The following is a 57,671-nucleotide window of genomic DNA, read 5'->3' on the forward strand; positions in this document are numbered from 1 at the left end:
AGACCCCTTGAAGACGACGAGGTTGATAGGTTCGAGGTGGAAGCACAGCAATGTGTGGAGCTGACGAATACTAATCGGTCGAGGGCTTATCCTATCTGCTTTCCGGTACTAATCGGGAGCAACCAGCTAAAGTAAGTAAGCAACTTTCGTATCCAGTTTTCAGGGCGCAAGCCTTGAACATCAATTGCATGGTTCAGTCTTTTTTGATGCTAGTCGAGAAGCCGAATCTGCGAAAAACTGTTATTCCCTGATAGCTCAGTTGGTAGAGCACACGGCTGTTAACCGTGTTGTCACAGGTTCGAGTCCTGTTCGGGGAGCCATTTCCTGGAGAAGTACCCAAGTGGCTCAAGGGGACCCTCTGCTAAGGGGTTAGACTGCGTAAGTGGTGCGAGGGTTCGAATCCCTCCTTCTCCGTAGTAACTTTTTATCTACATATGGCCCGTTGGTCAAGGGGTTAAGACACCTCCCTTTCACGGAGGTAACAGGGGTTCGAATCCCCTACGGGTCACCAACTTATTATCGCGGGGTGGAGCAGTTCGGTAGCTCGTCGGGCTCATAACCCGAAGGTCGCAGGTTCAAATCCTGCCTCCGCAACCAAAAATATGAAATAAAAGATAGCATGACCTATGCCGGTGTAGCTCAATTGGTAGAGCAACTGACTTGTAATCAGTAGGTTGGGGGTTCAAGTCCTCTCGCCGGCACCACTTGCTGCGGAAGTGGCTCAGCGGTAGAGCATCGCCTTGCCAAGGCGAGGGTCGCGGGTTCGATTCCCGTCTTCCGCTCCAGATTTCGGGATGTAGCTCAGCTTGGTAGAGCACCTGGTTTGGGACCAGGGGGTCGCATGTTCAAATCGTGTCATCCCGACCATTAAAAGAAGATAAAACGACTACATATAGAAGCTGTTTACCTGAAGCTAGTTTACTCGGGTAAACGTTTTTTTGTTTTTATGAGGCTCGAATGAAAAACCCTAATCTAGATGCCCAGACTTGAACAGTCTTCCGGCTGCGAGAAATAAATGGTTCGTAGATTCGTTATTAGGGAAGAGATATTGAAAGAATAATTCCGTACATCATGGGCAAAGTACTCTTGACTGGCTGTATACGACAGGATGAGAGGGGGTCCATGACATGAGAAGAAGGATTGGGTTGCTGCTGTTTGTAGCAGTAATCATGGTTGTCGGCTATGGCGGCGTCATTACGTCGGCAGCTCCCGGCGCCTACCACTTCGGCTTCAAGAGGAGCATCGGAGGCAAGCTGCCCTCTATCGATGAAGAGGGCTTCAAGCCGATCATCACGAAGCATGGCGCGATGTTCCTTGGCGATACGAGCAAGAAGGAGCTCTTCTTGACATTCGATAACGGCTATGAGAACGGGCTGACGGGGGAGATTCTGGATGTGCTGAAGGACAGGGGGGTGTCTGCGACCTTCTTTGTCACAGGCCATTACGTAAAAGATCAGCCGGAGCTGCTGAAACGAATGGCCGCGGAGGGACATATTATCGGCAATCACTCCTGGAGCCATCCCGATATGACGACGTTGTCTGCAGAGGCGATCAAGGCAGAGCTGCATAAGGTGAAGGAGCAGGTAACAGCTATTACAGGGCAAGATGTGATGAATTACTTGCGGCCGCCCAGAGGGATCTTCAATGAGCATGTACTGGCATCGAGCAGGCACGCAGGCTACACTAGCGTTTTTTGGTCGATCGCTTACAAGGACTGGGATGTGAATGCGCAACGGGGGGCTCGCTATGCCTATGAGCAAGTGGTCAGGCAGCTTCATCCCGGGGCGATTATTCTGTTGCATTCTGTATCCAGAGACAATGCCGAAGCATTGGGCAGTATCATCGATGAGGCACGGCGTCAAGGTTATGAATTTAAGAGTTTGGATGAACTGGCGCTGGAATAGACAGACATCGCATCAATATGCTCATACCGCAGAGCATCTGAGCATGACAATTGAGAAGTTAGAGCTTCCAGGAAGGGAGCATGAACACGAGCCGCTTGCAAGCCCTTCATTCAGGAGGCGGGCTTGCAAGCGGCTTTTGATGTAATGTATGTTTGTCAGGAGAGCTTGCTTTCATTCGGTCTAGTGGCGAAAAACGTTTTCAACGCTGTGTATACCTCGCTCCGGTCCTTAATGATGGAATACATAAACTTCTTGTGGTTAATATGCTTGTAAGCAGCCATAAGCGTGCTGCTTCGATTGTATTGGTTCACTTCGCCATAGCCGAACATATTGCAACGATCCATCAATTGGTTAATCAACTTCACGCACCGCTCATTGTCGGACGTTAGATTATCGCCGTCGGAGAAGTGGAACGGGTAAATGTTCCAATATTCCGTCGGATAGCGGTTCGCAATAATATCGAGCGCCTTCTGGTAAGCGGACGAGCAGATCGTGCCGCCGCTCTCGCCGCGGGTGAAGAACTCCTCCTCCGTCACTTCCTTGGCTTCTGTATGGTGGGCGATGAATACGATATCGACATGCTCGTATTTGCGGCGCAGGAAGCGGGTCATCCAGAAGAAGAAGCTGCGTGCGCAATACTTCTCGAACGAGCCCATGCTGCCCGAAGTATCCATAAGAGCAAGAATAACCGCATTGGATTGCGGCTTCACAATTTCTGTCCATGTCTTGTACCTGAGGTCGTCGGGCGATATGCCGCCGATGCCAGACTTGCCTGCATTGGCGTTGCGGCGCAAGTTCTCCAGCAGCGTCCGCTTCTTGTCGATGTTGGACATGATTCCCTTCTTGCGAATGTCGGTGAATACGACCTCTCTCGTCTGCAGCTGCTCCTTCTGCTTCTGCTCCAGATTAGGCAGCTCCATTTCCTCGAACAGCATATCCTCGAGTTGATCGATGCTAATCTCGTTGTCCAGAATGTCGTCGCCCGGCTGATCGCCTGCTTCTTTCCCTTTGCCCGGCCCTTTCGCCGCTTGAGGGTCTACCCCCAGCACATCCCCTACCTGAGAATCACCGTCTCCTTGTCCTACATGCTGCTTTTTGTTGTAGTTGTACACGAAGTGGGATTCATCCAGACTTTTGATCGGTACCCTTACCGTCTTGCGACCGTCCGACAATATAATGCTCTCATCCGAGACAAGATCGGGAAGATTCTGCTTGATTGCTTCTCTTACCTTCTCCTGATGTCTGGCCTGGTCGGTGTAGCCTTTGCGATGCAGCGACCAATTTTCTCGGGAAACGATAAATAACGGATGCGAACTCATTCATTACACCTCATTCCCGTTAGTTTGTGTAGCGTAGCGACAACTATACGGACCGTTGTTAATCAATATATTCAAGCGGGGAGAGGTTATGTGAACGAAATTCGTCCATATCTATCTTTCTAGCTGCTTCCTACACTTTACCATAATTCTAATTGGCGATAAAAAACAATTGAACGCGGTCGCTCATCCGCGAGCTAAGCATGAAGTTCATCACATGGGAATAGGCTTGCAGCGCGACAGATGGTAGAATAGAGAGATAGTGTTTTGGAAGAGGGGACGTGACGCAAGTGAAGCTATTCCATACCGCGGATTGGCATCTGGGCAAGCTAGTCCAAGGCGTATACATGACGGAAGATCAGCGATATGTACTGGAGCAGTTCATCGCCGCCGTAGAGAGCGAGCGGCCGGATGCGGTCATTATAGCGGGAGATCTGTACGATCGGGGAGTGCCGCCTACCGAAGCGGTGGAGCTGCTTAACGAGGTGCTGGAGAAGCTCGTGATGAAGCTGGATACGCCTGTCATCGCCATTGCGGGCAACCATGACAGTCCGGACAGAATCAGCTTCGGAACTGGCTTGATGGAGGACAGGGGATTGTATCTGGCCGGGCAGCTCCGGCCCGGCCGCAAGCCGGTCGTGCTGCGCGACGAACATGGAGAAGTGCACTTTCATCTGATGCCATATGCCGATCCCTCCATCGTGCGGCACGCTCTGGGGGACGAGAGCGTACGCAGCCACAACGATGCGGCGAGAGCGTGGGTAAGCCGGATTCATGAACAGATGGACGAATCGGCGCGCCATGTGCTGATCGGCCATCTGTTCGCCACGCCATCCGGCGAGCAGGAGCCCAATACGAGCGAATCCGAGCGTCCGCTGGCGATCGGCGGCGCCGAGCATGTGAGCGCGGCTCACTTCGAGCGCTTCCACTATACAGCCCTCGGCCATCTGCACCAAGCCCATTATGTGCGGCATGAGCGCATTCGCTATGCGGGGTCGCCGCTGAAATACTCCATCTCCGAGGAGCGGCATGACAAGGGCTTCTACATTGTCCAGCTTGACGCTTCAGGCGAAGTCGGCCTGGAGAAGCGTTCCTTGCAGCCGCGCCGCGACATGCGCAGAGTGGAAGCACGAGTAGAGGATCTGGAGAAGCATTCGGTGAACGAGGATTATGTATATGTCACGCTGCTGAACGAGCATCCCGTGCTGTTCCCGATGGAGAAGGTCAGATCCGTCTATCCCAATGCGATGCATGTGGAGAGAAGAATGCCGGTCAGAACAAGCGGCGAGGAGGAGCGGGCCGGCAGCGACGCGAATGCGGCGCCTGGCAGACGCGAGCGCAATCCCGTGGAGCTGTTCGCAGCGTTCTATGAGGAAGTGAACGGCACAACGCTGTCGGAAGAGAAGCGCACGCTATTCGCCAGAGCCTATGACGATCAGCTGCGGGAGGAGGGTGAAAGAAGATGAGACCGCTAAAACTTACGATGACGGCGTTCGGGCCGTACAGGGACAGCGAGACGATCGACTTCACCCGGCTGGAGCACCGCCGTCTATTCGTCATATCCGGCAACACGGGCGCAGGCAAAACCTCGATATTCGATGCGATCTGCTTCGCGCTCTACGGCGCGGCAAGCGGAGAAGACCGAGCCGATGTGAGGATGCTGCGGAGCCACTTCGCGAATGAAGAGACGCATACGTCCGTGGAACTGGACTTCATGATCAGGGATAAGCGTTACCGCGTGTTGCGGCAGATGAAGCATCGCAAGAGCGGCAATCGAAGCGAGACTGGCGAGAGAACGGAGCTGTATGAGCTGCACGGCGATAAGGCTGTGCCCGCAGTGGACCGGTTCCTGGCGACTGAAGTGAATGCCCGTATACAGGCCATCATCGGTCTGACGAAGGAGCAATTCAGCCAGATCGTCATGCTGCCGCAAGGGGAATTCCGCAAGCTGCTCACTTCCGACACGGACAACAAGGAGGACATTTTACGCCGCATATTCCGGACGGAGCTGTACGAGAGGCTGGAGAGGCGCTTTCACGGTGAAGTGCGAAGTCTGCAGGAAAAATTGAAGGGAGAGCGAGCGGGAGTCGATGCGCTGATGCGCCAGGTGGAGGAAGCTCTTCCGGCGCGCGAGGACAGCAGTCTGCATGCGACGTTCCGGCAGGACGCCTACAATGTGGCCCAGGTAACGGAAGGGCTGCGCCTGGAGGCGGAGCATTACGGAACGGAAGCGGCAGATGCAAGCAGGCGGAAGGCGGAGCTCAGCGAGCAATTGGACGAGCGGCAGCAACGGCTTCAATCAGCGCTGGAACTGAATCGGCGCCATGACGAGCTGGCAGCCAAGCTGGACGAGCAGCGAACGCTGATCGAGCGGAAGCCGCTCGTGGAGCAGCAGGAGCAGGAGCTGGAGCAAGCTCGGAGAGCCGCCGGTCTGGCGCCGTACGAGGAACAAGCCCGCCGGGCGGATGAGAATGCTCGACAGAAGCAAGCGGAGCATGCGCGAAGTCTGACGCAATGGCGGGAGGCGGAGCATGCGCTGGAAGCGGCGTCTGCCCGTCATCGGCAGGAAGCGGAGCGTGAAGGGAGCCGGCAGGAGGCGAGACTTGCAGCTCACCGGCTGTCGGAGCTGCTTCCGGTCGTCGATACGCTGGCGGATCAGCGGCGGGAGCTGGAGCGGCTGCTACGCGAGGAAAAGCAGACGGCGGGCGAGCTTGCCGCGGCAGAGGCGGCTTACCGGGCGGGCAAGGAGAAGCATGCGGCGCTACAAGGGAGCATTCGCGTATTGGAGACAAGCGCTGCCAAGCTTCCGGCAGCGGTCCAACAGCTCCGGCAAGTAGAGCAGCAAGGGAAGGAAGTGAAGCGTCAGATACAGCTTGGCGAGGAGCTTGTCCGATACGGCGAGCTAGAGAGCAAGGGCGAGCGACAGCTGGAGGAGCTTCGCTCGCAATATGCGGAGCTGGAGCGGCGCTGGATTGAAGGACAAGCCGGCTTGCTGGCGTCCCATCTGCATGATGGCAAGCCTTGCCCCGTATGCGGCAGCGAATCGCATCCTGGGAAAGCGGAGCTGCAGAGAGATATGCCGTCAAAGGATGTCTTGCAGGAAGCGAAGGAATATCTGTCTACCGTAGAGCGCGAGCTGCTCAGTGTGAAAGCTCAGGCTGCTGCCGCCCTCCAGCAGCAGCAGGAAGGCTTGTCGGAGCTTGCGGCGAACGGAATGGAGCCTGCGTCTGTCGAGCATGCTGCGGAGCTGATCGCAAGGCTGCAGGAGGAGCAAGCCGAGCTGCGCTCCGAGTGGCGCACTTGGAAGGCAGAGTCCGATGCCATGCAAAGCGATGCTTCCAGACTGGAAGAGCAGCGCGCGAGCTTGCTGCAACTGGAAGCGGAGCTTGTCCGACTGGAGAACGCGAGGGAGACGCTGCAGGGGAACGGGCAGCAGCTAATGCTGCAACGCGCCAGCGCGGAATTCGCCCTGGCGAAGGAGCTGGATCGGATTCCGGAGGAGCTGCGGTCGCCGGAGGAGCTGCGTATCCAGCTTCGCAAGCGGCAAGCGGAGGTGTCCGCCATGGAGCAGGCTTGGAAGGAAGCGCAGGAAGGCTTGCAGCTGGCATCCACCCGCGGCGCCGAGCTGAAGGCTTATTCCGAGCAGTCCGGCCGATCGCAGGAGGCTGCGGTGAAGGAAGCGGAGGAATACAAGGAGCTTCTGGCCGCCAAGCTGATGCAAGCTGGCTTCACCTCTCCGGATGAGTACCGATCGGCGGTGAAGTCCGAAGAAGTGATGGCAGAGCTGCAGTCGGGGATTGAGAGTTATCGATCCGCGTTACGTGCGCTGGAGAGCACGCTCGCCACGCTACAGCAAGAGCTGCAAAACAAGCCGAGAATCGATCCTGAACCGCTAAAGGAGGAGATTGCGACGTATAAGCGGGAGCACGAGGCGGCAATCGCCAGTGAAGGGGCTGCGCTACGCTACGCACAGGATGCCATCCGGCTGGAGAGCGGACTCAGATCCAGAGCGGTCATGGCCGCCGAGCTGGAGGGCAAGCTGGAGAGTATGCTCGACATCTACGCGATGCTGAAGGGCGACAACTTGCTGAAGATGTCATTTGAACGCTATATTCTCATTGAATATCTGGAGCAAATATTGGCAATGGCTAACGAGCGGCTGAAGGGGCTCTCTGGCGGGCAGTATCAATTGGTGCGCAGCGACAGACTGGAGGCGAGAGGCAAGCAGAGCGGACTGGGGCTGGATGTATATGACGCTTATACGGGACAGAACAGAGATGTGAAGACGCTGTCCGGCGGTGAGAAGTTCAATGCGTCGCTCTGCCTGGCGCTCGGTATGTCGGATGTCATTCAATCTCATCAAGGCGGGGTCTCCATCGAGATGATGTTCATCGACGAAGGCTTCGGCTCCCTGGACGAGGAGTCGCTGCACAAGGCGATCGCCGCGCTTGTCGACCTACAGCGAGCCGGACGTATGATCGGCGTCATCTCTCACGTAGGAGACTTGAAGGAAGCCTTCCCGGCTTGCCTGGAGGTGACCAAGTCGAGAGAAGGCTTCAGCCGAACCTCGATTGTACTGCGGCAATAGCAACAGGCAGGTACAAAAAAACTCCGGCGCTTCCATTAAGGAAGTACCGGAGCCGGCGTCTCTAGAAGGAAGCTGCCTCAGACGGCGCCCGCCGCACCTGCCACCATGCTGATGATAACAAGCACCACTACGCCGACGGCTATGAGAGCGTTCAATACAATACCAAGCACGCTGAACACTTTCTTGCGGTTCTTCATCACCGCGCCTACAATTCCCAGAATAAGGCCGATGACCGACAAGCCGATCGATACGATGAACAGCAGGCCGGCAGCCATAATACTCACTATAGCGGAGTCCCCATCTAATATTTGGGCTTCCAGTGATTCCGGGTCCAACGTGCCCATATTGATAAATTCGGCAGTGAAGGAGACGGTCAGTACAAGCGTGATAATGGCAGCCAATATGGCGAGCAGCGCGATGATGAAGGAGGCGATCCCCAGTCCTGAATGCTTCAGCGTCTCGGGGGCGCCGTGCATGCCGGGCGGGGGCGGCACCGGCTCGAAGGTGGAGAAGCCGCCGTCCGGCGTTTTGTTTTCGTATTGGTTTTGGTCATTGTTCATATGATCTCGCTCCTTTATGGACTACGCTCAATTATACACAACATGCGAAAGGGTTGAAAACAGATGTTTCCAAACTATTTTATCATTGGTGCGGTCAATGCCGCAATTGCTATTGCGCTGGGCGCCTTCGGCGCTCACGGACTCGAAGAAAAGCTCACTCAGCATTACCTGGATGTGTTCGAGACAGGAGTTCGTTATCATATGTACGGCGCGCTAGGACTGATGCTGATCGCGTTACTGGACAAGACGATTGGGGGCAGCAAGCATGTTCGGATAGGGGGAAGACTGCTGCTGGCGGGCATCGCCATCTTTAGCGGAAGTCTGTACATCCTGTCGGTGACCGGAATATCCAAGCTGGGGATGGTTACGCCAATTGGCGGTGTGGCGATGCTTGCTGGCTGGGCGTTCGTTATTATGGGCGTGGTAAAATCGAAGTAATTCGACACTATTCGACATTATCCTGCAGGAAAACAAGCTGCATTAGCAAATATTTCTATGACAAAAGTTTAATATCGTTTATAATGGTACTAGCTGTCACTTGACTCGATATTAGAGGAAGGAAGTTTGCGTGTGGCGAAAGATAAGGATAATTCTCCCGGATCGGAAATGGAAGGGAATCGCTGGCTGGCACTGAACGATCCCTGGTTCATTAGCGCAATGATGACCGTCATGGCGATACTCTGGGTAGTCGTTTCGTTTCTGCTCGTTGCCAACACCTTGTACCGCTGGATTTCTTTGGCGATTGCCGCTTCCTTGCTGGCATGCGCTATCGTCATTTATTTTAAACGCATTTCCTTTGCAAGCTTCCACAAATATCATACGCCGATCGTCGAGACAATTCTTCGCTCGGAGGCGGTGCCTATTGCTGTGCTGGACCGGGAAGGCAACATTGTCGAACTGAATGAAGCATCCGTCCGTATGCTAGGCCATCATCGCATGGACATGGTAGGATCGCCTATCACGCGCGTGATTGATCCTGCAAGTCGATTCGTATTCCAGCAATGCATGGAGCAAGCCCTTGAGGGAGATACGATTCAGAACAACATTCATATGATGCACCGGACGGGCTTCCCGCTGGAGCTTCAGGTGGTATGCGCGCCGATGGTGCAGGACGATGAAGTAATCGGCGCGTTGATAATATGCCACGATCTAAGCGACAGGAAACGCAATGTGGAACGGATTCGCTATATGGCCTATTACGACGATATGACGGGGCTGCCTAACCGCACGCTGTTCCAGACCAGACTGACGGAGAGTCTGACTCGTGCCAAGGAAGACGAGAAGCTGCTTGGCATCTGCTATCTGGATCTGGATCGCTTCAAGCTGGTTAACGCATCGTTCGGACGGGAATTCGGCGATATGCTGCTCATGCAGGTGGCGGATAGGTTGAACCGTGGATCGTCCGAACAAGATTTCGTAGCGCGCATGGAGGGTGACGAATTCGCGATCATCTTGTATGATGTGGAGTCGGAAGATCAATTGCTGAAGAGAGCCAGAGACGTTCTGAAGGCGATAGAGGAGCCTTACGAGCTGAAGGGCTTCCCGCTGCACATTACAGCCAGTATGGGAGCCGTGACGAATCTTGACGATCAAGACGATGGTTATTCCCTGTTCAAGAAGGCGGATATGGCACTGGTCAAAGTGAAAGAAACGGGAAAAAACGATTGTTTGCTATATTCGGATTCATGGAGCAACTCGTCCTTCGAACGTCTCACCTTGCAGCATGAGATGTACCGCGCCATACAGCGGCAGGAGTTCATCTTGCACTATCAGCCGCAATACGATATGGCTTCGGGCCGCATCATTGGCATTGAGGCGTTGGTTAGATGGAACCATCCCGTACGGGGAGAACTGTCACCTGGGACGTTCATTCCTCTTGCGGAGGAGAGCGGAATGATTGTACAGATCGGCGATTGGGTGCTGCTAGAGGCTTGTCGTCAGAACAAGGCCTGGCAGGATGCGGGACTGCCGAAGGTTCCGATCTCGGTGAATTTGTCCATTCGACAGTTCCTGCAACATGATTTGGCCAGCAATATTCAGGACGTCCTGAACTCGACGGGGCTGGAACCGAAATATTTGGATCTTGAAATTACGGAATCGATGACGATCGATGTGAACTTGATCGCCAAGTGCTTGCTTGCCATTACTGATCTCGGCGTCGGTATTAGCGTTGATGACTTCGGCACCGGATACAGCTCCTTCCATTACTTGAAGAACTTCCCGATTGATCGGCTCAAGATTGACCGTTCCTTTGTCCGGGATATTCAGCAGGATCCCAACGACGCGGAGATTGTGGCGGCCATTATTGCAATGGCGCACAACCTGAATATTCAAGTCATTGCCGAAGGCGTAGAGACGCTGGAGCAGGTAGAGTTTTTGAGGGCGCATCAATGCGACGAGATGCAGGGCTATTACCGGAGCCCACCCGTATCCAGCGACAATTTGGAGCTTATGCTACGAGCGGGTTAACAGGTGCAGAGGCAGGGCGCAGTGGAACCAGAGGGTTCCGCTGCGCCCTGTTTGCATTTTTCCCTAGTATTTCATTTTGTGTGGAAATGTGACTGTTGATCGGTGATATACCGACTGTCTTCCCTTGGCGCTCCCAACCTATAATAAATGTGTAAGCATGCTGATCAAGTCAGAAGAAGGAGGGAACAAGGGATTGAAGTTATGGCGCAAACTTTGGAGACAGCGAGTGTTGTTTTTGTTTATGCTGCCAGGTGCGGCTGCAGTTCTGGTTTTTGCTTATGCGCCAATGATCGGGCTAGTCATTGCCTTTCAGGATTATCGAGTAACGGACGGTTTTCTAAGCGGCGATTTTGCAGGATTGGAGCATTTCCGCACCTTTTTGTCGGACCCGGAGTTTTTTAATGCGCTGCGCAATACACTTGTGATGGGCGGATTGATGATTTTATTCGGCTTTCCGGCTCCGATCGTGCTGGCGCTCATGATTGACGCCGTCAGGACAACAAAGGCGAAGCGGCTCATTCAGTCCATCACGTATTTGCCGCATTTTATTACATGGGTGTTCATATCCAGCCTGGTCTACCGCTTGCTGGAATCCGAGAGTGGGATTGTCAATTTGCTGCTCATGGAGCTCGGCTTGCCCGCAGTAAATTTCATGCAAAATCCAGATTATTTCTGGGGCATTCTCGTCGTCACATCCATCTGGCAAAGCGTGGGATGGAATACGATTATCTATCTGGCTGCAATTACGAGTATCGATCCCGAGCTTCACAGCGCAGCCATGGTTGACGGAGCAAGCAGATTCCAGCGGATGATATCCATTACGCTACCTTGCATCATGCCGACCATCGCCATATTGTTCGTCTTGTCGTTGGGTTCGCTGTTTACCGTTAATTTTGAAGCCGTTTTCAATTTGATGAACGGGTTTTTACAGTCTAAGGCGGATGTTATCGATACGTACATTTATCGCACCGGTGTACAGATGGCCAATTTTTCCTACGCTACGGCTATTGGATTCGCAAGATCGATTATAACGGCAACATTGGTCGTTATTGGTTACATTATATCGAACAAAATAAACGAGACGCGCTTGCTGGGTTAGGAGGAAACTATGGAGACTTACTCGCGGGGAGAGAGAGCGTTTTCTTTCGTCAATTATTTGCTGCTCGTCATATTGTGCGTCGTCATGATGTATCCGTTTTTCTACGTCTTTCTTTATTCGATAAGCGACAGCGTTGCGGCATCAGGAAGAACGCTAACCTTCTTCCCGGTAAAGCCGACACTCTACAATTATAAAGTCGTGCTGACGAACAGCGGCATTATGAATGCGTTTTATATTTCCGTAGCCCGTACGGTCGTCGGCACTCTGGCGCATGTCATCGTAACGACCATGGTCGCCTATGCGCTGTCCAAGCCTTATCTGGTCGCAAGAAAGACGCTGTTTGTCTTTTTCATGATCCCTATGTTTTTTAGCGGAGGACTTCTCCCCTTCTATGTAGTCGTTGTTAAGCTGGGGCTTTCCAACAGCTTCTGGGTGTACATTCTGCCCGCATTGTTCACCACCTTCAATATGCTCCTGGCGAAAGTGTTCTTCGATCAAATTCCCAAGTCACTGGAAGAATCGGCCAGCATTGACGGGGCGGGACCTGGAAGAATATTCTTCCAGATTATATTGCCCTCCAGCTTGCCGATATTGGCTACCTTGTCGATCTTCGCAGGGGTTGCCCAATGGAATTCCTGGTTCGATGCTCTCCTGTTCGTGACGAAGCAGGATCTGCTGCCGGTTCAGACGCTGCTGTACAAGATTATATTGGAATCGCAAGCGTCAACGGTGGAGCAGATTATGAGAATGTCACAGACGGATCATCAGACAACGATCTCATCCGAATCGATCAAGATGACAACATTGATGGTGTCTACGCTGCCTATTCTATTCATCTATCCGTTCATGCAGCGTTATTTCGTGAAGGGCATGATGCTGGGAGCAGTGAAAGGCTAGTCATATATGGAATAAATCAACCAATTGGAGGTCATATTGCTATGAAAATGCGCAGTGTTAGCTTATTGCTTGTCGTGATCATGCTTGTCGTGTCAGTTGTATCAGCTTGCTCGAACAGCAGTAACGAGCCGGGAAACAGCCAATCCTCTTCCGGCAATAATCAAGGGAAAGCAAGCGACGACGGCAATAAAGAAGAAGGAGAGAAGGAACTGCCGCTGCTTGAATATACGTTCCTGGATACAGTGCATCCGACCGCTCCGTTCGGCTACAACAATCCCAACGATGTCGTTACGCCCGTCGTAGAAGAGAAATTCAACATTAAAGTGAAGGATGTCATCTTCTCTGCCGGCACGAGCCCGGTCGAGCGCATCAACATGCTCATCGCGGCGGGCAACTTGCCCGATGTCGTATTGGCGGATAACCCCAACTTGTCCGTGCTGTATGCGACAGGCGCATTCGAGGACCTGACGCCTTACAAGGACCTGCTTGTCAATATGGATAAGTTCGTGTCCGATACCGGATGGAACATGCTGACCCAAGACGGCAAGCTGATTGCGCTTCCGACGAATGCGATGCCCGACCAGTCCAATCCGGAAGTGAAGGCGCTGATGGAAGGGGATATTCATTACCGTTCCCCGTACGCCCAGAACTTGTTCGTAAGAGAGGATATATTGGAGAAGCTGGGTTATCGGTTTAAAGGGGTGAAGGAGCTTCAGGTGGAACTGGACGAAAATCCGCGTCAGCTGACCTATGAAGATCTGGTGCTGGATCCTCCTGTGGACACGCCGGAAAAATTCGAGAAGCTGCTGTACGACATTAAAGCGCTTGATCTGAAGGAGAACGGCAAGTCGGTCATTCCGCTGGAGCTGCCGGACTGGGGAGCCTATCATCTAAGCCAGATCTATGCGCCGACCGGAGGCTTCTATGCCAATCCTCAATCGGGAGAGGTGTCGGGATGGATTCATAATCCGTACATGAAGGATTATTATGCCAAGCTTCGCCAATGGTTCAAGGACGGCATCCTGGACAAGGACTATCTGATCCAGAAGCCGGAGCAGCTTCAGGAGAAGACCGCTTCGGGACGCGTGGCCGTTACCTTCTTCACACCGGATTGGCCGGGGGCGAGGGGGAATATGAAAGCGATTAATCCAGACTATGAGATGAGGCCGATTCCTTGGCCGAAGTCGCAATATGAGCTGGAGACAGGCAATCCTTCTTATATTGACGCCGCTTATCCCGCAGGCTTCTCCAACATTTTGATCAAAAAGGGCTTTAAGGACATTGAACGGTTGTTGAAATACTTCGATTGGTTCCAGACAGAGGAAGCGATGGAGCTGACGGCATGGGGACCCGCCAGTGCGGAGCTGTATGAAGAGAAGGACGGCAAGCGCATATTCAAGGATGAGGAGCTGCTGGCTTCCCTGAACGGCGAAGTCGTGGAGCCCGGCACACGGAATGCGGAGTATTATGGCATCAATAACACGAGCAAGGCATTCCTGACGGCTCCTGCGACGTTCTATAACAACAAGCTGTACAGAAAGTCGCCGCCAAAGTTCGATGCGTGGGGAGACTTGCGAATCGAGGCCGGCAAGAGCAAGCTGAGTCCGGATGGAACGGTATTGCCTTCCAGCGGCATCGAATCCAATAAGACGTCGCAATATTACTGGAATACCTTCCGCACGACCAAAACCGCACAGCTGCTTATGACCAAAGATGAGACGCAGTTTAATACGATGTGGGACGATCTTCTGACGGAATTCAATGAGAAGGGCGGCTATGAGGCGGCGATCGAAGAGATGAAGCCATTCTTTAAAATTTCGCTTGGCAAGTGAGGCAGGCTGTGACAAGTGATCGTGATGATCTGCTTTTCCCGCTGAAATAATGAGTTGATTGGAGATGGTGAGATGTCTGCGCGTATCGGCAAATATGCAAAGTGGATGTTATCAGCAGCAATGGCTGGCTTGCTTATGGTTGGGAGCGGAAATGGGACTGTCAATGATGCCGCGGCCGTGGCGAATGCACCGCAAATCGGCATTTGGTATAGCACTTGGTATGCGAAGGAAGGTTCTTACTTCTGGGCGCAATCGCTGGGAGCAGGCTCCTCCAATCAACTCGTGGGAGATGTGAGCGGAGACGGAAAGTCGGATGCCGTCACCTTCGATAACACTAGCGGAGGCTGGTACGCCGCGTTATCGGACGGGGACGGATTCGGTTCACCGTCGGCATGGATCGCTGGACATGGGACGGGGTCCCATGCCCAGTTCCTTGCGGATGTGAACGGCGACGGGAAGGATGATGCCATCGTATACTTCCAGCAAGACGGCAGCTGGTGGGCGGCGCTGTCGAACGGCAGCGGATTCAACGCGTATTCCCGGTGGACGGTCGGACATGGCGCAGGCTCATCACAACAACTGATGGCGGATGTGAACGGTGATGGGAAAGACGATGCCGTCGTCTATTTCGAGCAGACGGGAGAGTGGTGGGTGTCATTGTCTAACGGAAGCAGCTTCAGCGGCATGTCCCGCTGGATAACCGGACACGGCAGCGGTTCGCACAGCCGTCTGTTGGCGGATGTGAACGGAGACGGGAAGGACGATGCGATCGTGTACTTCGGCGATACGGGGGAATGGTGGGCAGCCCTGTCGAACGGCAGCGGCTTCTCGGCTTACACGCAATGGTCCAGCGGGTTCGGAGCTGGCGCCGAAGCGGTCTTCGCCGGAGATGTGAACGGCGATGGGAAAGCGGATGCCGTTGTCTATCAAGAGGACAGCAGTCCTGCCGGCAATTGGTATAAGGCGGAATCGACAGGGGGGAGCTTTACGCTATCCGGCACAGTATGGAAGTATCGCCACGGTGCCGGTTCATCGCGGCAATGGCTGGCTGATATTTATGGAAGCGGCATGGAGGCGCCGGTTGCGTTCGATGGCGCGACGGGGTTGTGGAAAGCGATGCCTGCGGACGATTACTATTTCAAGCCGAACCTGCTGAATACATGGGAAGGCGGGCTTCTGCCGAATAGCAGGCCGATCAAGTATTTGCCTCGAACAGGCGGCAGCTATAACACTTACGATAGCGGCGATCCCGCGGTGATTGACGAGCATCTGGCCATGCTGGCAGCTGCGGGAATTGACTTCCTGCTGCTGGATGAGACCAATGGAATCAATGTTGATAACGGTTACATCAAGGAGAGAGCGGTAGCCCTTGCCCAGCGGATAGCCGTCTGGAATTCTGATCCCGCCAACCGGAAAATACGGTATGCCATTGCCATCGGCGCAATGCAGACATCGCATCAGCCGGCTACGATGGAAGGGGAGAGCGTGATCGTATGGAATGAATTTGCCAATCATCCTGTATATGGCGGCGATCATTACTACCATTTGAACGGCAAGCCGTTAATCGTATCCTACGCCGAATACACCGACCGAGTACAGTGGGAGCAATGGACGGGCGACAAGTCCGCTTCGGACGCGTTCACGGTCAGATGGATACAGGGCAAGGTGCCTTGGGAAACCGGCTCCGCTTATGAGAACACGCCTCAGGCAAGCGACTACGGTCTCTATATGGGGTGGAGCTATCCCCAAGGATCACTTCCGAATTCCGACGTTATGGTCGTTATGCCGGGACAGAACAACAATGTCGGATATACGATATCCAGAACATACAACGGCGTTAGAGGCGGATTTTACAGTCAGTTGGGGTGGGATCGCGTTCTGCAGGAGGACCCTGGCATTGTCGTGATCAATTCATTCAACGAATTTGCGGAAGAGACGGCGATACAGCCGGCGGATACGAGCCAGCTTGACGCGCCAAGCGAGAAGTGGCTGAATGCACAAGGGGCATTGGACGCGGATATGTATTGGGATATGACAGTGCAGTATATCAATAGCTGGTTAACATCTTCACCATAATGTTTTGAATGATAGCGGATGAAGCGGGGAGGATTTACGATGGTCAAGTCTTTCGTCATAGCTTTATGCTGTTGCATATTCACATTTTGCATCGATGGAACCGGGAGAGGAGAGAATGTTGTGCAAGCAGCGGCATTTCCGGAAGTGAAAGAGGATGGGGCGTTCCAGCCTCAGATTGGGATATGGTATACCGTCTGGTGGGACGATAAAGCGCCATACGACGAGCATTGGGAGGAATGGACGCGGTATAAGCCGGTGCTCGGCGACTATGCGTCGGACGATCCCGACGTTATACGCAAGCATATGGAATGGATCAAATCTGCGGGAATCGATTATATCGTATTGGATGATACGAACAGCCACTTCGCAGACAATGGGAACATTGCGCACAATATTGAAGCGATATTCGATGTGGTGGAAAGCATGGAGGAAGGAACAGCGCCCCAGATCTGCTTCGCGATCGGAGCGGGCCAGTATGCGGCGGGCAGCCTGGAGGCGCATATGGCAGAGGTTAATCTGATCTACGAGGATTATGCTCACCGACCTTCCTACTATCATTGGAAAGGCAAGCCGCTGCTTATCGACTACACGACGACGGATTGGTTCTACAAGTGGGATGACGATCGGTTCACCGTCCGCTGGGCGACGGGGTCAGCGTCCGAAGGGGTGCATGTCGCTCCGGAGACGGGCCTGTGGGGATGGGTGTTCGATCAATATGTGCCAAGTACGGAGGTGTTCGGCGTGATGCCGGGATGGGATACGGCCCATCAAGGCCGCAGCACTGTCCCGATTGACCGCGAGAACGGTGATTACTATATCAGGATGTGGACGGAAGCCGTCAAGCGCAATCCGGAGATGATCGTCATCTCTTCCTTCAATGATCATGCCGAAGAGACGGGCATCGAAGCCATCTCACCTCGCAACGAGACTGCCGAGCCTTGGGTAGACGCTTACGGGAACGAGACTCCGGACTGGTATGAGCAGATTACGAAGGGATATGCCAGCTTGCGCAGCGGTTTCCTCGAAGGATATTATTATCGGGTTGAAGGGAAGCGGCAGTTGTATCAATTCATGGACGGCGAGATGGTGAAGCGTAAGGAGCAGCCCGCAGGCAAGCCAGTCATCGTCATTCCGACTCAATACTTTACGGGAAAGCCGTATAAGGAGAAGCGCGAGAATAAAAATAACAAGGTTGTAATCGATGTATTCCAGTCATGGGTGGATGATTTTAAAGGATTACGTGACGGCTGGAGCTACTGGACGACGCTGGAAGACGGGCAACGGGCCGAAGGGCTGATGAACGGCGCGGAGTTCAAGGAAATAACGAGACATGCCTTGTCTCCCATGTTCGAACAGCTGGCAGAAGAGAAAGATCGCATCGAGCGAAAGGGCTTCAAAGTGCATCCCGCTTGGTTGAATGTGCCCGGCTGGGCAGAAGGGACAGTCCAATTGGATTTGCCGCAGAAGAACAAGCTGTCTCTGGAATATTATCCTGGAAAGGTGAATAACGCCAGCGACGGCATTACGTCAGCAATCGTAGTGGACGGCAATGAATTGGATGTACAGTGGATAACCGGCGAAGCGGGTTGGAAGGAGAAGGTAAAAATTGACTTGTCGGCGTATGCAGGCAAGAGCATTCAACTTACGTTCAAGGTCGGATGGGGCAAGGAGATGTTGGGGGATGATGCAACGACGGCCTTTGATTCCTTTCTCATCGGCGACCCTGTAATCGTGACAAGGTGAGGATTATGAACAATTTGGACAACAATGATCAAGACAATCGGTTGATAGCGGAGATTAAGCCATTCGGCGGGGTTCCTACTATGTTCATCAATGGAATCCCCCGGGATGTCCATGCCTATATGTCTTATTTCGACGAGCGCGCCTGTTATCGGGCCTTCTCGGATGCGGGGGTCAATTTGTTCTCAGTCCCGGTCTATTTCGCGGGAAGAGGCATTAACTCGGATACCGGCATCGGCCCATTCCGTCAAGGGCTATGGGACAATCCCGAAGGACTGTGCTTCGAACCGCTGGATCAAGATATGGAGAGGCTGCTGAAGGCCGTGCCGGAAGCTTATGTGTTCCCTCGCATTCATATGGATATGCCGCATTGGTGGGATGAACGGTACCCTGAAGAGCTGAACGCGCTGCTGGACGGGGATACAAGGCGTCAGTCGTTCTCATCCTTGCGGTGGCTGAATGATGCGGGCTGGGCCTTGCAAGAGACCGTGTCTTACTTGCGGCAAAAGTATGGGGCTCATCTGATCGGCATTCATATTTGTGCAGGAGGCACGGAGGAATGGGCTTATCACGGCTGGCCTCATGCGGATTTCGGCCAGCCGGCCAGCCAGGCTTTCCGGGAGCGAATGAGAAGCCAAGGCGCTGCGGAAACGATGGAGCTTCCCGACGGTGTGCTGGAGCTGGCCAGAAGGTCGGAACGGAACGAAGGAGAAGTGTTTCTTGATCCTTCAAGCGAGGAGCTGCTTATGCATTACCGGCGATTTTTGAGCGAGGCGGCCGGCGATGCGATCGTGCACTTCAGCCGTCTGGTGAAGCGGCAGGTCAACAATGAGCTGCTGGTAGGCGTATTCTATGGCTACGCACTGGAGATAACAGATGCGAGAGCAGGCCATCACAATATGGCTAAGTTATTGCATGAAGAGGCAATCGACTTCTTCTGCAGTCCCAACAGCTATCTAGGCGTCAGACAGCCCGGCATGGACTGGCCTTATATGTCCGCAGCGCACTCTATCTGGCTGCACGGGAAGATGCTCTGGACGGAGTGCGACACGAGGACGTGTCTGACCAAGCCGCTGAAGGAGGCACGTCCTGACATCTGCCCTCCAGGTAAGTATGAAGGCGGCGTATGGAAGGGGCCTGAGTCCATGGCGGTGACGAAGAGCCTGCTGCTGAAAAACTTCGGAAAATGTCTGGCGGAGGGCTCCGGCATGTGGTGGTTCGACATGTGGGGCGGCTGGTACGACCATCCGGAAATCATGCAGCTCATGACACGATTCTCATCCGTAGGCAATGGGGCGTTAACGTTAGACAGCCGCGCCTCGACGGCGGAGGTTGCCGTCATTGTGGATGAGCGTTCTTTTGCCTGGATGAGGCCCGAGTCGGCCGTAACGTACGCCTGGACTTATCGGCAAAGGCTGGGGCTCGGCTCGATGGGAGCTCCTTATCATATATACGACGTATCGAATTTGTCACAACTGCAAAATCGGCCTTATAAGCTGTATATGATGCTTAATGTTGCCGTCTATTCGTCGGAGCTTGATCGGTTGGCAGAGGGAATACGCGAGAGAGGCGGCTCCATTTGCTGGACGTATGCGCCAGGTATTGTATCAGGCACCACACTTGACATTTCGACAATTAGGAAGTTAACTGGTTTTAAGGCAATCAAGCTCCAATCGGAGAAGCTGAAGTTAGTCGTGGAAGTTGATGGTGAAAGCGTTTCCTACGGTGTTGAGGAGTATGTGTCTCCTATTCTGGCGATAAGCGATGAGTCTGCGACAGCGCTTGGCAAGCTGGCCGGAACGGACTATTGCGGGCTGGCGATGAAACGCATCGGCAAGAGCTTATCCTATTATTCCGTTGCTCCGGACCTCCCTTCATCAGTGCTGCGCACCGTCGCTGCGAGAGCGAGAGTTCATCTTTACACGGATACGGAGGATGTCGTCTATGCCAATGCACATTTCTTGTGCGTGCATGCGGCATCGGCAGGCGTAAAGATGATTACATTGCCCGCTCCCCGAATCGTACGTGACGCGATGACGGGCGAATACATGATGGATGGAAGGAGGTGCGCCTCGTTCTCTATCCACATGGCCCAATTCGAGACGATACTGTTCCAATTGCTAACACACATGTGACAGGAGGACGTTTATGGAGCCGTACAAGCTGTTGATCGTGGACGATTTTTTCGTGGAGAGAGAGTGTGTGAAGGACATTGTCGAGCAATCTTCGCTGGATGTGGCCATTATCGGTGAGACAAGCAACGGGGCGGATGCGCTTGCATTTATTCGGCAAGTACAGCCCGACTTCGTCTTGACGGACATTGAGATGCCTTATATGAACGGATTGCAGCTGGCCGAGCATATTAATCGGCTCTATCCGTCGATTCATATTATTTTCTTCATATTCTATCATAAGTTCGAGTATGCGAAGCAAGCCGTACAGCTAGGCGCGGCTTCCTTCATTATGAAGCCGATCGTGGAGGAGGATTTCCTCATCGAGCTGGACCGCATCATTCAGCTTCGCAGGCGGCAGAAGGAGAGTGAGGCGGAGGAGTACCGGCTGAAGCAGCTGTTGGCGGAGAGCTTGCCACTAATGGCAACCAAGTGGACGAAGGAACTGTTCATGGGCTTGCATAAGGCGCAGGACGAGCAGTGGCTGTGGGATTGTGTGCAATATTACCGCTTCCGGCTGCAGCGAGGCATGTATGTCGTATTGGCAGTGGAGATGAATGGATTGGAGACATGCTTGTCCGACATGTCGATTGAACAGCGTGAGTTGTTCAAGCTGAGATGGGAAGATTGGCTCGCAGAGCTGCTTGGCTCTGCTTCTTTCCTTTGGTGCGAGACAAGCGAAGGGCAATGGGCGGTGCTGCTGTCCTTCAACCCCGAAGTGGAATCGGATCAAGCGCTGGAGGAGAGCTACAAGACAGCCGAAGATATAATGGTGCGGTTCGAAAGGGAGAATCTAAGCGTATCGATCGGGATTAGCGAGCCTATCGCCCTGCTGGCGGAGGTAGATAGGAAGTACGAGCAAGCGAAGAGGGCGCTGAGGCATAAATTTCATGTTGGCCGTGGAGTGATGATAAGCGCATCGGAAGTGGAAGAGACGGATGCTTTATGGGAAGACGATGCAGGCCTGTTGTCCGTCATCCGTAGGGATATGCAGAAGCTGCTGTTTGCCGATGATTCCCCCGATGTGGCCAGTTACCTGGAGAACTGGTTTCCCGCTAATCGGATATTGTCGCAAGCGGCGGCTTGCAATCTATGCTATGCCGCCGCACTTTACGGACAGCAGCTGATAAGCGAATGGAATGAGGATTTGTCGTCACAATTTAGCGCAAGTAAGCTCCCTTGGGACAAGATGTTGCGATTCGAGAGCTTGGCTGAGGCGAAGGATTGGCTCATTCAATATTTGCTGGACGCCCGTTCCTTCATTCAGCAGCGAAGCGTAGCGCAGACCGTTATTATTGCCAACAAGGTGAAATCATTGATTAGCGAACGCTACGCAGGAACTGTAACGGTGAAGGAAATTTCCGAGGAGCTGCACTACAGCCCGAATTACGTGAACAATGTGTTCAAAGGGGAGACGGGAGAGACGATTCTGGAGTACTTAACCCGCTTCAGAATGGAGCAAGCGAAGAGGCTTCTGCTGGAGACAGATCGCAAAATTCATGATATTACGCTCGCAGTCGGCTATCATCATGAGACGTATTTCCGCAATGTGTTCAGGCAGTATACGGGAATGACCCCGAAGGAGTATCGCGAGAAGATGGGCGGTTCGCAGAATAGAGGCCATATCCATGCTCATTAGGCTGATGAACTGGTTTCAAAACTTAAGCCTTAAGCAAAAATTGATCATAGCCTTTACGCCTCTCATCAGCATGGTTGTGCTTGGTTCGGGACTGGTCATTTATCAAATCGCCAAGAACCGCCTTGAAAGCATGAGCGAGCAGCTGCTGCAGCAAAATTTGGTTCAGACGGCTTCCCTGATCGATTACAAGCTCGATTCCTATCTACTGAAATCCAAAATCATCTTTGCCAATCCTTCTCTGCAGGCTCTGCTTAAAGAACAGCATGGCGATTTCTATAGCCTGTATAATGCCTATATGAACGTCATGGGCGTGCTGGAGCCGGTATTGTCCGAGATGACGTATTCGTCATCCTCCGAATCCACCGCAGGGAACGAAATGCTGAATGTCACGATGTATGTGCATAATGAGACTTTGGCGAAGGATAGCGGGCTGCTGCGCAATATCGGGGAAGTTGAAGGGCAACAGTGGCTTCGCGAGCTTCGCCTCTCTCCCGATAAGCATCAGTGGCGCTGGCTTTACGAAGAAAGCGGAAGACGCTACATCTCGATCGATCATCTTCTAATATCGTTCAGCGATCTGAAGGAACTAGGCGTTCTGACTATCAACATACCGGAAGAAGTATTTCAGAAAATATTGCAGACCAGCAATGAGGATACAAGAGCAGAGCTTGTGCTGGCAGGCGATACGGACGATATGCTTAGAGGGGGTTCAGAATCAAGTAAAGCATGGTCCGGCAACGTGGTGGAGCGGCTGAGAAATGAGAACCAGCTTGGGCATCCTGTGAAGAAGACATGGATAGACGGTACGCCGTATTTCATTGCCTCGGTAAAGTCTGGAGTAACGGGGTGGGACGTCGCAGCTATGATGCCTTACGCCATGATTACGGATCAGCTTAAACCGATCGGACTTGTTGTCACGATTATTTTAACGCTGAGCCTTGTGCTGTGCTTTGTTACGATCCTCTTTATCGCTCATTTGTCCACACGAAGGCTGCATCGCATGACTCGAAAGATGAACCGTATCCAATCCAACTGGAATGAGCCGCTTCCGCTTATCCCCGGTCATGATGACATTGGCCAGTTGGACAGCGCTTTGAATAAGCTGGTGGAATCGTTGAAGACGATGAGCGAGGAACGGATTCAGCTGCAGCTGCAGAAATCACTGCTCCAGGTTGAATTGCTGCAGGCGCAAATTAATCCCCATCTGCTTTACAATACGTTGGCTACAATCCGATGGAAAGCGAAGAGAGCTGGAGCGGAGGAAATTAGCGGCGTCACGGAGGCGTTGATCCGGTTTTTCAAGCACTTTTTGAATCGCGGAGAAAATATGACGACCATTGGCAGCGAATTGACGATGATTAAGGAATATACGAAAATCCTCCGCTTTACTTATCATTTCGATTTCCATGAAGATATTCAAATAGAAGAGGAATTACTGGCATGCAAAATTCCTCATCTGCTGCTGCAGCCATTTGTTGAAAATGCGGTCGTTCACGGATTGCGGCCTAAAAAGGGACGGGGACACGTCAAGGTACATGGAAGGAAGGCCGACAACGCCATTCAATTCCTTATTGAGGATGACGGTATTGGAGTAGGTGAAGAGCAATTGAGCTGTATTAATAATGCAGTGCCGGATAAAGGCGGTTATAGCGGATACGGGCTCGTGAATGTTCGCAAGCGCATTCAGCTGTGCTGGGGCAATCATTACGGTTTTGCCATTGAAAGCCGATCAGGCGCCGGTACACGGATTACCTTGAGAATTCCTCTTCCATCCACATCCTTAGCGCAATCAGAGCCCGGGGCATGAGCATGCCCCGGGCTCTGATTGTGCTTACTCCTGATAGTCCTCGATCTCGTTCATGCGGAAGGTGTACACTTGCTTTTCGTCCACATGATATATCGTCAGCAGCTGCTCGTTTTCATTTATATTAATGATCCGGCAAGGAATGCTCATCTTGATGCCAAGACCTCTGTTCACGATAAGACGAATTAATGTGTTGTTGCTCATCACTTTCCGGAAGCTGTGAAAGGCGTCATGAACGGCTGACTCAGCTGATGTTTGAGGCAGAGCGGTCTGTTGTCGGGTCTCGCCGGAATGCTGCTCGATCGGGACGGGTATCGTCGATACGGCATTGGCCTTTCTTTCTTTAATCAGTTGTCCAAGCTGAATGCCGGACGTTATCTGGTAATCAAGCAATCCGACTCTATTCATACGTTGAATGAGCTGCTCTAAAGCGGCTGCGTGGTTATCGTCTTCTATCATAGCTTCAAGTTGAAACACATATGTATTCTTCTGTTCTTTATTTGAATGTCTGCTCATGCTTGTCAATCCCCGCCCTTTAAAATGCAAATGATATAGTCTAAATATACCACTAATCACAAAAACGATATAGGACTAATTGTTAATATATATGTTCATTTATGGAAATTGATGAAGTGGCAAGGAAGCATTCTCCTCCTATGCGACTAACCACACTGATGCAACAGAAGTGCATATAATGATGTTGAAGTGATATATTGCGCTATAAATTAGGAAGCTCAGGGAGGTGGATGCGTATGATGCGGATGATTCCCTTTAAGCTGGAAAGCGGAGAAACCGTAATAGGCGCTGAAGTGAAATTACCGAAGACAAATTTGCTGTCGATCTCGACAGATCGAGGATACATTATGTGCGGTGCATTGGATATCGCGCTTCTGAATGAGCGGCTGCGCGATCGTGAGATTATTGCCGGCCGTGCGGTTGGCGTGCGTACATTGGAGGAACTGTTCGAAGCGCCGCTGGAGTCAGTCACGATAAAAGCGGAAGCACTAGGCATTACAGCGGGGATGAAAGGAAAGGATGCGCTGCGGATAATGCTTTAATGCATTGTACAAGTGGTTCGAAGGCTTTCCTCTCCCATCGGCTCAGGTCAAACGACTGACAATCAGAAGGGGAGAAAAAATCCCTGCCTCCGCTCAAGGAGGCAGGGTACACAATAATTACCGGATATTGCGTTATTCGTGGAACAGTTTGCGCAAATTCTCCTCGTAAGGAGCATGTACAATGCCCTTCTCCGTAATAATAGCTGTTACATATTCGTGAGGCGTTACATCGAAAGCCGGGTTGTACACTTTGATGTCACGAGGCGCTGTGCGCTTCCCGAAGCCTTCCGTTATTTCCTCCGCAACGCGCTCCTCAATCGGAATCTGCTCACCTGTCGGCGTCTCAAGATCGATCGTCGACAACGGACAAGCAACGTAGAACGGAATGCCGTGTGCCTTGGCCAATACCGCAACACTGTACGTGCCGATCTTGTTGGCGACGTCACCATTGGCGGCTACGCGATCGGTACCCACGATAACGGCATCCACCATACCCTTGGACATGACGTGTCCAGCCATGTTGTCGCAGATGAGGGTGACGTCGACTCCAGCTTGCTGGAGCTCGAAGGCCGTCAACCGCGCGCCTTGCAATACCGGCCTCGTCTCATCGGCGAATACTTTCAGCTTCATGCCCTGTTCCTGAGCCAAGTAGAAGGGTGCGAGAGCAGTTCCGTACTTCGCAGTGGCGAGTCCGCCGGCGTTACAATGCGTCAATACGCCCATGCCATCCTTGAACAGCGTCAGTGCATGCTCACCGATTGTCTTGTTCGTCGCTTCGTCCTCGCTCTGAATTGTGACGGCTTCCGTCTCCAGTGCGGACTTGCAACGTTCCAGGTCTGATTCATTGCCTGCTATCGTAGATGCGGCGGCTTTCATACGATCCAATGCCCAGAACAGATTCACCGCAGTGGGACGGGAGGTGGCAAGATATTCCGCTTGCTTGGTTACAGCTGCAAGCCATGCTTCCTTGGTGGCGGCATCGCGACTGCCCAGCACGACGCCATATGCTGCGGCAATACCGATCGCCGGAGCCCCGCGCACCTTCAGGTGTGAGATCGCTTCCCACACTTCCTCAGGAGTCGTTAATGGAAGATAGAGTATCTCTTCCGGCAGAAGCCGTTGATCCAGGAGATCCAAGCGGTCGCCTTTCCATATTAGGGATTGCAAGCTGTTGTCCATTCCACTCATGTTGCTACTTCCTCTCTATTGGTCATTCTGTATGGTGTCAGATTGAGTTGTCGGGTTCTATACATCTACGCGACAGGAGCTGTTACACTATCAATCAGTTGCTCGATAGACGAGATGTTCCGATGTCCGCGTATAAGCGCCGTGCCGATGGCTAGAGCTTGACGCTGACAGCGTTCCCTGGTCACATCATCCGAGATCCCGTCGATATCTGCGACATGGGCGAGACCGACAATCCGACGCACCATCTTGCAGCCCGCGAAGCCGGCCGCATCCCGCAGCAGAGTTGTCATATAATAATCGCGATAGCCAGGGGCGGTCGAGGCCAGACGGTCTACGCCGTGTTCATCCCACAGTGCTGTGAATTTGTCTTGGAATCCGTTCCAGATGTCGCGTACGGTATTCAGAAGATAACCACGGTATTCTGCCCGTACCGATTCTTCGGATGACCAATGCTCCTGTCCGACATAATTGAGCAGCAGATTGGCGATGATTGCACCGATATCGAACCCTATCGGTCCGTAATAGGCGAACTCAGGGTCGATCACTTTCGTTGAATCCGGAGTGACGAAGATGCTCCCTGTATGAAGGTCGCCGTGCAACAACGCTTCGCCTTTCGTCAAGAACTTGTCGCGCAGAATGGCGACTTCCATTTGCAACTCGCCGTCCGATCGCAGCAGAGCGGCTGCATCCTCGATAGCTGCTTCTATATTATTGTTGGAAGATACGGTGTAAGGATCGTCGAAGATGAGATCCTCTGTTATTTTACACAGATCGGGATTGATGTAATCTCCCACCGCAAGCTTCTTCTCCTGCTGGTTGCAGCCCAGGTCGGAAGTGAAAAACAGGGTGCGAGCCATATACGTGGAGATATGGTCCGCGAAGTGCGGGTAGCGGGCTCCGTTCATTAAGCCTTGCCGCATAATGACATGGTCGCTCAGATCCTCCATAATGGTAAGCGCGAGATCCGCGTCGTAACGGTGGACAATCGGTACCAATTCCGGTACGAGCTTGCCGTCAAGCATCAGCTTCTGGCTTTCGATCCGTGCTCTGTCGAGCGAGAGCGGCCAGGATTCACCGACGACCTTCGCATAAGGCAGCGCTTGCTTCATAATCAGGCTCTTGCCGCTTGCGTCATCTATAATATGAAAGACGAGATTCAGATTGCCATCGCCGATCTCCCGACAGCGCAGTGAAGCGCCCGACGGGAAAAATCCATCAAGATCACTTGCGATAACGATGGCTTCTCCTTCATTTAAAGGATGATATGCATTCATTATTGTTGTTCCCCTCCGGAAATGTGAAGTCGTTTAAGGACATTATTCCTACTAGTATAATAGAAATGAAAACGCCTTGGAATACCTTTTATCGCAATCATTGACTTCATTCCATGTTTTTTTCACAATAGGAGGAGATCAATGGCAAGTAAGGGGGAGAGTATCGTAATGGGAAAACAGGTTGAGCAAATCGCTCTAAAAGAATGGGCGGTATCCCTCCAGGCGTTGATGGAGGGTGACTTGATCATGATTATGCGCAAAGGAGGAATCGAGGAGGAAACGAAAGATTTCCAATTAATGGACAATCGGTTTTACCTCATGCCTGCTTACGAGCACCAAAAGGAGCATTTATTAAAGCCGCAATACCGACACAAGCTGGCCGAAACTTTGGCAGATTGGACGCCGAATATGGAGACAATTCGCTTGCAGGGTTACGCTGAGGTCGTTGACGATATCGAAATATACGACAGCGATAGGCTAGACAAGCTGCGGGAATGCCATATATGGGAGGATACCTTCGCCGAGGAGCGGCTTAGATGGAAGCGGAAGAACCCCCTCCATTTGTTGATTTTAAGGGTATTTCGTCTTCAGGATGAGATTGAGATCCCGATGAGGTCCGCTTATAACGGTTGCAAATCATGGGTAAGATTGGAGGATGGCGCTCCCTTTCGGGAAATGACGCCGGTACTGACGGATGAACAATTTAACCGCATGCGGGAGAAAATGATAGCTTTGCTGTCTTAGCTCGTCGGTATGTCCCCGATTTTAGGAACTGGTGACGATTGGATTGGACAATGTTTCGCGCCGTTGATTGATTTATAACTACAGTTATATTAAAATGATTATTGAGAATCAGTGAGAATCAATAGCTCATCGAGAAAGCAATACTCAATGAAGCATAATGACCTTGGAGGGATCAGTATATAATGGCAACACAATTTGTCATCGAGGGCTTGAAAGCCGAAATCGAAGGGAAAGAAATTCTGAAAGGCATCGACCTGAAAATGAACGGCGGCGAAATCCATGCCATCATGGGACCGAACGGAACGGGCAAAAGTACGCTGGCATCTGCACTGATGGGTCATCCCAAATATGAAGTGACATCAGGAACGGTTACGTTGGACGGCGAAGATCTGATGGAGATGGAAGTAGACGAGCGCGCACGGGCCGGCTTGTTCCTGGCCATGCAATATCCTAGTGAAATTCCCGGCGTGACCAATTCCGACTTCCTGCGAAGCGCGATTAACGCTCGCCGTGAAGAGGGCAACGAAATCTCGCTGATCAAATTCATCCGTCAGATGGAAGGCAAAATGAAGGAACTGGAGATGAATCCGGAATTCGCGCATCGCTATCTGAACGAAGGGTTCTCCGGCGGCGAGAAGAAGCGGAACGAAATTCTGCAAATGATGCTGCTTGATCCGAAGGTCGTCGTGCTGGACGAGATCGACTCCGGACTGGACATCGACGCGCTTCGCATCGTAGCGGACGGCGTCAACGCCATGCGTTCCGAGGAGCGCAGCTTCCTCATCATTACGCACTACCAGCGCTTGCTGAACTATATTACGCCAGACCATGTCCATGTCATGATGCAAGGCCGCATTGTGAAGTCGGGCGGACCGGAGCTGGCAGAGCGGCTTGAGAATGAAGGCTATGATTGGGTAAAAGAAGAGCTGGGCATCGAAGACGAAACGGTCGGCCAGGCTTAATCGGAGAAGGAGGCATATATTCATGAGCATACAACTAACGACTCCGACCGACCGCGAATCGGCTATATCGCTCGCTCGGAGCAAGGGGGAACCGAATTGGCTCGTTGAGCTTCGCGGAGAGGCGGCGGAGCTTGCAGGCACGCTGCCATGGCCGAAGCCGGAGAAGATGCGGATCGAGCGTTGGAACTTGACAGCAGTGGGCCAATACGAAGCTCCGGTCAAGGTGGAATCCATCTCTGAGCTACCTGCCATTGCCGGTGAACTGATTGCGGAGGGAACAGAGAATCTGGTCGTGCAGCGCAATTCCGGTGTCATCTGGAGCGGTCTGTCGGCGGACTTGGCCGCGAAGGGCGTTATCTTCACCGATCTGGAGACGGCATGCCGCGAGCACGGCGAGCTTGTACAGCAATACTTGTTCCAAGCGGTGAAGAAGGATGAGGATAAGCTTACTGCTCTTCATGCCGCTCTGTGGAACGGCGGCATCTTCTTGTATGTGCCGAAGAACGTGGATGTGGAAGTGCCTTTGCAAGCCGTCCTGTTCAACGACAACCAGGAAGCGACATTCGCGCCGCATATACTGATCGTAGCGGAGAGCAACAGCCGTGTCACTTATGTGGATACGGTCGTTACGGATAAGAGCGCGATTACTGCCGGGTTCACGCATCCTTCCATCGTGGAAGTGTTCGTGAAGGGCGGCGCGCAAGTCAGCTTCGGAACCATTCATGCACTCGGCGAGACAGGCGCAGACCTGAGCGTTCGCCGCGCAGTCGTGGAGAACGACGGACGCATCGAATGGATCATCGGTGATCTGAACGACGGCAACACGATGTCGGAGACGAAGTCCGTGCTGAACGGGCAAGGCTCTACTTCCGACACGAAAGTGATCAGCGTCGGCCAGAAGTCGCAGAATATGAGCTTGACGACTGCTGCACAGCACTTCGGGAAGAATTCCGACAGCAATATGGTCACTCGCGCTGTCATGAAGGATTCCGCATCGGCGATTATTAACGGCGTCACCAAAATCGAGCATGGCGCAACGAAAGCGAATGGCGTTCAAGCGGAGAAAGTGCTGATGCTAAGCCCGAAGGCGCGCGGAGACGCCAACCCTATTCTGTTGATCGACGAGGACGATGTAACCGCAGGCCATGCGGCAAGCGTAGGCCAAGTGAATCCGGAACAGGTCTACTATCTGATGGCCCGCGGCATTACGAAGCAAGATGCTGAACGGCTCATTATCTACGGCTTCCTAGCCCCGGTGGTGTCGGAAATTCCGGTGGAAGCAGTGCGTGAGCAACTGCAGCGTCTGCTGGAAAGGAAGCTCCAGGGATGAATATACATGCGATACGGGAGCAATTCCCGATATTGCATCAAGAGGTGAACGGGCATCCGCTCGTTTACCTGGATAGCGCGGCATCTTCTCAGAAGCCGCGTTCCGTCATTGATGCGGTAAAACGGTACTATGAGCTTGATCACGCCAACGTTCATCGCGGCGTTCACACGCTGGGCTCCAGAGCGACCGACGCTTATGAAGGAGCTCGGGAGAAAGTCGCAAAGTTTCTCAACGCGTTCACACCGGAAGAAATTGTGTTCACCCGCGGTACGACGACCGCGCTCAATCTGGTCGCTTCCAGCTATGCGCGGAGCGTATGCGGCGAAGGGGACGAAATTGTCATCTCCAAGATGGAGCATCACGCCAACCTTATTCCATGGCAGCAGGTCGCGAAAGCGACCGGTGCTACCTTGAAATTCTTCCCGATGGGAGAAGATGGAAGAATCACGGTGGAGGATGCAGAACGGACGATTACGTCGAATACGAAGGTGGTGTCGATCACACACGTATCCAATGTGCTCGGTGTCGTGAATCCCGTCAAGGAGATTGCCGCCATCGCTCATCGCAATGGCGCGGTTATGGTCGTGGACGGTGCGCAGAGCGTTCCACACATGAGGGTAGACGTTCAGGATATCGATGCCGACTTCTACACATTCTCCGGTCATAAGATGTGCGGACCTACCGGCATCGGCGCGTTGTACGGCAAGAAGTCGCTTCTGAACGGCATGGAGCCGATCGAGTTCGGCGGCGAGATGATCGACTTCGTCGATCTGCACGATGCGACTTGGAAGGAAGCGCCTTACCGATTCGAAGGCGGCACTCCGATGATCGCCGGGGCGGTTGGTCTTGGAGCGGCTGTCGACTTCCTGCAGGATATCGGTATGGACAATATCGATCGTCATGTGAAGCAACTGTCCGCATATGCATATGATAAGCTGTCGGTGCTGGAAGGACTCCGGATTTACGGTCCAGGCCGCGATCGAGCGGGATTGATCACATTCAATCTGGAGGATGTCCATCCGCACGATGTGGCGACGGTACTGGATTCCAAGGGCATTGCGATTCGTGCAGGCCATCATTGCTGCCAGCCTCTTATGCGTCTGCTGAATGTATCGGCTACAGCTAGAGCAAGCTTTTATATATACAATACCGAAGATGAGATTGATCTGTTGGCTGATGCATTACTACAAACAAAGGAGTTCTTCGGTCATGCAATTGGATGATTTGTATCGCAGAGTTATAATGGACCATTACAAAAATCCCCGTAACCGTGGCGATATGGAAGAAGGTGCGGTGACGATAAGCTTGAATAATCCTACTTGCGGCGACCGTATATCGCTCCAGCTTCAAGTAGAAGCCGGCAAGGTGCTGGATGCCAAGTTCACTGGCGAGGGCTGCTCCATCAGCATGAGCTCCGCCTCCATGATGACGGAAGCTGTCAAAGGAATGGAATTCGAGAAGGCGCTTCAGATGGCGGAGAAGTTCTCCAGCCTGATGAAGGGAGAAGATGTGGAATTCGAGGAACTTGAGGATATTGAAGCGCTGTCCGGCGTGAACAAGTTCCCGGCTCGCATCAAGTGCGCCACGCTCGCTTGGAATGCTCTGCGCAAGGGCATCGAGTCGCAAGACGGAAAGCAATAACAATACAAGAAGGAGAGTGAATCCCGATGGCAAAGAAAATGCCGGAAATGGAAGAGTACAAATACGGATTTCGCGACGAGCACAAGGCGATATTCCAATCGGGCAAAGGCTTGACGGAAGAGGTCGTCCGCACGATCTCCAAGATGAAAGACGAGCCGGAATGGATGCTGGACTTTCGACTGAAGTCACTTGAGCAATTCAACAAAATGCCGATGCCTACCTGGGGCGGCGATCTGAGCGAGCTTGACTTCAATGACATTCAGTATTATGTCAAGCCTTCAGAGAAGCAAGGCAAGACTTGGGAAGAGGTTCCGCAGGAAATCAAAGAAACGTTCGATAAGCTGGGCATTCCGGAAGCGGAGCAAAAATTCCTCGCCGGCGTATCGGCGCAATATGAATCCGAGGTTGTCTATCACAGCATGCAGGAGGATCTGGAGAAGCAAGGCGTTATCTTCACAGATACGGATACTGCGCTTCGCGAGCATCCTGAGATTATGAAGGAATACTTCGGAACGGTTATTCCTCCGAACGACAACAAATTCGCGGCATTGAACAGCGCCGTATGGTCCGGCGGCAGCTTCATCTATGTGCCGAAAGGCGTGCAATGCGACATTCCGCTTCAAGCGTACTTCCGCATCAACTCCGAGAACATGGGTCAGTTCGAGCGGACGCTGATCATTGCCGACGAAGGCAGCTCCGTCCATTATGTGGAGGGTTGTACGGCTCCGGTCTATAGCACGAATTCCTTGCATAGCGCGGTCGTAGAGATTATATGCCGGAAGGATTCCAAGGTTCGCTATACGACAATTCAGAACTGGGCGCCTAACATTTATAACCTGGTGACGAAGCGCGCAGTTGCGGACGAGAACGCCTCGATGGATTGGGTAGACGGCAATATTGGCTCCAAGCTAACGATGAAGTATCCTGCTGTCGTCCTGCGCGGACGCGGAGCGAAGGGCAACGTATTGTCCATCGCCGTAGCGGGCAAAGGCCAGCATCAGGATGCGGGCGCGAAGATGACGCATCTGGCGCCGGATACAAGCTCCACGATTGTATCCAAGTCGATTAGCAAGCATGGCGGCAAAGTATCGTATCGCGGGTTGGCTTCGTTCGGCCGCAATTCCGACGGAGCGAAGTCGAACATCAAGTGCGATACGTTAATTCTGGATAATGAATCGACTTCTGATACGATTCCATACAATGAGATCTTCAACGACAACATTACTCTGGAGCATGAAGCGACTGTATCCAAAGTGTCAGAGGAGCAGCTGTTCTATCTAATGAGCCGCGGCTTGACGGAAGATGAAGCGACGCAGATGATCGTCATGGGCTTCATCGAGCCGTTCACGAAGGAATTGCCGATGGAATATGCGGTAGAGATGAACCGTCTGATCAAGTTCGAAATGGAAGGCAGTATTGGTTAACATCGGTTAGGTTATAGGTATGAAAGAGAGCTGCATGCGATAGTCAATTCCAATGACTTGTCGCTGCAGCTCTTTTTTTGATGCTTGCTTGTAAATTCACATATAGACATGGACGATCTCATATCCTCTCTCTTGTGTCAAATCAATAAACGTATCGCCGATCTGAATAAGAGGGCGGAAGAAGTCTGTAGGATGTGTCATAACGATAATGCCGTATTGATCGTTATTCATTCGCACCTTCTTGCCGATAAAGTTCGGAATCATATGCTTGATGAACGTATGCGTCGTGTTGGGGTCCAGTTGATCAAAGCTGAGGCGATAAAGTTCTCTTAGCACGTAGAGCAAATCCCGTTCCTGCTGATACACGCGAGTGGAAATCATTGCACTGTATATGTCCACCACGGCGATAATCATGGCAATAGGGTGAATCTCATCGCCCTTCAGTCCATTCGGGTAGCCGCTGCCGTCTATTCTCTCATGATGCTGAAGCGCCGCTATCGCTAACAGTTCCTCCTGGAATGAACCCAAGATGATCTCATGACCGTAGACGGTATGAAGCTTCACTTCTGCGAATTCATGTTCCGTCAGCTTTGCAGGTTTATTGAGGATTGATTCCGGGATACGGCATTTTCCGATATCATGCAGGAAGCCGGCTTGGCCTATTAACGTCGCCTCCTCCAGTGAATAGCCCAGCCACGTGGCCAGATAATACGAGAGCATAGACACTTGTACGGAATGCTGATAAGTATAGCTGCTGTGGGAATTGAGAAGCAGCAGCATAGATACAACATCCCGTTCCAACTGCAAGTTGTTCAGGAGTGGTTCCGTAACAGATTGTACCTGCTTGGTATCAATTGTTCCGCTTTCCAACGCTTGTTCGAATAGTTGTTGAAAGCAGTTGACAGCGCTTTCGTAAACGGGTCCTACCGTCGGAAGCCATTTCGGCGTTACAGTGGATTCCAATGTGCGTTTTTCCGGTTTGTCTGTTGCTTCCCGATCCAATATTTCAACGAAGTCGATTTGATGCTGCAGCAATCGCGAGACTTCTTTTTTGTATAGTCTTGTACCATTGGATAACACATGCAAGCCGTAATTGTTAAAGATGTCATTGATTAATTGATCGCCTTCTATAATTTCTGTTACATGAATCCTCAATAGGGACACCTCAAATTTGGTTATTGGTGAACAAAATTCATATATATCTATTTATATACACTTTCCATAGTAACAACCATATATTATGATGGCAATATGAGGAAGTCATAATTAGTTCTAAATACCTAGTAAATTAGAAAAAATCGATCTTGCAAATGAAAGTAATACCAACACCCTCTAATCGCTTACAGGTATCTCTCTACATTACCATAAAGACTGAAAAAATGTTATGATGCTTTGTATAGTAAACAAGAAAAATCACCATCAAAATAGAGCGTGAAAAAAGCGCCTGGCATGCAGAGCTATGGAATCCATTCGGGCGTGAACAACATTACTTGGGCATCACCGGGACAGATCGGCTGGCGGTTAGCTATTGAGTAGCGAAAGGAGGCGAGCGCTTAATGATGAAGTCTGAAGCAACTCTTGTGCTGCTGCACACCAATGACATTCATAGCCGTCTGGAGAATGCTGCACGGATCGCTTCCATTATAGAAGAAGAACGGCAGCGACTCGGCGACGCTGCTGTTCTTGTGGTGGATTGCGGCGACCATATGGACCGTGCGCGGCTTGAGACGGAAGGCAGCGACGGACTTGTGAATCTGAAGCTGCTGCAAGCTTCGCGATATGATCTGATTACGCTGGGGAATAATGAAGGGCTTACTTATCGAATGGACATATTGAAGGAGCTTTATGGCAGGAATCCCGGTTTTCGCGTCATATGTGCCAATATGCTGAAGACCAGGGACGGCCAGCGGCCGGACTGGCTGCTCCCGAGAACAGTGATAGTCAAGCAGGGAAAGCGAATAGGAATAGTGGGAGCTACAGCTGATTTCTCCGCATTCTATGAATTGCTGGGCTGGGATGTTACCGACCCGATGGCTGCAATACAGGAACAAGTAGCTATACTGAGGGAAGAAGCGGACCTGGTAATCGTCCTGTCTCATCTGGGCTTGCCACGAGACAAGGAGATGGCGACAACGATTGACGGCATTGATCTTATTGTGGGCGCGCATACCCATCACTTGCTGCATGAGGCATTATACATCGGGAATACGGCTTTATGCGCTGCGGGGAAGTTCGGGGAATATGCAGGACGGGTCGAATTCGTATGGGGATACGGCGAAGAACGTCCCAAGATCAATGCCTCAGTCATTCCAACCGCTGCTTATATGGAGCAGCATGAGGCGGCTTCAATCATCAGTCAATACAAAGCTGTCGCCGAGAGGAGGATGAGTCGTGTCATCACTTCGTTGTCCCACCCTCTGCCGTTGTCAGTGAATGTTGAGTCCCCACTCGTTAATCTGCTCGCAGCGGGACTGCGGAAGTGGACGAATTCGGAGATCGGTCTCGTGAATGCAGGTCAACTGCTGGGAGGTCTTGCCTTGGGAGATGTGACGGCGAGCGAGCTCCATGCGCTGTGCCCATCGCCCATCAATCCTTGCCGCATGATAATAAAGGGGAAGCATTTGCGCACAGCACTGGAGCAATCAGTTCTGCCAGAATATGTGGATAAGCGCATTAAGGGCTTCGGATTTCGGGGAGAGGTGCTTGGCGCGCTTGCGGTAGACGGCATTGCGGTTACCTTAGACAGCAGTAAGCCCAATATGCAGAAGCTGATTCGCATCGAGGTGAACGGGGAACAGCTCGCCGACGAACGGGTGTATACTGTCGGTACGATCGATATGTTCAGCTTCCGAATCGGTTATGAGACACTCGCCGAAGCGGAGAGCTTCCGGTTTTACTTGCCGGAATTTCTACGAGACGTGCTGGAGCATGAGCTTCTTCGGGAGGAGGCGATTGCGGATTGCCATGCGGTGCGTTGGAAGCCTGTATCGAATGACAATGATGGAGAAAACGAAGAAAATGACGGACTTTGTCGAATAGAATAAGTTTAATGGTTGCGGTTTTGCGCATTTTCACGTAAATTAACTATACAAGCAGGTTTTTCCGATATACATTGTATGAGAACTTAGGGCAAGGAAGGGCAGAGAAAATGCGATTGCTACCGATCTTTCAATGCGTTCCAGGAATGAGGCTGGCCAAAAAAATATTCTCCGAGGATGGCGTCGTCCTTCTGGGGGATCAGATGGAGCTTACAGCGAGGCTCATTACACGTCTTGAGCAATGCGGTGTGCAGTATGTATACATAGAAGACGCTCGTACGGAAGGCATCGTTCCGCCCTCGCTTATCTCGGAAGAGACGTTCCGTGATTCGGTAAAGGAGATCAAGACAAGATTCCGGGAGATGATGGATCGCCCCAAGCGTAAGAGCGGCGTCGCTTTCCCTTACATTGCTCAGTCGTTCAAAGGCATGATGAATCGGATAATCGAAGATTTGGCTGGCAACAAGGACGCCATGATTATGCTGATCAATATGGGGACGGTCGACCATTATCTGTATCAGCATTCCTTGAACGTATGCGTCTACTCTACATTGCTTGGCATGGCGCACGGTTATTCCCGCGAAGAGACGATGACGCTGGGAATGGGAGCGCTCCTCCATGATATCGGCAAAACTCAAATCTCCATGAATGTGCTCAAGAAGCCGGACTCTCTCACCAATGAAGAGTATGAGAAGATGAAGCAGCATGCCATGATCGGCTTCGAGTTGCTGAAGGATGAGCCCAATATGCCGTTGCTTGCGGCTCACTGTGCCTTACAGCATCACGAAAGGCTGGACGGGAGCGGGTACCCTCGTGGCTTGAAAGGAATCGAAATCCATGAATATGCGAAATGGATCGGCATTGTGGATTCCTATGATGCGATGACGACAAGCCGCGTCTATCGCGCGCCTATGCTGCCCCACGAGGCGATGGAGCGATTGTATGCCGGCTCCGGTATATTATTCGAGCAGCATATGCTGCAGTTGTTCCGCGATAAGGTGGCCATCTATCCGATCGGCATATCGGTTCGGCTGGATACGGGAGAGAGCGGCGTTGTGGTTGATTTCAATCATAGCTATCCCCATCGACCGATCATCCGGATCCTTAAGAATGAAGCGGGAGAGGAGCTATCCGTTCCTTATGAGATTGACTTGTCCAAGCAGCTGACGATTATGATCGTCGGGGTGAACGACGAAGGAGGCAGCGTTCAGCTTGTGTCGGGCATATGATAGGCACGCAGTTGCAACCAATAAGATCATGGACTGGAAGTCTCCGATAGTCGCCTAGATGCGGCATTGGAGGCTTTTGTTTGCTTATATCGCTCGATGACATTACAATAAAAGATGCGCTAAAGCGCAAGAAGAACATGAAGTAAGGTGCTGAATACATGAATGTACTACAAAAGCAACAAATAAATAACGATGCAATTATGCCGCTGACGTCGGCTTATGATCCATGGGACCCTATCCGATCGCTTCCGCAATACGGCGGGCATCGGCTGACAAGCGTGGAGATGACGGTATCCAATCTGTGCAATATGCGCTGCGAGCATTGCGCAGTCGGGGATACACTCGTGCTTAAGGAACCTGAGAAGGTGCCGCTGCAGCTCATGCTGCAACGCCTGGATGAAGTCGAAGCGTTGGAGACGATCAGCATTACGGGCGGAGAGCCGTCCTTCTCCGACAAGACGGTGAGAGATTATATGGTGCCTCTGCTCCAATATGCCCGCAATCGGGGCATTCGCTCGCAAATAAATTCCAATGTCACCTTGCCCTACAGTCGGTATGAGCGATTAGCGCCCTATCTGGACGTTATGCATATCTCATTCAACTACACATCTGCAGAGGAATTCCATGCGATCGGCTTCGCGAAGTCAGGTCATGAGGTGCCTCTGAAGGCTGCGGCCAAATTGTACGAGACGATGATCGACAACGCGCGAAGGCTTAGCGAAGCCGGCGTACTCGTATCGGCAGAATCTATGATCAATTACCGTACTCACCGGAAGATGCACGAAATTCATCAATTGATTGTCGAGATGGGCTGCACCAGGCATGAGGTGCATCCCATGTATCCCAGTTCGTTCGCGAGGGATCTACCGATGATTACCAGGGATGACATGCTGAACGCAATTGAACTGCTGCTGAAGCATCGCAACCAATCGGTATGGATGTTGTTCGGCACGTTACCGTTCTATCATTGCAGCGAGAATGAGACGGAGCGCGCACTGCTGAAGCGGCTTGCAGCGGAGCCCAACGTTACGGTAAGGAACGATCCTGACGGGCGTAACCGCCTTAACGTTAATTTGTTCACAGGAGAGGTGTTCGTAACGGACTTCTCCGATGTCCCTTCCTTCGGCAATATGAAGCAGATGAAGCTGGACGATCTGTTCAAGCGATGGCTGTCTCATCCGCTGGCCAAGAGCGTCAATTGTCATTGTCCCGCCGTTTCTTGCTGCGGTCCCAATCTGCTAGTGAAGGACATGTATTATAAGGATGTTGATTTTCTGAAGAGAAAGGCAATATTAGAGTAGTCCTGACATACACTTGGACTAGAGGAGGGAACTGGAGTGTCCATACGTTCTGTACTATTTATCGGGCTTGGGTTGCTGATGTTGTATTTAATGTTTACTGTGGGTTTGCCGTTCCTGCTGGCCTTAATTATCGCCATCTTTTTGGAGCCGCTCAATGGGCTGCTCATGAACAGATTCAAAATGAACCGGTTAGCTGCCTCAACGATTTCCAGTTCCCTGTTTACACTGGGCTTTCTTGGTCTGATTGTGCTGATTGGGATCAAAATTGTTGCGGAGCTTATTGCTTTCCTGGACCGCGTTCCGAAATATTTTGCCGACGGCAATGATTTCGTAGACAAGCTGATGGTGGACGGAAGAAGCTTGTATCAATCGCTGCCGCCGGACGCGGTTGCGACAATTGAAGACTTCCTGGTCAGCTTGACCCAATATATCCAGCAGCTCATCGGCACGTTGTCCAAGACGCTTCTTGCCTTTGCGACAGGTCTGCCGAATATGTTCATTTTCTTTATCGTATTCCTCGTCGCAGTATTCATGTTCAGCTACAGTCTCAATACGTTGAAGGCTTCTGTTCTGTCCCTGTTTGTGGAGAGTTCCAGGCCGCAGGTTGATCAGGTGTTAGTTAACCTGCGTAAGTCGATTTTCGGCTTTCTTCGCTCGCAATTTATTTTAAGCGCCTTAACGTACATCATCTCATTCGCTGGCTTGCTTATTCTGGATATCAAATATCCGATGGCTATCGCTTTCCTAATTATTATTGTGGATATTCTCCCCATACTGGGAACGGGATCTGTTCTGGTGCCATGGGGAAGCTATCTCATCATCACGGGCGACTTGTTCACCGGCTTCGGATTGATCGTGTTGTTCCTCGTCATAACCGTCTTCCGCCGTATTATCGAGCCTAAAATATTGGGCGATGCGGTGGGCATCGGGGCATTGCCCGCTCTGATCAGCTTGTATGTCGGCTTTAAGCTGGTGGGGGTCATCGGCGTATTTCTCGGCCCGCTGGTCGTCATTATTTATACTGCTGCCAGGCAGGCGGGGTTATTCCAAAAGCGTATTCAGCTCTAGAAGGAACTGCAACAGCGGTTCATACATCGTGACAGCTGTCCGAACCATCCTTCGTTGTCATCACATATATTGGGATGATAATACCTGTAGACATTCACTACGCAGGAGGGGACAGCATGATTGCAACTATTAAGGATGAAGAGCTCTTGGACAAAGATGAAGTCATTGCCCGTATTAGGGCGGCAATTGCGGATAAGCGGCCGTTCGCTCTTGTCCGGATCGGGGACGGAGAGAACTTCATTCTATCGCAAGATACCGTATATACGATGGATCAGGTGCTGCATCAGTTGTGGGTGAAGGAAGCGAACAAGGGAAGGAAAGGGGTCCAGCTTCCCAATATAGACATACGCGACCGGATGGTGAAGGCAATTAAGGAAGCGGATATTGTCGGCGTGCTAGCGCATGGAGACCGTACGATTAGAGCTCATCCCAATCATAAGCGGGTACTGACGAATCAGATATTCAATCACTTCAAGCTGAAGCCGGAAATTCTGTGCAATGCGATTGTCAACCGTGAATTCATCCACTACAGCTCGTTCTGGGCTATGCTTCATGAGGAAGGCGCGCGTCTCGCACTTGTGTCCCGCTGGGCAGGCGGCATGAAGCAGCGGTTGATCAGCCCGCCTTACCATCTGAACGTTACATGCACATTGCCATTCGAACGGTTCGAGATGATGGAAGAGACGCTCGCCCAATTGGAGGAGCGCAAGGATACGTACGATGTTGTATTATGTTCTTGCGGAGTTAACGCAGTGGTGCTGTCGCATCAGATTGCGAAGCGGATCGGCAAGGTGGCCATCGACTTCGGCATCGGCACACAGATCATCTCTTCGATTCCACTAAAGTAGTCATAACGTCCATCTTACGATGATACCGGCTTGTGTCAATCCGCCCCCGAAGCCGTGCATCAGCACGATATCTTCTTGCTTCAGCTTCCCGGATCGTACGGCATCGTCAACGGCTAAGGGGATGGAAGCGGCCGACGTATTGCCATACCTTGCGATGCTGGACAAGATCTGTTCATTCGTGAAACCGATCCGTTCCGCCAAAGCTTCAATAATACGTGCATTGGCATTGTGCGGAGCGAACCAGGTGATCTCTTGGGGCGAAAGACCGCTTCCTTCCAATAGTCTATTAACGCCTGCAGATACATGGCTAACAGCCCAGCGATACACTTCTCTTCCGTTCTGTACCAGCTTGCCACTGGGTATAATTTCATGCTCCCCGATATGGGACGCCTCGTTGCTTAAATAGACATGATGGCCGCCGCCACTGTCTGTGCTTGAATAAGCAGACAATATATGTCCTTCTTTGTTCCCGCTATGCTCCAGCAATACCGCCCCCGCGCCATCTCCGAATAGAATGCAGGTGGTTCTGTCGGTATAGTCAGTAATGCGGGAGATGGCGTCAGCTCCGATCACGAGCACTTTCCGGTATTGACCGGTCAGCAGCAGCGCATTCCCCAGCTGTATACCTGCGGTGAATCCTGCACAAGCCGCTTGAACATCTACACTGCCGCATTCCCTTGCGCCGATATAACCGCATACTCTGGCGGCCATGCTGGGGAATATCGTATCGGGAGTAGAGGTGGCGACGATGACATAATCGGTATCGTGAAGCTGCTTGTCGTAGCGGCGGGCCATATCGTCGATAGCGCGAAAGATGAGGTCGCTTGTATATTCGTTTTCCCCAGAAATTCTTCGTTCGTGAATGCCCGTGCGCTGAACGATCCACTCATGAGACGTATCCACCATTTTCTCCAAATCTTCATTGGACAAAATACGATCAGGCACATAACTCCCGATCGCAGTTATCGTCGCTTGCGATTGTACGCAGTGTGAAGGTGTAGGTTTAGGTGTAGGTTTCAAAAAATGCACGTCCTTTCGTCTAAAATTAGTACCAGATACTATTAGTTGATACCAATACTATAAGAAAAACAACTGGCAATTGTCAATAGTAAGAATAGCGCTTGTCATTGATGTGCACGATAATAATGGGTTATCAATGAGCATCAGGAAATGGAGGTTCTGACATGCGAATGCGAAATACATGGGTAGTATTGTCCGCTGGAGTCGTTCTTAGTATGCTGCTTGGAGGGTGCAGCGTCAATCAGGGCCATCTGGGCAATAAAAATATTCGCGCCAATCAGGTCAAGCTGGATGCCAACGGCAACATAATTAGGGACAAGCGATTCGCTAACGACGGTATGAATGAGATGAATCGGATTAATGGTCGCATGCAGTTGAACAACAATCTGGTGGGATCTCATAAAAATTATCGCTTGGAAATGAGCCAGTCTATTGGAGACAAAATAACGGAAATCGTGGAAGTGAAATCGGCTTACGTTATGCTGGCCGACAACAATGCTTATATCGCATTGTCGTTGGCGGAACGGCCCGGGGAATGGAATCGACTGAGCCGCTCTGAGATGGGCAAGCTGGATCGAAATCGCATCGATGAAAACCGTCGAATAGGGAGTTTGTCGACGGCTGAAGAAATGCTTACGCCGGAATTGACGCAAAAAATCAAATCGGTGGTGAAAGAGAACAGACCAGCCGTAGAGCATGTATATGTATCCGCCAATCCTGAATTCGTGGGACGAATGACGGCTTACTTCAATGATGCCCAGCTGGGTCAGCCGGTTCAGAAGTACATCGCCGAGTTCAATGCCATGGCCGAGCGAGTGTTCCCGGTTGCGATCGATGACGAGATGACGAGTGACAAGACGAAGAGCAGCGGCAGACTACTGGATTAGAAGAGAAGGAATCGGAGCTCCTGAAGCGGCGAAATGTCGTTCTAGGAGCTTTTTCCATGACCATGCATCTTTCACCTACATAATCGTCCACTCCAATGAACTTGTCTCGTCATATAGTATTCTAGCAATTGGCAACATTATTGGCTGGAAGGCGAGGTAGAGAGACGATGAATATTCAGCAAGAAAGAAAAGAAAATGATATGCGGACGGTTGCGATATTAGGACTCGGCTATGTTGGATTGCCGCTTGCCCTTCTGTTCGTGAAGTCGGGCTTTCGCGTGTTGGGCATAGACCCCGATACGGACAAGATCGACAAGCTGTATAAAGGTAGCAGCTACATTCACGAAATTGAGGACGCGACGGTGAAAGAAGCGATGAACAGCCATCGATTCCTCCCCACTGCCCAATATAGCGCGATTGAGGCTGCTGAAGCCGTCATTGTATGCGTACCAACGCCTCTTACTCCTTATGGGACACCGGATCTTAGCTATTTGACAGGCGCAATAAGCATGCTTGTGCCGGAGATGAAGGCAGGACAGCTGGTCATACTGGAGAGCTCTACTTATCCCGGGACGACGAGAGAGGTGCTGCTGCCGATAATGAGCAGACGGGGGCTGAGGGTAGGAATTGATTATTATGCCGCTTACTCGCCCGAACGGGTAGATCCTGGCAACAAGCAATTTCCGTTGGAAAAAATACCTAAGATTGTCAGTGGCGCCACAGCGCAGTGCTTGGAAAAAATATCGGAGCTATACGGCAGCGTCTTCTCTAGGGTCCATCCCGTGTCCAGCACAGATACAGCGGAAATGGCGAAAATACTGGAAAATACGTACCGCCTTGTCAACATCTCGTTCATTAACGAAATGGCGATGCTATGCGACCGGCTTGATCTCGACATATGGGAAGTGATCGAGGCGGCAGGCACGAAGCCGTTCGGCTTCCAGAAGTTCTTTCCCGGTCCCGGGATCGGCGGCCACTGTATCCCTGTAGACCCTTCTTACTTGCTCTGGAAAGTAAAGCAGCATGAGCTGAATTCCGAATTCATTCAGTTGTCCAATGCGGTCAATCATCGGATGCCTCATTATATTGTGCAGCAGCTGAAGCAAGCCTTGTCGCCGAAGAGCTACTCCAACGCTAACATTATGATATATGGCGTGTCGTACAAGAAGGACATTGCCGATTACCGCGAGTCCGCCGCTATTGATCTGATCGCGCTGCTTCGTCTGGAAGGAGCGAATGTCTATTATCACGATCCGTTCGTGCCGGAGTTATCGGTCAGTTCGACGACGCTTCACAGCATCGAGCTAACCGAAGAATGCGTGCATGCGATGGATGCTGTTGTCATCGCGACGGATCACAGCAGCATTCCATTGGAGCTGCTGACGAAGCATGCGGCGCTGCTGTATGATACCCGCAATGTAACAAAAGGCATGGCTGCAGGCAAGGGCCTCATTCGTCTGGGAGCTGGATGGAGACGGCATGTCGCCGATTCTACTTGACGGCCGGGAGGAAGCGTCGCTTACGCTCTCTCCTTCGTCATAGCTAGACGCTCCACATGGGCGCTGTAGCCGAACTTCCGCTCCACGTACGCCAGCGCTGTGTCTACTTGCCTCTTATAATAGACGTCGTCCTCCATCAGCCTGTGAACCGCCTCTCTCACTTCATCGGGCTTCGCGTAGATTGCAGCCTCGCCGAACAGGGACTGGTAGTCGTCTGGCACGACGACAGGCACACCGCTAGCCATCGCTTCGAAGATGACTCGGCCGAACCCTTCTACGCAATGGGGATGAATGTAATAGACGAAGACGTCGAGCTCTTGAAGGAAGGCGCGCGGCGATTGTGCGCCATAAGGAGTCACGATCCAATTGGCCGGCAGACGGCCCAACATATGCCTCGGAATATCAGCGCCGCCCAATATCCGAATCTCGTATTCCGGCGAATCGGGATAGACGGTCAACAGTTCCCGCTTGTTCGCCGGCCACTTCTCGAAGCGGTCCCTGGCATGTCTGCCGATGCGAATTTTGTTATGCGGAGCCGGTCTGCCTGAGCGTCGCCACTGCGAGGTGTCAATAATATTGAGCCAATCGCTCGGCGACAGCTGTATGTTCGTCAATGCATTTGCATGATTTTTTAATAGCGTGTCTCGAATTCCAGGACCGATGGGATGCCAGAGCGGCTTCTGATGGAAGTAATCTTGCACTCGCCGGTCGCAGGAGCCGATCTCGTAGACCGTCTCTCCACCCTTGCCGTAACTTCGCTTCGGCGTCTGATTGACGATCAGATGAATGCGGCCGGCTGTAATGAAGGGCACTTCCTGCTTCACTTGAAGGATGCGGGGATGCCGTATAATCATCGCTTCACAGCTGGCCTGATCGCCAGGGCGAAGCAGTGCGACGCGTCTTCCGTCGATTAGAGACAGAATGGCGGGATGCATGACGTCCTTTGCGCGGGGATTGAAGTAAAGAGGAACAAGTCCGGTTGTCAGGCCCGCTCCAAGCTGCGCCTTCACCTCCTCGACGTTGGAGGCGGTAGTGCCGCCTGGCAAGGTGAAGTCAGATGCGATGATAACATCGTATTGCTTGAATGATTCCGATGGGGGAATTGGCGTAGGATCTGCCATTTGCTTCACGCTCCATGATAAGGATAATGGTATAGTATGGAAGAAGGAGAAGTGCATGTGAAGAAAATTGTGAAATTAATTCGGAAACATTCCTTCCTGGATGTTCGAGTCGTTCAAAGAGAGGCCCGCAGCTTGTCGGCCATGGGCTATCCGGTCACAGTGCTGGCCCCGCTTTATAGCGGAATGCTGCTCGACATCAACCGAAAACCGACTTCGAAAGCAGCGTATTCCGGTCATTTGTTTCAGGATGAGGGCGTGACGTTCATTCCCTACCATGCCAAAAAAATCGCAAAACAAGTATGGGAAAAAAATAATAGAAAAATGCTGTTGACGCTTGATAGCGTTGAAGAGCCTCCCCCCATTCATTGGGACGGACTGCTTACGGCATCGCTAGCTGCAGACGGTGATGTTTATCATGCTCATGAGCCTGCTACTTTATATGAAGCGGTAGTGGCGAAGCAACTGCTGCGGCAGCAGGGCAAGCAGGTTAAAGTGATCTATGATGCGCATGAGCTTGAAGAAGATACTCCATTATTAAAAAAGCTGATGAGCGTGACGGATCATCTAATAACGGTATCAGAAAGTATACGAGAGATATATAAGATGCGCTATCCTGAAGTCCCCGTTTCGGTTATTTATAATTCTCCCTTCTATGCCGATCAGCAAACAACAGGTGATTCAACATCGCTTGATAAGCCTTTTACGATAGGATATGAAGGGAATCTGTCGTTGGAAAAAGGTGATCCGTTCCGCATAATGTCCATCATTGAGAAGCTGGTCGCAGCGGGACTAAACGTTCGCTTTAAAATACTAGGTCAGGTTGCGCTCCCTTATGGCATGGGGAAAATTAATGTGGAGAAGCAGCTGCGCAATCACTCTCTTATAGATTGGGGATGGGCAGATTATGAGCAGTTGAACAACCATTGGCGCCAAGTCGATGCCGGATATATATTCTATGATCTGAAGTCGGCCAATCGCATTCACGCGCTTCCGAATAAGCTGTTCAGCTTAATGAACAACGGAATCCCGATTGTTGTGAATGCGGCTAAAGCGATGGGAACGCTTATTCACCGTCATCAATGCGGTATCGTCATTCCGAAGGAAAGCCCATCCGCAAGCGACTATGCGGAGCAATTCGTCCGCCTTATTCACGATCGGAAGCTGCTGCATACTCTTGGTGAAAATGCGCGTGAAGCGATACGAACAACGTACAGCTGGAATGTGATGGAGCAGCGTCTGAAAGCGGTATACGAATCGTTATAAGGATACACGCTTAAGCCCGTGTCCCTAATAAATATTCCTTGATATGGCGGACGATGGCATGTGCAGTTTGTCCGTCTCCGAATAGGGGCGGACAGCTGTCAGGGATTTCGATAGACTCGAAAGCGGAGACGATGGACGGAATAGAGTGCGGCGGGGCCAGCTTGTTCCAGCCTGTAAGGACGGTCTCCCCCCATTCAGTTTCTCCGCGCAACGTTACACATGGCACTTGCATCATATAGGCTTCTTTTTGCAGTCCTCCGGAGTCTGTCAACACAGCTTCCGCATGGTGCAGAAGACAGAGCATATCCAAGTAGGGTAGCGGAGAGCATACTTGCAGAGCAGGAGAAGCGAGATAATGCTGCAATCGCCATTTTTTGATATAGCTTAACGTTCGCGGATGGAGAGGCAGGACGACGGTTGTTCCCAGGTTTGCCAGTGCGCTTAATATAGCCAGGAGCTTCTCTCGGTTATCGGTATTTTCTGCGCGGTGGACGGTAGCAAGAGCATATTGGCGTGGCTGTACTTCCAGCTCTTGCAAAACCCTGGATTGGGCCAACGCAGTCGAGCGAAATGCGAGTACACAATCATACATCAAGTCGCCAACCTGATATACACCATCCACTATTCCTTCCCGTGCCAAATGGTTGACAGCGTTATCGCTTGGACAGAAAAGCAAGGCGGATAAATGATCGGTCACGATTCGGTTGATTTCCTCTGGCATTTGTTTGTTGTAGCTTCTTAGTCCTGCTTCGACATGGGCGACCGGAATGCGAAGCTTGGCGGCTGCAAGACTTGCAGCCAATGTGGAATTAGTGTCTCCGAAGACAACTGCAAGCTGGGGGCGCTCTTTTATGAGAACGGCTTCTATGCCTTCCAGCATGCGGGCCGTTTGGCGAGCGTGTGTATCGGAGCCGGCTCCCAGTCGATAGTCCGGTTCCGGTATGTCCAGCTGTTGGAAAATCACAGAGGATAAGGCGCGGTCATAATGCTGTCCTGTATGAATGAGAACTTCCTCACCAGCTGCGCGAAGCGCTTTACTGAGGCATGCCGCTTTAATAAATTGGGGTCTTGCTCCTACGATGGAAGCGATCTTCATCTCATGTCCCCTTTCCCAGTTACCCTTGCGTATTACTAATATATGCCTGAAGGAGGCAAGCATTTCATATCATATGAAATCCCCCCATTTTCTGTCTCGATTCCGTTCGTCTATATCAAATCTACACTAGATTCATATAATAGCATGCAAGGAGAAGAGCGCAGCTGTGCGGGAAGGAGAGAGGTCATCTATGGATAGATTACGCATAGCGATTGTCGGCTGCGGGAGTATCGCGGAGAAGCATGTCCGTGCAATAACAGAACTGAAGGAGGAGGCGAAGCTTGCTGCAATATGCGATATTGACGCCGAACGGCTGGAGCAGTTCGCAAGCGGTGTATGCAAGGCAATGTATCCCGAAGTGCAGCTTTATACAACGTTCGCACAACTGCTTTCTTCCGACACAGCAGATCTCGTCGTCATTGCGACGAGCAGCGGATCGCATGCTGCGTTAGCGCGCCAGGCGATACGAGCGGGCAAGCATGTGTTGGTCGAGAAGCCATTAGCATTAACGATGGAAGAAGCGCAGTCTGTCACAGCGGAAGCCCAAGTGCGGAATGTAGTGCTGGCCGTCTCGTTTCAAGCACGGTATTTGCCGCAGATGCTGGCGATGAAGGAAGCGGTGCAAGCTAACAAATTCGGGACGCTGACACACGGCAACATTTCGATGCGCTGGCAGCGGTCCATCGCTTATTACAAAGAAGCCCCGTGGCGAGAGGATTGGCTGAAGGGCGGAGGATTGTTCATGAATCAATGCATTCATTATATTGATCTTCTGTTGTGGCTAATGGGACCGGCCGCTACCGTGTATGCGCAAGGCGGTGTATTCGGCCAAGCGATCGGGGTGGAAAACATGGGTGCGGCCATCGTACGTTTTCATAACGGGGCTATCGGCATTATAGAGGCTTCCAATGGCATTTACCCTTATTCGATCGGAACGTCTATCGCCTTATTCGGTGACAAAGGCTCCGCATGTATAGAGGGTGATCGTCTGAATGAGGTGAAAAGGTGGGTATTTCATGATGAAAATTCGGGTACACGTATTCCGCGGACTGCTGACAGTATCTCACATATCCCGCTATATCGTGATCTAGTGCAAGCGATCCGAACCGACAAGCGGCCGCTTACCTCCGCTGATACATCGCTGGCAGCGACCGAACTCGTGCTGGCGATCTATCAATCAATGGCTACAGGCAAGCGGATCGAGCTGCCGCTGAAAGATTTTACGATGCAAGAGATGGCATGGATGGGGTGACAACAATGAAAATTCCATTGATTGATCTGCGAGCGCAGTACCTGGAATTGAAAACGGAGATTGATCACGCAATGAACCGGGTAATGAACAGCGGAGTCTATATCGGCGGTCCTGAGGTGGAGAATCTGGAGCGGGAAATTGCGACAACAACCGGTACAAAATATGCTGTATCTGTCGGCAACGGCACAGATGCGCTGCTGCTGGCGATGGAGGCGGCCGGTATTGGAGCTGGCGATGAAGTGATTACGACCCCGTTCACCTTCTTCGCTACGGCAGAATCCATTATAAGATGCGGAGCTGTTCCGGTATTTGCTGATATTGATGAGAAGACGCACAATCTTTCGCCTGAGGCTGCGGCGGCATGCATTACTCCGCGCACGAAGGCGATTTTACCCGTTCATATTTTTGGACAACCGGCGGATATGGATGCTTTCCGCCGTCTAGCAAGTCGGCACGGCCTGCTCCTGATCGAGGATGCTTGTCAGGCGCTGGGAGCTGCATACAAAGGACGGCCCGTTGGCGGCATTGGCGATCTGGGCTGCATCTCCTTCTTTCCAACCAAAAACTTGGGCGGCTACGGAGATGGCGGCATCGTCGTGACGAATGACGAGCAGTTGGCAGATAAGGTACGTCTCCTGAGTCATCATGGCAGCAGGAAGAAGTACTTTCATGAGATAGTCGGCTGCAATAGCAGGCTGGACCCCCTGCAAGCAGCCGTGCTGCGAGTAAAGCACAGCAAGCTAATGGAGTGGAATGAACGGCGCAAAGAAGTAGCCGCTTATTATAATCATACGCTGCAGGGAACAAGCATTCACCCGCCGTATAAAGCCTCACAAGGAGATCACGTGTATCATCTGTATGTCACACAATGCAATGATCGTGCTAGCGTAGCTCATGGACTAGAGAGATTGGGCATATCGACAGGCCACTATTATCCTTGTCCGCTTCACTTGCAGCAAGCGCTTCGAGGACTCGGCTATCGCGAAGGGGAATTCCCTGTAACGGAACAAGCATGCAGAGAATCTCTGGCGCTCCCTGTCTCTCCCCATCTAACGAAGCATATGCAAAATTACGTGATGGAGAAGCTGCTTGACGTAATGAGAGGAGAGGCATAATGGAGAAACGAGGATTGGGCGTCGTCATCGGGGAAGGCGTGAGTCTGGGAAGCAACGTTGTCATTGGTCATCATGTCGTTATCCATGACGGTACAATCATTGGCGACGATGTGTACATCCATGATCATGCCGTTATCGGCAAGCTGCCGATGAAAGCAAAACGGTCGATGACAACCTCCATTGACCCTGATTTGCCCCCGTCCGTAATAGGCGAAGGCTGTATCATTGGTACCGCTTCGATTATCTACCGGGGTGCAGAGCTGATGCGCGACGTATTCGTTGCCGATCTGGCGACAATTCGCGAGAATGTAGCAATCGGCGAGGAGACGATAATTGGACGCGGCGTTTCCGTAGAGAACAATTGCTCAATCGGCGAGCGTTGTAAGCTGGAGACCGGAAGCTATTTGTGCGCCTATTCCACACTGGAGCATGATGTTTTCATTGCGCCTTATGTCGTAACGACGAATGACAATTCGCTGGCGCGCGGCAAGGACAGGTTCCGTTCATTGAAAGGCGCATGGGTAAAGCGCGGTGGCAGAGTAGGTGCAGGAGCGGTAATTCTGCCTGGCAAGGTCATTCATGAGGAGGGAGCGGCTGCAGCAGGCAGTGTCGTAACACGTGATATCGAAAGGAAGACTTTCGTTGCAGGCGTTCCGGCCCGGTTTTTGAGAGAGGTGCCGCAAGAGCAATGGTTGGTGCGGCCTGCAGTTGAGGAACAGGAGTGAGGGTACGACGCTTGAACTTGTTGGTGTTGGTGAAAAAATTTGCAGAACGGATGCCTAAGCATCAGCATAAATACGACATGCTGACGGCGATTGAGAAGGAAGCGAACGTCATGTACTGGCATACGGACGGCCATATTCGCGATATATTGGCGCGCTTGCCGCTTCAGCCTGATTTTATTTTTCATTACGATATTGAATGGCGCAACGCTTTTGCTCCGATAATAACAGGTCTGGATAAGGTGAATATCGCCAAAGGCTGTTATGTATTGGATATTCACTTCCATCCGCTGCAGCGGCGTGAATATTTCAATAAGCGTGCGAAGCCAGATCTTATTTTTTCAGCGAGCAAGTACCCGTTTCTGCGAGCCTATCCGGAATGCCTATCCAGATTTCAGTGGATGCCTTTCAGCATAAACCCCACTATTATTCGAGATTATGGTCTGCCGAAGAATATGGCTTATTCATTAACTGGAATGGTCAATGAGCGCTATCCGTTCCGGGAGGCTGTAAAGCGCGAGATGAGCGGGATCGACGGCTTTCAACAGTTCAATCATCCCGGACATAAGACTCCGTACGAGCCCGGCATGTTCATTAATGATAAGTATGCAACTGCGTTGAATCGATCGAAACTATCGTTCACTTGCGGCAGTGTGGGGCAAATCCCCGTTGCCAAGTTTTTTGAAATTCCAGGTTGCCGATCCTTGCTGCTGGCGGAGCCGAACGCTGATGTGGAAGAGCTAGGGTTCAAGGATGGTGAGCACTACGCAGCTTGCACGAGCCATAATGTGCGGGAGCGGGCATTGTATTACAATGAGCATGAAGAAGAGAGGAGGATGCTGACGGATAAGGGTTATTCTCTCGTACATCGGCATCACAGCAATGCAGTGCGGGCGAAACAATTTATTGCAATGATTGAACAGTTTATTGGCAGCAATTGATGCAAAAGGGGAGTCTCGGGAACAAAGTTCCACGAGACTCCCCTTTGCTGGACTATAGCCGTCGATAAATTTGAATGAGCGATTTAGCGACTTTCTCCATGCTATGCTGCTGTTCGACATATTGCCGGCCTTGTATGCCAAGAGGGGCCCAACGATTGGGGGTTGCGATCAGATCTTTGAGCACAGCATAAATCGTGTCGGGTGTTGCGCTCACAATAGGAAGCGATGGGGGGAACTTCGATCGCAAGTCCTCCCGAACATAACAAATGACAGGTTTCCCCATGGACATAGCTTCCATACTTAAATTCGCATATGTGCCGATCAGCAATTGGTCGACGATGATGGTGGCTTGCTCATATAGTTGGATGGCTTCAGTATGCGGTATTTTGTGAATGAGTTTAAAGATGAAGGGAACATGTTCTCCTCTGAGACGTTCGACGGCTTGGATAACATGCCTCGTTCCTTTTATATCTTGGTTGGAGGGGGCATGGACTATGAGCGGTATGGAGTCGGCTGACGGATAGTTCAGTTTATATTGACCAGCGTCTATGGCGTACGGAACGACATGAACATGCTTATAGTAGGGTTCAACGTAGGGCAGGAGCTCGTGGTCTGCTACAATGGCATGGTCGATGTATGTGGATAAAAGCTTGAGGTTTTTTTTGATTTTATGTTCGGGCCATGACGGCTTGACCCGAACATAAGGGTTGTTGAAGGATTGGGCTTTCGTCAGCAAGCGAACTTCGGAACCGCGATGGTGCATCACCATTTTTTTGCCGTGTTGTTTAAGAATGTTCAAATCGCTCTTATCCGGTAGGAAGGTTTCTCCGAAATGAAAATGGAAAATGTCGTATTGATCTAAACACGCCATAAAAAACGCTTGACGTGTTTGATCGTTTTTATAGGCAGAGGCTCGATCAAACCGGATGCGTATATCCGCCATATAGTCGTAGTGATGCTCTTTCAAACTGCAGGATGTGGCGTCAATTCCCTGTCCTCTTAGCGCAAGGCTTAAAGCACTCATTCCGATGCCATAGGGAAGATGCAGTACTTTCATTCTGCGTCCCCTCGATATTTATAGGTAAGCCACTTAATGGTTTCCATTACCCCTTGCTCGAATTCCCACTGGAATCGCATTCCAATGTTTTTGATTTTGGCATTGCTGATATCGAAGGACTTGATGTCGCCGGGTTTCCAGCTCGAATAAGCGATATGGAGATCCCTTCTGTCCATATTTTTAAGAATAAGCTCAGCTAATTGTTTAATCGATATTTTCAACCCGGAAGCGCAATTATATATTTCTCCTTTCGTCGTCGAATTTTTCGCGACTAACAGATTAGCTTTCACTACATCTCTCACATACGTGAAAGATCTGATCTGACTGCCATCGCCATATATGACAGGGGGCTGGTTGTTCAGCACTCTCCTTATGAATATGGACACGACACCGCCATAATCGTTATCCTCTTGTCTTGGACCGTAGACATGGAAGTATCTTAGAATCGATATATCCATCCCGTGCAAATGTCGGAATACCTGGCAATACTTTTCGGCTGTCAGCTTGCTTGCTCCGTAATACGAGACAGGATCAGTGGGATGGTGCTCATCTTCAGGGACATACTTCGGTTCTCCGTATACCGAGCCGGTTGAAGCATGTATGACCTTTTTTACCTGGTGAACCCGTGATGCCTCAAGTACATTAAACGTGCCTTCCGCATTCGTTTTTAAGTCCAGCCTGGGATTAATCATACATACGCTATTTTTGGATACAGCTTGATGAAATACGATGTCAACTCCCTTAAACCAATGAACGATTTCATCATAATTCGTGATGTCTGCTTTTACTACAGTCAGAAGGGGGTGTTTAAAAACCCCTTCCAGATTATCTGTTTTTCCTCCAGAGAAATTATCAAGGCACGTCACGGTTACATTTAATTTCAGTAATTGTTCCACAAGATGACTGCCTATAAATCCGGCTCCGCCTGTCACCAACGCTGTTTTAAACGGGAAGCAATCTACCATTCACACACACTCCTTCTAACAAGAATCGCTCCAGCCAATTCATAGTTTCATATTGATAATAGTTTATTCATCTCTATGGCTTGAGGTGTGGTTGGTTTATCCTATTTCATTAATTGCGTGTGCTAAGACTAATTATTTGGTCGTGTGGTTGACCGTCTATGCCGCTTTCTCATCGCATTCATATATTATCTAGAGTGCTAGAGTCGAAGCCGGTATTCGAGAGATGGTTGGAGTGATGCTGATGAGAGAAGTTATTGACGAGTGTATTCAAAAAGCGAAAGACAGCGGTAAATTCTCCGCCGTAATAATCGGAACTACCGCAAGAATGGATAGTTGTTCCTTTGTTATTGCCCCTAATAAAGAATCTGATAAATGTGTAGGCAGTAGTTTTATTATAAGGAACTACAATGATTTTAAAGCGATTTGCCAATATGCTGACGGCAAAGCGGACTATTTTTTTATTGATGCGGAAGCCAAGATCGATGCTACTTTTGATTTGGTAGCCGAAGCTGGCTCATGTATTAAACGAAGCAAAATGAAAACTTTTAAAGGGAACGATATTACCGCTCTTGCATGCGATCTCCTCGTAAGCGAGATGATCGGAGACTTGAGAGGCAAGAAAGTATCCATTATTGGCGCTGGAAATATCGGTTCCAAAATGGCTCTTAAATCAGTGGAGAGAGGGGCGAACGTGTTCATAACCCGTCGAGACGACAGGGGAGAGTTGATTGCTGAGGCAATGAATACGATAAAAAACAGGTATTCCATAGGAAGGGTATACAGTGAAAAAAATGCATCGAAATGCGCTGATAAAGCCGATGTGTTAATAGGATTCACGCAAGGTTATCCGGTTATTGATGAGCAGATAACGGCTTCGTTGTCCAACCATGCTCTAATCATAGACGGCGGTGTAGGCACGATAACGGAAGGAGCCATTGCCTGTGCCAAGCAATTAGGCTTGACGATCCTCCGCCTGGATATCAGGATAGCTTTTCCCTATGTCATGGACAGCATTCTCTCTACAGAGCATTTCATAGAGAAGATCGCCGGGACAATTACAGCAGATGACGGGACATATGTCGCGGGAGGATATATCGGCGGAATAGGAGATATTGTTGTGGATCAGATCCATGCTCCTACGAAGATTATAGGTATCGCAGACGGAAAAGGCGGCATTCAGCACTATCATAACAAGAAATTTAACCGAAACAAGTAGTTCTGTTTTTGTTGAAAGGAGCATTGATAAGCGATGGTACCCATACAAGGGGAACATGTTTTTGTGACAGGCGGCGCAGGCTTTATCGGATCAACACTTATCGGTAAATTAATTCATCATAATAAAGTAACCGTGTATGATAATTTCTCCAGAAATGCGCTCAAAGATAAAGATTACTTCAACCATCCCAATTTAACGATTATTCAAGGCGATATTCTGGATTTTGACTATTTGAGGCGTTCTATGCAAGGTGCCACCTATATTATCCATGCGGCAGCTGTGGCGGGGATAGAATCGGTCATAAGAAGTCCCGTAGCTACAATGAGGGTGAATATGGTGGGGTCTTATCATGTGCTGGAGGCCGCCGCCACACTTGCCAATTGTAAAAGGATCGTATGCTTCAGCACTAGCGAGGTGTTTGGCCAAATCGCCTTTCGCTCTGATGAAACCAGTCCAGCCGTTATGGGAGCGGTCGGTGAAGCGCGATGGACTTATGCAGTCAGCAAATTGACGGTTGAGCATCTTGCTTACGCCTACTTTAAAGAAAGAAGACTTCCCGCCGTGACGGTCAGACCATTCAACGTATACGGACCAGGGCAAGTAGGAGAAGGAGCACTTCGTGCATTTATATTACAAGCGTTAGAAAACAAGCCGCTTCATATCCATGGGGACGGGGTTCAAATCCGCGCCTGGTGTTACATCGACGATATGGTAGACGGCATTCTGCACACGATGGTGAAGGATGAGGCGATTGGCGAGTCTTTCAACATTGGCAACCAGCAGACAGTTACAACTATCTACGGACTGGCGAGCACAATCATACGCGTCATTCGATCGAAATCAACCATTGCATTCCTTGAAGAAGACTCGGCGGATATTGAACTGAGAATACCCAATGTGGAGAAGGCGAAAAAAATACTGGGATTCGAAGCGAAAATTGGACTTGAAGAGGGGATCCAGCGAACAGCCCAATATTATCAGAGTAAAATGCAAGGTTAATGATGACTATGACGAATCAATGGAAGAAGGTGCAAACTTGAATGTGCTGCTCTCCCCCCATGGAATCGGAATAAGCTCGTTAGCCCAAGCGTTGCGGAGGCTTGGCGTTCATGCTACAGCCTGTAGTTTCAGCAATGATGTCTACGCTTATATGTCCGATCTGTGCTTGCATCTGAATGAATATCCTTATAAGAGAAGAGAGGAAATTCGCCAATCTTTCTTCGAAGAAGCTGTGGAGAAGTATGATATTTTCCATTTTCATTTCGGGGAAACCTTCTTCCCTGATAAAAGAGATTTAAGTGTTCTCAAAAAAGCAGGAAAAAAAATGATTGTCCATCATAACGGATCTGACGCTCGAATGCTGTCTGTTGCCAGAAGCTATTCCAATCCTTATGTCGTCGTCAAGGACACTTGGCCGGAATCTAGGGTTCATGAAAATTTGAAACAGCTTTCCGCTTATATTGACCACGCGATCATTAATGATTACGAGCTGTTGCCCTATATTCAACCTTATTACAAAAAAATTCATGTCTTGCCGTACGCGATAGATGTATTGCAAGTCCAGCCTTTTTATCCAACGCCCCATTCACTCCCTCTGGTCGTGCACGCCCCCTCTCACAGGGAGATCAAGGGGACGGCATTCATTGTGGCGGCTGTTCAGCGCTTGTGGAATGAGGGAGTCAAGTTTCAATTCCAATTGCTCGAAAATATGCCGCGTAGCCAAGTGATGGAGATGTATACACAATCAACGATCATCATTGATCAGCTTCGTATTGGGACTTATGCCAATCTGAGTATGGAGGCAATGGCCATGGGAAAACCGGTCATTTGCTACATTCGTGATGATCTGCGCAGCACGTTTCCGCCCGACTTGCCGATCGTCAGTGCGAATCCGAATTCTATTTACAATGTATTAAAAGATTTATTGCATCGTCCTGGTGATTGGAGAAAACGGGGCATAGACGGCAGGAAATACGTTGAGCGGAACCATAGTTACAAACATGTAGGGGAAAAGTTAATACAAATCTACCATCAGCTTTGAGATAGAATGGAGGGATGTATGTTTGCATTCTAATTCCAGAAGGGCGATTATTAACAAGTATGTTCATTCAAAACCTATCGAATATCCGACTAAGCTTTCTCTCGCTAGCAAAGTTTTGATTGCCCCTCACGGTATCGGCATTGCCTCACTGGCTCAAGCCTTGCGCGCTGGGGGAGTTTATGCCACCTCTTGCAGCTTTTATAACGACGCCTATTCTTATTTATCCGATATTTGTTTAAATTTGAATCAGCATCGTATGGAAATTCGGCAAAAAAT

General features: G+C 51.1%; 47 protein-coding genes, 7 tRNA genes and 1 rRNA gene (1 of these 55 running past the window's edge). 44 read left to right on the top strand and 11 right to left on the bottom strand.

Features of this window, described 5'->3' with window-relative positions; all coding sequences use genetic code 11:
• The 9 genes from ACFQ2I_RS02555 to pdaA all read left to right on the top strand — a co-directional run.
• A 23S ribosomal RNA gene (locus ACFQ2I_RS02555) occupies positions 1-94 on the top strand; the annotation flags it as partial.
• Positions 95-244: 150 nt separating this feature from the next.
• A tRNA-Asn gene (locus ACFQ2I_RS02560) sits at positions 245-320 on the top strand.
• Between the two features lie 6 nt (positions 321-326).
• Positions 327-414: transfer RNA gene (locus tag ACFQ2I_RS02565), tRNA-Ser, on the top strand.
• Between the two features lie 22 nt (positions 415-436).
• Positions 437-511, top strand: a tRNA-Glu gene (locus ACFQ2I_RS02570).
• Between the two features lie 9 nt (positions 512-520).
• Positions 521-597, top strand: a tRNA-Met gene (locus tag ACFQ2I_RS02575).
• Between the two features lie 31 nt (positions 598-628).
• Positions 629-704 (top strand) — tRNA-Thr (locus ACFQ2I_RS02580).
• Positions 705-710: 6 nt separating this feature from the next.
• Positions 711-785 (top strand) — tRNA-Gly (locus tag ACFQ2I_RS02585).
• Positions 786-790: 5 nt separating this feature from the next.
• Positions 791-867 (top strand) — tRNA-Pro (locus tag ACFQ2I_RS02590).
• 260 nt (positions 868-1,127) lie between these two features.
• On the top strand, positions 1,128-1,904 hold the full coding sequence (pdaA, locus tag ACFQ2I_RS02595) for a delta-lactam-biosynthetic de-N-acetylase (RefSeq protein ID WP_377561966.1): 777 nt from the start codon (positions 1,128-1,130) through the stop codon (positions 1,902-1,904).
• A 155-nt stretch (positions 1,905-2,059) separates the two neighbouring features.
• Here the strand turns inward: pdaA and yhbH are convergent, their stop codons facing one another.
• Positions 2,060-3,223 (bottom strand): sporulation protein YhbH, encoded by a 1,164-nt coding sequence (yhbH, locus tag ACFQ2I_RS02600; RefSeq protein WP_377561968.1) that lies wholly within the window; start codon positions 3,221-3,223, stop codon positions 2,060-2,062.
• A gap of 287 nt (positions 3,224-3,510) precedes the next feature.
• On the opposite strand from yhbH, the gene ACFQ2I_RS02605 reads away from it, so the two are divergent.
• Together ACFQ2I_RS02605 and ACFQ2I_RS02610 are read left to right on the top strand one after the other, a co-directional pair.
• A complete protein-coding gene (locus tag ACFQ2I_RS02605) occupies positions 3,511-4,686 on the top strand; it encodes an exonuclease SbcCD subunit D (RefSeq protein WP_377562947.1) in 1,176 nt (391 codons plus the stop codon).
• The gene (locus ACFQ2I_RS02610) at positions 4,683-7,808 is read left to right on the top strand and encodes an AAA family ATPase (RefSeq protein ID WP_377561970.1); all 3,126 of its coding nucleotides are present in this window, start codon (positions 4,683-4,685) and stop codon (positions 7,806-7,808) included. Before ACFQ2I_RS02605 ends, ACFQ2I_RS02610 begins: the two co-directional genes overlap by 4 nt.
• 77 nt (positions 7,809-7,885) lie before the next feature.
• On the opposite strand, the gene ACFQ2I_RS02615 is transcribed toward ACFQ2I_RS02610, so the two are convergent.
• On the bottom strand, positions 7,886-8,368 hold the full coding sequence (locus ACFQ2I_RS02615) for a hypothetical protein (RefSeq protein ID WP_377561972.1): 483 nt from the start codon (positions 8,366-8,368) through the stop codon (positions 7,886-7,888).
• A 63-nt stretch (positions 8,369-8,431) separates the two neighbouring features.
• Between ACFQ2I_RS02615 and ACFQ2I_RS02620 the strand changes: the two genes are divergently transcribed.
• From ACFQ2I_RS02620 to ACFQ2I_RS02665, 10 genes are all read left to right on the top strand, one after another.
• A complete protein-coding gene (locus ACFQ2I_RS02620; protein ID WP_377561974.1) occupies positions 8,432-8,806 on the top strand; it encodes a DUF423 domain-containing protein in 375 nt (124 codons plus the stop codon).
• 132 nt (positions 8,807-8,938) lie between these two features.
• Positions 8,939-10,837, top strand: coding sequence for a putative bifunctional diguanylate cyclase/phosphodiesterase (locus tag ACFQ2I_RS02625; protein ID WP_377561976.1), 1,899 nt, complete (start codon positions 8,939-8,941; stop codon positions 10,835-10,837).
• 193 nt (positions 10,838-11,030) lie between these two features.
• A complete protein-coding gene (locus tag ACFQ2I_RS02630) occupies positions 11,031-11,936 on the top strand; it encodes an ABC transporter permease (protein ID WP_377561978.1) in 906 nt (301 codons plus the stop codon).
• A 9-nt stretch (positions 11,937-11,945) separates the two neighbouring features.
• Positions 11,946-12,833 (top strand): carbohydrate ABC transporter permease, encoded by an 888-nt coding sequence (locus ACFQ2I_RS02635; protein WP_377561980.1) that lies wholly within the window; start codon positions 11,946-11,948, stop codon positions 12,831-12,833.
• A 41-nt stretch (positions 12,834-12,874) separates the two neighbouring features.
• The gene (locus tag ACFQ2I_RS02640; protein ID WP_377561982.1) at positions 12,875-14,665 is read left to right on the top strand and encodes a hypothetical protein; all 1,791 of its coding nucleotides are present in this window, start codon (positions 12,875-12,877) and stop codon (positions 14,663-14,665) included.
• A 72-nt stretch (positions 14,666-14,737) separates the two neighbouring features.
• Entirely contained in the window at positions 14,738-16,741 is a 2,004-nt protein-coding gene (locus tag ACFQ2I_RS02645; RefSeq protein ID WP_377561984.1) for an FG-GAP-like repeat-containing protein, read from the top strand.
• Between the two features lie 120 nt (positions 16,742-16,861).
• Positions 16,862-18,484 carry a hypothetical protein gene (locus tag ACFQ2I_RS02650; protein ID WP_377561986.1) on the top strand — a complete coding sequence of 541 codons (1,623 nt, stop codon included), beginning with the start codon at positions 16,862-16,864 and terminating at the stop codon, positions 18,482-18,484.
• A gap of 5 nt (positions 18,485-18,489) precedes the next feature.
• Complete coding sequence (locus ACFQ2I_RS02655; RefSeq protein WP_377561988.1) at positions 18,490-20,616, top strand: hypothetical protein; 2,127 nt, start codon at positions 18,490-18,492, stop codon at positions 20,614-20,616.
• 13 nt (positions 20,617-20,629) lie between these two features.
• Positions 20,630-22,291 carry a helix-turn-helix domain-containing protein gene (locus ACFQ2I_RS02660; RefSeq protein WP_377561990.1) on the top strand — a complete coding sequence of 554 codons (1,662 nt, stop codon included), beginning with the start codon at positions 20,630-20,632 and terminating at the stop codon, positions 22,289-22,291.
• A complete protein-coding gene (locus tag ACFQ2I_RS02665) occupies positions 22,281-24,098 on the top strand; it encodes a cache domain-containing sensor histidine kinase (RefSeq protein WP_377561992.1) in 1,818 nt (605 codons plus the stop codon). Before ACFQ2I_RS02660 ends, ACFQ2I_RS02665 begins: the two co-directional genes overlap by 11 nt.
• Positions 24,099-24,122: 24 nt before the next feature.
• Here the strand turns inward: ACFQ2I_RS02665 and ACFQ2I_RS02670 are convergent, their stop codons facing one another.
• The gene (locus tag ACFQ2I_RS02670; protein WP_377561994.1) at positions 24,123-24,611 is read right to left on the bottom strand and encodes a hypothetical protein; all 489 of its coding nucleotides are present in this window, start codon (positions 24,609-24,611) and stop codon (positions 24,123-24,125) included.
• Between the two features lie 236 nt (positions 24,612-24,847).
• Here ACFQ2I_RS02670 and ACFQ2I_RS02675 point away from each other — a divergent pair, with 236 nt between their 5' ends.
• On the top strand, positions 24,848-25,153 hold the full coding sequence (locus tag ACFQ2I_RS02675; RefSeq protein WP_377561996.1) for a YunC family protein: 306 nt from the start codon (positions 24,848-24,850) through the stop codon (positions 25,151-25,153).
• A gap of 132 nt (positions 25,154-25,285) precedes the next feature.
• Here the strand turns inward: ACFQ2I_RS02675 and mtnA are convergent, their stop codons facing one another.
• Positions 25,286-26,341 carry an S-methyl-5-thioribose-1-phosphate isomerase gene (gene mtnA / locus ACFQ2I_RS02680; RefSeq protein WP_377561998.1) on the bottom strand — a complete coding sequence of 352 codons (1,056 nt, stop codon included), beginning with the start codon at positions 26,339-26,341 and terminating at the stop codon, positions 25,286-25,288.
• A 65-nt stretch (positions 26,342-26,406) separates the two neighbouring features.
• Entirely contained in the window at positions 26,407-27,615 is a 1,209-nt protein-coding gene (gene mtnK, locus ACFQ2I_RS02685; protein ID WP_377562000.1) for an S-methyl-5-thioribose kinase, read from the bottom strand.
• Between the two features lie 141 nt (positions 27,616-27,756).
• Here mtnK and ACFQ2I_RS02690 point away from each other — a divergent pair, with 141 nt between their 5' ends.
• The 6 genes from ACFQ2I_RS02690 (at position 27,757) to sufB (ending at position 33,716) form a co-directional block, all read left to right on the top strand.
• Positions 27,757-28,359, top strand: coding sequence for a DUF1802 family protein (locus ACFQ2I_RS02690; RefSeq protein WP_377562002.1), 603 nt, complete (start codon positions 27,757-27,759; stop codon positions 28,357-28,359).
• 182 nt (positions 28,360-28,541) lie between these two features.
• On the top strand, positions 28,542-29,321 hold the full coding sequence (sufC, locus tag ACFQ2I_RS02695) for a Fe-S cluster assembly ATPase SufC (protein WP_377562004.1): 780 nt from the start codon (positions 28,542-28,544) through the stop codon (positions 29,319-29,321).
• Positions 29,322-29,343: 22 nt separating this feature from the next.
• Positions 29,344-30,651, top strand: a complete 1,308-nt coding sequence (gene sufD / locus ACFQ2I_RS02700) for a Fe-S cluster assembly protein SufD (protein ID WP_377562006.1) — start codon at positions 29,344-29,346, stop codon at positions 30,649-30,651.
• The gene (locus ACFQ2I_RS02705) at positions 30,648-31,874 is read left to right on the top strand and encodes a cysteine desulfurase (RefSeq protein ID WP_377562008.1); all 1,227 of its coding nucleotides are present in this window, start codon (positions 30,648-30,650) and stop codon (positions 31,872-31,874) included. The genes sufD and ACFQ2I_RS02705 overlap by 4 nt, the downstream gene beginning before the upstream one ends.
• On the top strand, positions 31,861-32,292 hold the full coding sequence (gene sufU / locus ACFQ2I_RS02710) for a Fe-S cluster assembly sulfur transfer protein SufU (protein WP_377562010.1): 432 nt from the start codon (positions 31,861-31,863) through the stop codon (positions 32,290-32,292). The genes ACFQ2I_RS02705 and sufU overlap by 14 nt, the downstream gene beginning before the upstream one ends.
• 26 nt (positions 32,293-32,318) lie before the next feature.
• Positions 32,319-33,716, top strand: a complete 1,398-nt coding sequence (gene sufB, locus ACFQ2I_RS02715) for a Fe-S cluster assembly protein SufB (protein WP_377562012.1) — start codon at positions 32,319-32,321, stop codon at positions 33,714-33,716.
• A 96-nt stretch (positions 33,717-33,812) separates the two neighbouring features.
• Here the strand turns inward: sufB and ACFQ2I_RS02720 are convergent, their stop codons facing one another.
• On the bottom strand, positions 33,813-34,880 hold the full coding sequence (locus tag ACFQ2I_RS02720) for an HD-GYP domain-containing protein (RefSeq protein ID WP_377562014.1): 1,068 nt from the start codon (positions 34,878-34,880) through the stop codon (positions 33,813-33,815).
• Between the two features lie 392 nt (positions 34,881-35,272).
• On the opposite strand from ACFQ2I_RS02720, the gene ACFQ2I_RS02725 reads away from it, so the two are divergent.
• The 5 genes from ACFQ2I_RS02725 to ACFQ2I_RS02745 all read left to right on the top strand — a co-directional run bounded on the left by ACFQ2I_RS02725 (position 35,273) and on the right by ACFQ2I_RS02745 (position 41,200).
• Positions 35,273-36,760 carry a bifunctional metallophosphatase/5'-nucleotidase gene (locus ACFQ2I_RS02725; RefSeq protein ID WP_377562016.1) on the top strand — a complete coding sequence of 496 codons (1,488 nt, stop codon included), beginning with the start codon at positions 35,273-35,275 and terminating at the stop codon, positions 36,758-36,760.
• A 104-nt stretch (positions 36,761-36,864) separates the two neighbouring features.
• Entirely contained in the window at positions 36,865-37,983 is a 1,119-nt protein-coding gene (locus ACFQ2I_RS02730; RefSeq protein ID WP_377562018.1) for an HD-GYP domain-containing protein, read from the top strand.
• Between the two features lie 158 nt (positions 37,984-38,141).
• On the top strand, positions 38,142-39,284 hold the full coding sequence (yfkAB, locus tag ACFQ2I_RS02735; protein ID WP_377562020.1) for a radical SAM/CxCxxxxC motif protein YfkAB: 1,143 nt from the start codon (positions 38,142-38,144) through the stop codon (positions 39,282-39,284).
• Between the two features lie 36 nt (positions 39,285-39,320).
• A complete protein-coding gene (ytvI, locus tag ACFQ2I_RS02740; protein ID WP_377562022.1) occupies positions 39,321-40,352 on the top strand; it encodes a sporulation integral membrane protein YtvI in 1,032 nt (343 codons plus the stop codon).
• A gap of 116 nt (positions 40,353-40,468) precedes the next feature.
• Positions 40,469-41,200: a GT-D fold domain-containing glycosyltransferase gene (locus ACFQ2I_RS02745; RefSeq protein ID WP_377562024.1), complete on the top strand. Its 732-nt coding sequence runs from the start codon at positions 40,469-40,471 to the stop codon at positions 41,198-41,200.
• On the opposite strand, the gene ACFQ2I_RS02750 is transcribed toward ACFQ2I_RS02745, so the two are convergent.
• Entirely contained in the window at positions 41,201-42,229 is a 1,029-nt protein-coding gene (locus tag ACFQ2I_RS02750) for a ketoacyl-ACP synthase III (RefSeq protein ID WP_377562026.1), read from the bottom strand.
• Between the two features lie 155 nt (positions 42,230-42,384).
• Here ACFQ2I_RS02750 and ACFQ2I_RS02755 point away from each other — a divergent pair, with 155 nt between their 5' ends.
• Entirely contained in the window at positions 42,385-43,107 is a 723-nt protein-coding gene (locus tag ACFQ2I_RS02755; protein WP_377562028.1) for a YhcN/YlaJ family sporulation lipoprotein, read from the top strand.
• A 167-nt stretch (positions 43,108-43,274) separates the two neighbouring features.
• Positions 43,275-44,606, top strand: coding sequence for a nucleotide sugar dehydrogenase (locus ACFQ2I_RS02760; RefSeq protein WP_377562030.1), 1,332 nt, complete (start codon positions 43,275-43,277; stop codon positions 44,604-44,606).
• Positions 44,607-44,626: 20 nt separating this feature from the next.
• Here the strand turns inward: ACFQ2I_RS02760 and ACFQ2I_RS02765 are convergent, their stop codons facing one another.
• On the bottom strand, positions 44,627-45,727 hold the full coding sequence (locus ACFQ2I_RS02765; RefSeq protein ID WP_377562032.1) for a glycosyltransferase: 1,101 nt from the start codon (positions 45,725-45,727) through the stop codon (positions 44,627-44,629).
• A gap of 57 nt (positions 45,728-45,784) precedes the next feature.
• Here ACFQ2I_RS02765 and ACFQ2I_RS02770 point away from each other — a divergent pair, with 57 nt between their 5' ends.
• A complete protein-coding gene (locus ACFQ2I_RS02770) occupies positions 45,785-46,990 on the top strand; it encodes a hypothetical protein (protein ID WP_377562034.1) in 1,206 nt (401 codons plus the stop codon).
• Positions 46,991-47,000: 10 nt separating this feature from the next.
• Here ACFQ2I_RS02770 and wecB read toward each other — a convergent pair whose 3' ends face one another.
• Positions 47,001-48,086 carry a non-hydrolyzing UDP-N-acetylglucosamine 2-epimerase gene (wecB, locus tag ACFQ2I_RS02775; protein WP_377562036.1) on the bottom strand — a complete coding sequence of 362 codons (1,086 nt, stop codon included), beginning with the start codon at positions 48,084-48,086 and terminating at the stop codon, positions 47,001-47,003.
• Between the two features lie 190 nt (positions 48,087-48,276).
• Between wecB and ACFQ2I_RS02780 the strand changes: the two genes are divergently transcribed.
• Genes ACFQ2I_RS02780 through ACFQ2I_RS02795 form a run of 4 tightly spaced genes read left to right on the top strand, consistent with a single transcriptional unit; the run spans position 48,277 to position 52,116 of the window.
• Complete coding sequence (locus ACFQ2I_RS02780) at positions 48,277-49,338, top strand: Gfo/Idh/MocA family protein (RefSeq protein ID WP_377562038.1); 1,062 nt, start codon at positions 48,277-48,279, stop codon at positions 49,336-49,338.
• 5 nt (positions 49,339-49,343) lie between these two features.
• Positions 49,344-50,453 (top strand): DegT/DnrJ/EryC1/StrS family aminotransferase, encoded by a 1,110-nt coding sequence (locus tag ACFQ2I_RS02785; RefSeq protein ID WP_377562040.1) that lies wholly within the window; start codon positions 49,344-49,346, stop codon positions 50,451-50,453.
• The gene (locus ACFQ2I_RS02790; RefSeq protein ID WP_377562042.1) at positions 50,453-51,178 is read left to right on the top strand and encodes an acyltransferase; all 726 of its coding nucleotides are present in this window, start codon (positions 50,453-50,455) and stop codon (positions 51,176-51,178) included. The genes ACFQ2I_RS02785 and ACFQ2I_RS02790 overlap by 1 nt, the downstream gene beginning before the upstream one ends.
• Before the next feature lie 11 nt (positions 51,179-51,189).
• A complete protein-coding gene (locus ACFQ2I_RS02795; RefSeq protein ID WP_377562044.1) occupies positions 51,190-52,116 on the top strand; it encodes a glycosyltransferase family protein in 927 nt (308 codons plus the stop codon).
• Between the two features lie 52 nt (positions 52,117-52,168).
• On the opposite strand, the gene ACFQ2I_RS02800 is transcribed toward ACFQ2I_RS02795, so the two are convergent.
• Positions 52,169-53,173 (bottom strand): glycosyltransferase family protein, encoded by a 1,005-nt coding sequence (locus ACFQ2I_RS02800; protein ID WP_377562046.1) that lies wholly within the window; start codon positions 53,171-53,173, stop codon positions 52,169-52,171.
• Positions 53,170-54,138 carry an NAD-dependent epimerase/dehydratase family protein gene (locus ACFQ2I_RS02805; RefSeq protein WP_377562048.1) on the bottom strand — a complete coding sequence of 323 codons (969 nt, stop codon included), beginning with the start codon at positions 54,136-54,138 and terminating at the stop codon, positions 53,170-53,172. Before ACFQ2I_RS02805 ends, ACFQ2I_RS02800 begins: the two co-directional genes overlap by 4 nt.
• A gap of 241 nt (positions 54,139-54,379) precedes the next feature.
• On the opposite strand from ACFQ2I_RS02805, the gene ACFQ2I_RS02810 reads away from it, so the two are divergent.
• From ACFQ2I_RS02810 to ACFQ2I_RS02825, 4 genes are all read left to right on the top strand, one after another.
• Entirely contained in the window at positions 54,380-55,354 is a 975-nt protein-coding gene (locus ACFQ2I_RS02810) for an NAD(P)-binding domain-containing protein (RefSeq protein WP_377562050.1), read from the top strand.
• A gap of 33 nt (positions 55,355-55,387) precedes the next feature.
• Positions 55,388-56,353: an NAD-dependent epimerase/dehydratase family protein gene (locus tag ACFQ2I_RS02815; RefSeq protein WP_377562052.1), complete on the top strand. Its 966-nt coding sequence runs from the start codon at positions 55,388-55,390 to the stop codon at positions 56,351-56,353.
• A 232-nt stretch (positions 56,354-56,585) separates the two neighbouring features.
• On the top strand, positions 56,586-57,395 hold the full coding sequence (locus ACFQ2I_RS02820) for a glycosyltransferase family protein (protein WP_377562054.1): 810 nt from the start codon (positions 56,586-56,588) through the stop codon (positions 57,393-57,395).
• 22 nt (positions 57,396-57,417) lie between these two features.
• A protein-coding gene (locus ACFQ2I_RS02825; protein ID WP_377562056.1) for a glycosyltransferase family protein crosses the window boundary here: on the top strand, positions 57,418-57,671 show its 5' portion. 835 nt of this gene lie beyond the right edge of the window; only the first 254 of its 1,089 coding nucleotides appear in the window; it begins with the start codon at positions 57,418-57,420; its stop codon lies off the right edge, out of view.

The organism is Paenibacillus chungangensis (assembly GCF_042675905.1).
Lineage (GTDB): Bacteria > Bacillota > Bacilli > Paenibacillales > Paenibacillaceae > Pristimantibacillus > Pristimantibacillus chungangensis.

Excerpts from the sequence above, each read along its gene's own strand:
- pdaA (WP_377561966.1), top strand. The coding sequence starts at position 1,128 with ATGAGAAGAAGGATTGGGTTGCTGCTGTTTGTAGCAGTAATCATGGTT.
- yhbH (WP_377561968.1), bottom strand. The coding sequence starts at position 3,223 with ATGAGTTCGCATCCGTTATTTATCGTTTCCCGAGAAAATTGGTCGCTG.
- ACFQ2I_RS02610 (WP_377561970.1), top strand. The coding sequence starts at position 4,683 with ATGAGACCGCTAAAACTTACGATGACGGCGTTCGGGCCGTACAGGGAC.
- ACFQ2I_RS02615 (WP_377561972.1), bottom strand. The coding sequence starts at position 8,368 with ATGAACAATGACCAAAACCAATACGAAAACAAAACGCCGGACGGCGGC.
- ACFQ2I_RS02620 (WP_377561974.1), top strand. The coding sequence starts at position 8,432 with ATGTTTCCAAACTATTTTATCATTGGTGCGGTCAATGCCGCAATTGCT.
- ACFQ2I_RS02635 (WP_377561980.1), top strand. The coding sequence starts at position 11,946 with ATGGAGACTTACTCGCGGGGAGAGAGAGCGTTTTCTTTCGTCAATTAT.
- ACFQ2I_RS02640 (WP_377561982.1), top strand. The coding sequence starts at position 12,875 with ATGAAAATGCGCAGTGTTAGCTTATTGCTTGTCGTGATCATGCTTGTC.
- ACFQ2I_RS02645 (WP_377561984.1), top strand. The coding sequence starts at position 14,738 with ATGTCTGCGCGTATCGGCAAATATGCAAAGTGGATGTTATCAGCAGCA.
- ACFQ2I_RS02655 (WP_377561988.1), top strand. The coding sequence starts at position 18,490 with ATGAACAATTTGGACAACAATGATCAAGACAATCGGTTGATAGCGGAG.
- ACFQ2I_RS02660 (WP_377561990.1), top strand. The coding sequence starts at position 20,630 with ATGGAGCCGTACAAGCTGTTGATCGTGGACGATTTTTTCGTGGAGAGA.
- ACFQ2I_RS02665 (WP_377561992.1), top strand. The coding sequence starts at position 22,281 with ATGCTCATTAGGCTGATGAACTGGTTTCAAAACTTAAGCCTTAAGCAA.
- ACFQ2I_RS02670 (WP_377561994.1), bottom strand. The coding sequence starts at position 24,611 with ATGAGCAGACATTCAAATAAAGAACAGAAGAATACATATGTGTTTCAA.
- ACFQ2I_RS02675 (WP_377561996.1), top strand. The coding sequence starts at position 24,848 with ATGATGCGGATGATTCCCTTTAAGCTGGAAAGCGGAGAAACCGTAATA.
- mtnA (WP_377561998.1), bottom strand. The coding sequence starts at position 26,341 with ATGAGTGGAATGGACAACAGCTTGCAATCCCTAATATGGAAAGGCGAC.
- mtnK (WP_377562000.1), bottom strand. The coding sequence starts at position 27,615 with ATGAATGCATATCATCCTTTAAATGAAGGAGAAGCCATCGTTATCGCA.
- ACFQ2I_RS02690 (WP_377562002.1), top strand. The coding sequence starts at position 27,757 with ATGGCAAGTAAGGGGGAGAGTATCGTAATGGGAAAACAGGTTGAGCAA.
- sufC (WP_377562004.1), top strand. The coding sequence starts at position 28,542 with ATGGCAACACAATTTGTCATCGAGGGCTTGAAAGCCGAAATCGAAGGG.
- sufD (WP_377562006.1), top strand. The coding sequence starts at position 29,344 with ATGAGCATACAACTAACGACTCCGACCGACCGCGAATCGGCTATATCG.
- ACFQ2I_RS02705 (WP_377562008.1), top strand. The coding sequence starts at position 30,648 with ATGAATATACATGCGATACGGGAGCAATTCCCGATATTGCATCAAGAG.
- sufU (WP_377562010.1), top strand. The coding sequence starts at position 31,861 with ATGCAATTGGATGATTTGTATCGCAGAGTTATAATGGACCATTACAAA.
- sufB (WP_377562012.1), top strand. The coding sequence starts at position 32,319 with ATGGCAAAGAAAATGCCGGAAATGGAAGAGTACAAATACGGATTTCGC.
- ACFQ2I_RS02725 (WP_377562016.1), top strand. The coding sequence starts at position 35,273 with ATGATGAAGTCTGAAGCAACTCTTGTGCTGCTGCACACCAATGACATT.
- ACFQ2I_RS02730 (WP_377562018.1), top strand. The coding sequence starts at position 36,865 with ATGCGATTGCTACCGATCTTTCAATGCGTTCCAGGAATGAGGCTGGCC.
- yfkAB (WP_377562020.1), top strand. The coding sequence starts at position 38,142 with ATGAATGTACTACAAAAGCAACAAATAAATAACGATGCAATTATGCCG.
- ACFQ2I_RS02745 (WP_377562024.1), top strand. The coding sequence starts at position 40,469 with ATGATTGCAACTATTAAGGATGAAGAGCTCTTGGACAAAGATGAAGTC.
- ACFQ2I_RS02755 (WP_377562028.1), top strand. The coding sequence starts at position 42,385 with ATGCGAATGCGAAATACATGGGTAGTATTGTCCGCTGGAGTCGTTCTT.
- ACFQ2I_RS02760 (WP_377562030.1), top strand. The coding sequence starts at position 43,275 with ATGAATATTCAGCAAGAAAGAAAAGAAAATGATATGCGGACGGTTGCG.
- ACFQ2I_RS02765 (WP_377562032.1), bottom strand. The coding sequence starts at position 45,727 with ATGGCAGATCCTACGCCAATTCCCCCATCGGAATCATTCAAGCAATAC.
- wecB (WP_377562036.1), bottom strand. The coding sequence starts at position 48,086 with ATGAAGATCGCTTCCATCGTAGGAGCAAGACCCCAATTTATTAAAGCG.
- ACFQ2I_RS02780 (WP_377562038.1), top strand. The coding sequence starts at position 48,277 with ATGGATAGATTACGCATAGCGATTGTCGGCTGCGGGAGTATCGCGGAG.
- ACFQ2I_RS02785 (WP_377562040.1), top strand. The coding sequence starts at position 49,344 with ATGAAAATTCCATTGATTGATCTGCGAGCGCAGTACCTGGAATTGAAA.
- ACFQ2I_RS02790 (WP_377562042.1), top strand. The coding sequence starts at position 50,453 with ATGGAGAAACGAGGATTGGGCGTCGTCATCGGGGAAGGCGTGAGTCTG.
- ACFQ2I_RS02800 (WP_377562046.1), bottom strand. The coding sequence starts at position 53,173 with ATGAAAGTACTGCATCTTCCCTATGGCATCGGAATGAGTGCTTTAAGC.
- ACFQ2I_RS02805 (WP_377562048.1), bottom strand. The coding sequence starts at position 54,138 with ATGGTAGATTGCTTCCCGTTTAAAACAGCGTTGGTGACAGGCGGAGCC.
- ACFQ2I_RS02810 (WP_377562050.1), top strand. The coding sequence starts at position 54,380 with ATGAGAGAAGTTATTGACGAGTGTATTCAAAAAGCGAAAGACAGCGGT.
- ACFQ2I_RS02815 (WP_377562052.1), top strand. The coding sequence starts at position 55,388 with ATGGTACCCATACAAGGGGAACATGTTTTTGTGACAGGCGGCGCAGGC.